Genomic DNA, 55,395 nt, shown 5'->3' with positions numbered 1-55,395 from the left:
TGATCGCGACCGGCACCTGCATGTGGTGGACGACCAGGAGACGCGCCGCCCCCAAGAAGAGGACCCGCGCCTCGCTGCGCCGCCTGCACATGTGGACCGGCGTCGGCGCCGGGGTGGCGATCGTGTTCCTGGTGTTGTCGGGGCTGCCCTGGTCGGGCTTCTGGGGCGACTACGTGAACAAGGCCCAGGCCTACTTCGACTCCGGCTACCCCGAGGTGACCTCGACCTCCACGGTCAGCGGCGACCTGTCGCACCACCCCGACGCGAAGGTGCCGTGGGCGGCGACCAACCTGCCCGTGCCGGAGTCGGAGGCGCACCACGGCGGGGGCGGGGGCGTGCTGCAGCCGGGCGCGATCGCGCTGGAGGCGGCGCTGGCGGCGGCCCGCCCGGCGATCCGGAACTGCCCGCCCGGCGAGTGTGACCTGAAGATGCTGCTGCCCGCCGAGCCGACCGGCGTCTACACCGTGGTCACCGACCACTACCGCGACCCGTCGGCCGGGCAGACTCTGCACGTCGACCAGTACAGCGGGAAGATCCTCACCGACTACGGCTGGAACGAGTACGGCGTGCTGGCCAAGACCGTCGAACTGGGCATCGCGATCCACGAGGGCCGCCGCTACGGGATCGTGAACCTGCTGGTGATGCTCGGGGCGTGCCTGGCGCTGATCGGGCTGATCGTGACCGGGGTCTGGATGTGGTGGAAGCGGCGTCCGAAGGGCTCGGTCGGCGCCCCCCGGCGTCCGGCGAACGGGCGCACCACCTGGGGCGTGGTGGCCCTGCTCGCCGTGCTCGGACTTCTGTTCCCGCTGGCCGGGCTGACGATGGTCGTGATGCTGGTGATCGACCGCGTCGTCCAGAAGGTGACCGCGTAGGGGTTACGCCGCCGGGGTCAGTTCGGCCTCGGCGGCCTTCGTCTTCCGGTGCTCGCCGACCGAGTAGACGATCGAAGCCACCCAGACGAGGGCGAGGACGACGTACACGACCGTCTGGACCGGGGCCGAGGCGGCGATCCACTCACTGCGCAGGAGCGTGCGCACGTTGGTGATGATGATCAGGCCGCCGACGGCGGAGCCGAGGATGCGCGGCGGCACGTGCCGCACCAGCCAGGCGGCGATCGGCGCGGCGATGACGCCGCCGAGGAGCAGCACGCCGACCCAGGCGAAGTCGATGTTCTGGGAGCCGAGGCCGAACAGGAAGCCGAGCGAGGCGGCGATGGCGACGAGGAACTCGCTGGCGTCGATGGAGCCGATGACCTTGCGCGGCTCCATCCGGCCGCTGGCCAGGATCGCCGGGGTGCCGACCGGCCCCCAGCCGCCGCCTCCGGTTGCGTCGACGAACCCGGCGAACAGCCCGAGCGGGGCCAGGAACCGCTTGCGCATCGGCTTGCCGAGTTGCCCCTTGGGCAGGCCGAAGGCGGTGAAGCGGATCAGGATGTAGAGGCCGAGCGTGAGCAGGATCAGCGACATGAGCGGAGCGCCCGACTCGGTGGAGAGGCTCGACAGGAAGGTCGCGCCCGCGAAGGCGCCGATTGCGCCCGGGATGCCGATCTTCGCGACGACCTTCCAGTCGATGTTGTTGAACCGCCAGTGCGCGACGCCCGAGGCGAGGGTCGTGCCGATCTCGGCCAGGTGGACCGTCGCGGACGCGGCGGCGGCATTGGTGCCGACGGCCAGCAACAGGGTCGTCGAGGTGACGCCGTATGCCATGCCGAGGCTGCCGTCCACGAGTTGGGCCGCGAACCCGACGAGCCCGAGCAAGATCAGTGACCGCACGGCGTCTCCCTTCGATTCCTACTTTGCCCCTAGGTTAAATGATGAGCTTTCTGCGATGAAACTGCCGTTCTGTGCCATCTGCATAAGGCCAGGTAGAGGTAAGGGTCTCGCCACTCGGCCGGCTCGCGGTCCGGCGCCTTCCTAATGTCGGCCGTGTGAACGCATTGACGAGCGGAGACCTCGCCCTCGGCGCGGCGGTCGGGGTCGGCGGGCTGGGCCTGAGCATGGTGGGCCTGTGGGTGAACCGGCGCGGCCTCGACGAGCCGGGCCCGCCACCGGTGGCGTGGCGGATCGCCCGGGTGCGCGGCACCCAGTCGCTCTGCTGGCTGACCAACACCGGCACCGACCGCGCCCTGTCGGTGACGGCCGACTGGCGCAAGGCCGGCCCCGGCCTCGGCGACCTGCCCGTGCGGGTGGCGATCGGGCCCGGGTCGAGCTGGCAGTTCCTGCTGCGCCCAGCGGCCCGGCACCCCTCGGTGCTCTGGCTGACCTGGGAGGGGCAGCCGGTACCGGTGGCCGTGCCCCTGCCTTGACCGGACGTTGACGGCGCGCTCGCTAGTTTCGGAGTTATGACCGTTAAAACGCCTTTTGGGGCTGATTCCACGGCGAGTGAGGTCATCGAAGGCATCGACCTCGGCGGCAAGCGCGCCATCGTCACCGGCGCCAACTCCGGCATCGGCCTGGAGACCGCGCGAGTCCTGGCCGACGCGGGCGCCGAGGTCATGCTCGCGGTCCGCAACGTCGACGCCGGCATCCGCGCCGCCGACGAGATCGGCGGCAAGGTCGCCATCGCCCACCTGGACCTCTCCGACCAGACCTCGGTGCGCGACTTCGTCGCCGGGTGGGCCGGGCCCCTCGACATCCTGGTGAACAACGCCGGCATCTCGGCGATCCCGCTGACCCGGACCCCCGAGGGGTGGGAGCTGCAGTTCGCCACCAACCACCTCGGCCACTTCACGCTGACCACGGGCCTGCACGAGGCGCTGGCCATGCGCCCGGGGGCGCGGGTGGTGGTGCTGAGCTCGGTGGCGAACCTGCGGTCGCCGGTCGTCTTCGACGACATCCACTACCTGCGCCGCGAGTACGACCCGATGGAGGCCTACGGCCAGTCGAAGACCGCCAACGCGCTGTTCGCGGTCGGGGCGGCCGGGCGCTGGGCGGGCGACGGGATCATGGTGAACGCGGTGATGCCCGGGGTGATCCGCACCGGCATCCAGCGCTACTTCACCGAAGAGGGCTTCCAGAACCTGCTGGACAACACCGGCCGCCCGGAGGGCAAGACCATCCCGCAGGGCGCCGCGACCAGCGTCCTGGTGGCGACCTCGCCGCTGCTCGACGGCGTCACCGGCCGCTACTTCGAGGACTGCAACGAGGCCGAGCCCTATCCGGGCACCGGCCCGAGGCGGGGCTACGCGCCCTACGCGGTCGACCCGGAGCTGGCCATGCGGCTCTGGTACGTCTCCCAAGAGATGCTGCAAACCTGATCTACTGAGCCATATGTCCTCTCTCACCGACAAAGCACGTGTCTTCCGGTCGCTGCACGTCCCCGGCGACCCGCTGCTGCTGCCCAACGCCTGGGACGTGGCCAGCGCCCTGCTGACCGAGGCGGCGGGGGCCAAGGCGGTCGCCACCACCAGCGCGGGGGTGGCGTGGAGCCTGGGCGTGCCCGACGGCGACCACCTGGGCCGCGACCGCGCCGCCGAGGCGGTCAGGCGGGTCACCGAGGTGGTCGGGGTGCCGGTCACCGCCGACATCGAGGGCGGCTTCGGCGACACCCCCGACGAGGTGGCCGTGACGGTCACCCGGATCCTCGAAGCGGGCGCCGTCGGCGTCAACATCGAGGACGGCCCCCGCAGCCTCGCCGACCAGTCGGCCCGGCTGGCCGCCGCCCGGCGGAGCGCCGACGACTTCGGGGTCCCGCTCTACATCAACGCCCGCATCGACACCTACCTCCGGGGCGGCGACGACCTGGCCGACGTCCTGCGGCGGGCCTCGGCCTTCCTTGAGGCGGGCGCGACGGGGATCTTCGTCCCGGGAATCCACGACCCCGCCCTGGCGGCGCAGCTCGTCAAGGAGCTCGACGCGCCGGTGAACATGCTGCTCGGGCCGGGCGCGCCGCCGGTCAGGGCGTTCGCCGACGCCGGGGTGGCCCGGATCAGCCTGGGTTCCTCGGTCGCCTCCGCCGCCTACGCCGTGGCCCAGGCCGCGACCAGGGAGCTGCTCGGCGAGGGAACGTACACCTCGATCGCCGAGGGTCTCCCCTACGGCGAGCTCAACAACCTGCTGCAAAAGGGGTAGGACGCCAGTTATGGGGATCATTTCGCGCGCCTTCCAGGGCCGCCCGAGAGACCACGACGAGAAGCTTCCACCGGGGCAGTACCTGGTCCACGACTTCCCGGTGCTGTCGGCCGGGCCCACTCCGCGGGTGCCGCTCGACCGGTGGGAGTTCGCCATCGACACCCCCGAGGGCGAGGTGCACCGCTGGTCGTGGGAGGAGTTCCAGGCCCTGCCGCAGGAGACCCCGACCGTCGACCTGCACTGCGTGACCAAGTGGTCGAAGTTCGGCACCGAGTGGAAGGGCGTCAGCCTCGACGTCCTGATGGAGGACGTCGAGTCGGCCGCCGAGTACGCCCTGGCCTACAGCTACGGCGGCTACACGACCAACCTGCCGCTGGAGGACCTGCTCGACGGCAAGGCCTGGATCGTGCACGAGTTCGACGGCGAGGAGCTGGCCCCGGCCCACGGCGGCCCGGCCCGGTTGCTGGTGCCCCACCTCTACCTGTGGAAGTCGGCCAAGTGGGTCAAGGGCATCCGGCTGCTGAACGACGACTGGCCGGGCTTCTGGGAGACGGCGGGCTACCACAACTACGGCGACCCGTGGCGCGAGCAGCGCTACCAGGGTGATTAAGCGGCTGACCTGGCGGGTGGCGACGGTCACCGAGATCCGCCAGGAGACCCCGACGGCCCGGACGCTGGTCTTCGACGTGCCCGGCTGGCCCGGCCACCTGCCCGGCCAGCACGTCGACGTGAAGCTCACCGCCGACGACGGCTACAGCGCCCAGCGCAGCTACTCGATCGCCAACGGCGACGACGGCGAGCGCGTCGAGCTCACCGTCCAGCAGGTAGGCGACGGCGAGGTGTCGCCCTACCTGACCGAGGTGCTGGAGGTGGGCGACCAGATCGAGCTGCGCGGCCCGGTCGGCGGCTGGTTCGTGTGGCGTCCGCACTCCTCCCCGCCGGTGCTGCTGATCGGCGGCGGGTCGGGCATCGTGCCGCTGATGGCGATGATCCGCTCGCGCGGGAAGTCCGACACGCCGTTCCGGCTGCTCTACTCGCTGCGCGACCCCGGTCAGCTCTACTACGCGGGCGAGCTGGAGAAGGTGATGGCGGGGGTCGAGGTCGCCTACCTCTACACCCGGACCGCGCCGCCCGACGCGGGCCGTGCCCCCGGCAGGATCCGGGCGGCCGACCTGGTCGCCTACGGCTGGCCGCCGGAGACCGCCCCCGACGTCTTCGTCTGCGGGCCGACGGGCTTCGTCGAGGCCGCCGCCGACCTGCTGACCGAGCTGGGCCACGACCCGGCGAAGATCAAGACTGAGCGTTTCGGACCCACCGGAGGCTGACCCATGGACCAGCTCGACTACCAGGACGGCAACGCCCTCGCCGGGCCGCTGAGCGAGATCTTCACCCTCGACGTCACCACGGCCCACGGCACCTGCGCGGGCTGCGGCCGGCGTGGGGTGCTGGCCGAACTGCGCGTCTACGGGCCCGAACCCGGTCTGGTCGCCCGCTGCCCGGGGTGCGAGGAGGTCGTGCTGACCCTCGTGCGCGGGCCCAAGGACGCCTGGCTCGACCTGCGCGGCTCGGTCTCGCTGAGGATTCCCATCGCTGAGTAGGCCCCTACTCACGCGCCGGTCCGGAAACAGGCGCATATTCGGGTCATGCTCATCATTCGCGCGCGACGCGTGTTCGACGGCAGGGACCTGACCGCCAAACGGGCCGTCGTCGTCTCCGGCGGCAAGATCGTCGACCTGCTCGACGACGCGCCGGAGCACGGCGACGTCCGCGACCTGGGCGACGTCACCTTGCTGCCCGGTCTCGTCGACACCCACGTCCACCTGGCCTTCGACGCCTCCCCCGACCCGGTGGGAGGGCTCGACCGCGAGGGCCTGTACGACCGGATGCGCGCCCACGCCCGCCGGCACCTGGCCGCCGGGGTCACCACGGTCCGCGACCTGGGCGACCGCGGCTACCTGGCCCTCCGGCTGGCCGGGGAGATGACCGACGGGCCGGAGATCCTCAGCGCCGGCGCCCCGATCACCTCGGTGAAGGGACACTGCTGGTTCCTCGGGGGCGAGGCCGAGGGGGTCGAGGGGGTGCGGGCGGCCGTACGGGAGAGGGCCGAGAAGGGCGCGCACGCGATCAAGATGATGATCACGGGCGGCGAGATGACCCCCGGCACCCACTCCCACCTCAACCAGTTCTCCCAGGCGGAGATCGACGCGGCGGCCGACGAGGCCCGCCGCCACGGGTTACCGATCGCCGGGCACGCCCACGGCGGGCCGGGCATCGCGGCGGCGGTCGCCGCCGGATTCGACTCGGTCGAGCACGTCACCTTCCTCACCGCCGACGGCGTCGCGCCCGACCCCGAGATCATGGCGGCCATGGCCGCGAACGGCGTCGCCGCCTCGCTGACCGTCGGCCTCACGCCCGGAGTGGTCCCGCCGCCGAGGATCGCCGCGCTGCTGCCGAAACTGAACGAGGGCCTGCGCCGCCTCCGCGCCTCGGGCGTCACCATCGTCGGCGGCAGCGACGCGGGCATCGGCCCGCCCAAGCCCCACGGCATCCTCACCCACGGCGGCGAGATGCTGACCACGGCCGGGATGACGCCGGTGGAGATCCTGCGCGCCCTCACCTCCGACGCGGCCACGTTGTGCCGGGTCGGGAACCGGAAGGGGCGGATCGCGCCGGGCTTCGACGCCGACCTCCTGGCGGTGCGCGGCGACCCCACGACGGATCACACCGCGTTACGCGAAACCGCCGCCGTGTTCCGGAACGGCTCATCACTCTGAGTGTCTGCCGATGTCCTGATGTGATCACGCCCTAGCATGCGGAACCGGACTGCTTGTCTTTCCCGGGGGGGAAATCCAGTGACGCATGCGCTCGCGCATCAATATGTGTTCGACAACGACGGAGACCACTCGGCCGACCAGCATCGATGCCTGGCCGACCTGCTCGACCCGCTGACGTTCGGCCGGCTGGCCCAGACGGGCGTCGGCGACGGCTGGAACTGCCTGGAGATCGGGGCGGGCGGCGGCAGCGTCGCGCGGTGGCTGGCCGGCCGGGTCGCGCCCCGCGGCCACGTCTTCGCCACCGACATCAAGCCGGGCCTCATCCCGGCCTGCGACGGGCTGACCGTCACCAGGCACGACATCGTCCACGACCCGCTGCCGCCGGCGGCGTTCGACCTGGTGCACGCCCGGCTGGTGCTCAGCCACCTGCCCGAGCGGGCGGCGGTGCTGGCCCGGCTGCGCGACGCGCTGCGGCCCGGCGGATGGTTGCAGGTCGACGAGATCGACGTCACCCACTGGCCCGCCCTGCTGGCGCCCGACCACGGCTCCCGGGAGCTCTACGAGACGTTCCTGCGTGCGATGGCCTCGGTGCTCGTCGGCGTGGGCAGCGACCCGACGTGGGGACGCTCGGCCGCGCAGGAGATCGCCCAGGCCGGTTTCACCCAGATCGACCCGTGGTGCCACGTCGAGGTGTGGGGCCCGAAGTCGCCCGGCCTGGAGCTGCTCACCAGCAACAGCTTCCACCTGGAGGACCACTTCCTGGCCACCGGCCTGACGAGGGACCAGCTCGACGAGGTGCGGGCCGTGATGGCCGACCCGGGGTTCCGCGCGGTGTCCTTCACCGTCCACTCGGTGCTGGCGCGCCGGCCCGAGGAGACCTGATGGAGCTGGTGCGGACGGTTCCGATCCAGGATCCCGGCCCGCTGATCGACGCCGCACCCTTCGCCGACAGCGTGCTCTGGCTGCACGGCGACGAGGGCATGGCCGGATGGGGCGTCGCGGCCCGGTTCGAGGTGAGCGGCCCCGGCCGGTTCGAGCACGCCCGCCGCTGGTTCCGGCAGTGGCTGGCACGGCGCAACGTCGACGACCGCGTGGGCCTGCCGGGCTCCGGGCCGGTCGCCTTCGGCAGCTTCACCTTCGACCACGGGCCCGGACGGTCGGTGTTCGTCATCCCGCAGGTGCTGATCGCCCGGCGCGACGGCGCCTCCTGGATGACCACCGTGGGCGACCCCTGCCATCCCGATGGAACGGTCCCCGACCCGCTGCCGAACGTTCGGTGGCTGGCCGAGCCCGACGCCGAGGAACGTTTTCACAAGCAGGTCTCCCGGGCGGTCGACGACATCAGGGCCGGGCGGCTGCACAAGGTCGTGCTAGCCAGGGACGTGCGAGGGCTGCTCGGCGGGCCGTTCGACCCGCGCACGGCGGTCTCGCGGCTGCACGACCGCTTCCCCGGCTGCTGGACGTTCGCCGTCGACGGGCTCGTCGGCGCCTCGCCCGAGCTGCTGACCGGCCGGTTCGGGCGGATGGTGAAGTCGCTGGTGCTGGCCGGCACCGACTGGCCCGGCGGCGCGATCGGCCTGGGCACCGAGAAGACCGCGGTCGAGCACGAACTGGCCGCCGACTCGGCCGAGGACGTGCTGCGGGCGCACTGCTCCCAGCTCGACGTCCACGAACCGCACGAACTGCAACTGGCCAACGTCACCCACCTGGCGACCCGCATCAGCGGCACGCTCAGCCACAACGTCGACGCGCTCACCCTGGCCTCGCGGCTCCATCCGACCGCCGCCGTCTGCGGCACCCCGTTCCGGGAGGCCCTGTCGCTGCTGCGCGAGCTGGAGAACCTCGACCGGGGGCGCTACGCCGGTCCGGTCGGCTGGCAGGACGCGCGCGGCGACGGCGAATGGTGCATCGCGCTGCGGTGCGCCGAGGTGAAGGGCCCCAACCTGCGGCTGTTCGCCGGATGCGGCATCGTCGGCGACTCCAACCCGACCTCGGAGTGGCACGAGACCGAGGCGAAACTCGGCGCCATCCGGGATCTGTTCGCCGATCCCACCTGCGTAAAGTGAGACAGCATGGTTTCTGAACTGTTCGACGAGAAGGCGTGGCGCCCCGTCGAGGGCTTCGACTTCGCCGACATCACCTACCACCGCGCGGTTGACCAGGGCACGGTTCGGATCGCCTTCAACCGTCCCGAGGTGCGCAACGCGTTCCGCCCGCAGACGGTCGACGAGCTCTTCCAGGCGTTCGACCACGCCCGGCAGCAGGTCGACGTCGGGTGTGTGCTGCTGACCGGCAACGGGCCCTCGCCGCGCGACGGCGGCTGGGCCTTCTGCTCCGGCGGCGACCAGCGCATCCGGGGCAAGGACGGCTACCAGTACGCCGACGGCACCCCCGCCACCGGCCGCCTCCACATCCTGGAGGTGCAGCGGCAGATCCGCTTCATGGGCAAGGTCGTCATCTGCGTGGTGCCGGGCTGGGCGGCGGGCGGCGGCCACAGCCTCCACGTGGTGGCCGACCTGACCCTCGCCAGCCGGGAGCACGCGAGGTTCAAGCAGACCGACGCCGACGTCGCCAGCTTCGACGGCGGCTTCGGCAGCGCCTACCTGGCCCGCCAGGTGGGCCAGAAGTTCGCCCGCGAGATCTTCTTCCTGGGCGAGACCTACGACGCCGAGGCCGCCCACCGGATGGGCATGGTCAACGCGGTCGTGCCCCACGAGGAGCTCGAGGTCGTCGCGCTCGAATGGGCCCGCAAGATCAACGCCAAGAGCCCGACCGCGCAGCGCATGCTGAAATACGCGTTCAACCTCATCGACGACGGGCTCGTGGGCCAGCAGGTGTTCGCCGGGGAGGCGACGCGGCTGGCGTACATGACCGACGAGGCGGCCGAGGGCCGCGACTCGTTCCTCGAGAAACGCTCACCCGATTGGAGCCCGTTCCCATGGCACTTCTGAGCGGGAACGGCTCCACCGCGCTGGCCGGGGTGGTCGTCGACGAACTGGCCCGCTGCGGGCTGGCCGAGGTCGTCGTCTCCCCCGGCTCCCGGTCGACGGCCCTCGCGCTGGCCTTCCACAACAACGAGCACGTGCGGCTGCACGTCCGGGTCGACGAGCGCTCGGCGGCGTTCCTGGCGCTGGGCCTGGCCCGGCGGTCGGGCCGCCCGGTCGCTCTCGTCTGTACGTCCGGCACCGCCGCCGCCAACTACCTGCCCGCCGTGGTCGAGGCCGCCGAGTCGGGCATCCCGTTGCTGCTGCTGACGGCCGACCGGCCGCCGGAGCTGCGGGCGACCGGCGCCAACCAGACGATCGACCAGATCAAGCTCTACGGCGGCCACGTGCGCTGGTTCTGCGAGATGGGCGCGGCCGAACCGGGCCAGATGCCCTACTGGCGGACCACCGTCGACCGGGCCTGGTCGGCCATGCTCAGCCCCGACCCGGGCCCGGTCCACGTCAACCTGGCCTTCCGCGACCCGCTGATCCCGTCGGGCGACGCCGACAAGCTGCTGGAGGGCCGCGCCGACCGCCGCCCCTGGACGGCCATGACGCCGCCCGCGCCGATCCTCGACCCGGTCGAACTCCCGGCCGAGGAGCGCGGCGTCATCGTGCTCGGCGACGGCGCGGAGGACGACGACTGGGAGGGCCTGGCCGAGGCCACCGGCTGGCCGATCCTGGCCGAGCCGACGAGCGGCCACCGCAGCGGCCCGGCGGCCATTTCGACCTACCGCAGCCTGCTCGGCGACCCGGCGTTCGCCCGGGTGTTCCGGCCGGGCCTGGTCGTCACCTCCGGCCGGGTGGGGTTGTCACGCGCGGCGCTGGCCTACATCCGGTCGGCCGAACGCCACGTCGTGGTCTCCCGCGCCACCCGCCACCCCGACCCGACCCGCACGGCGATGGCGGTCGTCCCGTCGGTGCGGCCCGGCGAGATGACCGGGCCGACCGAGTGGACGGCCACCTGGCACGAGGCCGAGAAGCGCGCCCGCGACGCGATCGACCTGCTGCTCGACGCCATCCCGGTGAGCGAGCCGAGGCTGGCCCGCGACCTGGTCGCGGCGCTGCCGTCGAACGCGCTGCTGTTCGCCGGGTCGAGCATGCCGATCCGCGACCTCGACCTGGCGATGCGGCCGCGCGACGGCGTGCGGATCATGGCCAACCGGGGCGCGTCCGGCATCGACGGCCTGGTGTCGTCGGCGATCGGCGCGGCGCTGGCCCACGACGGCCCCTCCTACGCCCTGATCGGCGACCTGTCGCTCATCCACGACCAGAACGGCCTGGTCATGGGCCCGATGGAGCCCCGGCCCGACCTGACGATCGTGGTCGTCAACAACGACGGCGGCGGCATCTTCTCGACCCTCGAACCGGCCGGCCGGCCGGAGTTCGAGCGCCTCTTCGGCACGCCCCACGGCGTCAGCGCCCGCGACGTCGCCGCGATGGCGCAGGTCCCGTACGCACGGGTCAACGGCGTGAACGAGATGCAGCCCAGCACGGGCCTGTGGGTGGTCGAGGTCGTCACCGAACGCGACGAACAGGCCGCCGTCCGGCGACGCATCCAGGAGGCGGTGTCTCAGACCTTGGCCACCGGCCGCCTGCTGTAGGCGTGCTGGACGAGGGTGATCAGCACCTCCTTGCCGGAGGCGCGGCGGCGGGCGTCGCACAGCAGCACCGGGATGTCCGGCGGCAGGCTGAGCGCCATCTTCACCTCGGCCAGGTCGTAGACCGGGGCGCCCTCGAAGCAGTTGACCGCGACGACGAACGGGGTGCCGCGCCGCTCGAAGTAGTCGACCGACGGGAAGCAGTCGGAGAGCCGGCGGGTGTCGGCGAGCACGACGGCGCCCAGGGCGCCCCTGGCCAGTTCGTCCCAGACGAACCAGAACCGCTCCTGGCCGGGGGTGCCGAACAGGTAGAGCACGTAGTCGTCGCCGACGCTGATCCGGCCGAAGTCCATCGCCACCGTGGTGGTGGTCTTCCGCTCGACGCCCGACAGGTCGTCGACGCCGATGCTGCGGTCGGTCAGCAGCTCCTCGGTGCGCAGCGGCCGGATCTCGGAGACCGCGCCGACCATCGTCGTCTTGCCCACCCCGAAGCCGCCCGCGATCAGCAGCTTCACGGGGGTGGGCATGCGAGGTTTGTCAGAGGGCACGGAGGCCATCGAGCACCGCCCTATACATTCGCTCGTCGAGTACGTCCACCTCGGGCTGCGGGTCCTGGACCGCCACGAAGCCCGAATCGAGCAGGTCGCCGAGCAGCACCCGGACCGTGCCCGCGGGCAGGTCGAGGGCGGCGGCGATCTCGGCCACCGACAGCGGGCGGCGGCACAACCGCACGATCGCCAGGTGCTCGGGGTCGAGCCCGACCTCCAGCCCGGTCGGCTGCCTGATGGCGACCGCCAGGGAGATCAGGTCGAGGTTCGCGCGGGCCTCGGTCCGGCCGCGCGAGATGACGTAGGGACGGACGACCTGCTCGTCGTACAGCTGCTCGTCTGGGTTCACGGGTCGCTCCTGCCCGTAGAAGACGCCGCGGACCGTGCGGGAGACGTCAGATACTGCCCGACGCGGACCACGAGCATCGCCATCTCGTAGGCCACGAGGCCGACGTCGGCGTCCTCCTCGCAGAGCACCGCGAGGCAGGCGCCGTGGCCGGCGACGGTGACCACCAGGTAGGCCGACCGCATCTCGATGATGGTCTGCCGGACGGCTCCGCCCTCGAACCGTTCGCTCACGCCGCGGGCCAGCGACTGCACGCCGGCGGCCACCGCCGACAGATGCTCGGCGCTGGCTATCTCCAGGTCCCGTGAGCTCGCGAGCAGCAGCCCGTCGGAGGACAACACGATGCCGTGCCGCACCTCCCGGACATTGCTGACCAGGTCGTCGAGGAGCCAGGCGAGGTCGGCGGCGGTCACCGATCGTCCCCTTCGTTCTGTTGGAGTTTGCGGGCCGCATCGGACCGTCCCCGCCGGGTGCCCGACTGGAACGAGCCCATGATGCGCATGATGTCTTCGGGTGACCGTTCGTCGTCCTCTTCCTCCGGTTCCGCGAGGTCGTCGACCGCGTCGCGCAGCGACGGGGCGATGCTCGCCTGGGGAACGCGGAAGGGCAGACCAGACGGGGTGAACTCGGTCACGGTGGCCTCCGGGACGCGCGGAGCGACAGGGGTGTCCTGCTCGGGCTCTGGGTGGCGCCGGGTGAGCTGTGCCACGGGCGCGGCGAGCATCGTGACCTCGGCCAGTCTCGGAAGGGCCTCGGGCAGTTGCTCGGCCGGGGGGATGTCGGCCGGCCGGTCGTCGATGACCAGCTCGCTCGGCAGCAGTACCACGGCGGTCGTGCCGCCGTAGGGGGAGCTCTTGAGGGAGACCCGGATGCCGTGGCGTTCGGCCAGGCGGCTGACGACGTAGAGGCCGAGCCGCGCGGTGCTCGACAGGTTGAACTCCGGCGGGTTGAGGATGCGGGCGTTGGCCTCGTCGAGGTCCTCCTGGGTCATGCCCAGGCCCCGGTCCTCGATCTCGATGGCGTAGCCGCTGGCGACCGGGTGGCCGCCGACCTGCACGACGGTGTAGGGCGGCGAGAACGACACGGCGTTCTCGATGACCTCGGCGAGCAGGTGGATGACGTCGCCGACCGCCCGGCCGGTCAGGTCGACCTGGCCCATCGGCATGATCGTCACGCGCGTGTAGTCTTCGACCTCGGCGAGCGCGCCGCGCACCACGTCGACCATCGGGACCGCGCGCCGCCAGGCGCGGGCCGGGGTGGCGCCCGACAGGACGATGAGGTTCTCGGCGTTGCGGCGCATGCGGGTGGCGAGGTGGTCGACCCGGAACAGGTCCTTGAGCTCCTCGGCGTCGGTCTCGCGGCGCTCCATGACGTCGAGCAGGGTGAGCTGGCGGTGCACGAGCGACTGGGTGCGCCGGGCCAGGCTGAGCAGGATGTCGCGGATCGACTGCCGGAGCTCGGCCTCCTCGACGGCGGTCCGGATCGCGGTCTCCTGCACGGCGTTGAACGCCTGGCCCACCTGGCCGATGACGTCGCCGCCGAACTCCAGGGGCGGCGCCTCCTTGGCGACGTCGACCTTCTCGCCGTGGGCGAGCCGTTCGACGACGCCGGGCAGCCGCTCGTCGGCGAGCTGGTGGGCGGCGTCGCGCAGCTTCTCCAGCTGCGCGATCAGGCGCCGGGCGGTGGTGATCGACAGGACGATCGACGCGATGACCGCCACCAGCCCGAGACCGCCGGCCAGGACCAGCCGCACGATGACGCCCAGGGCGACCGGCGTGGCCCGCTCGACCACCCGGTCACCACCGGCGAGGACCTCGTCCATCATCCGGCCGAGCGCGACCGAGGTGGTCTGCTTCCACTGGTCGGCGGTGACGGGCGGCGCCTCCAGGGTCCGGCCGCGCTCCATCACCACGTTCTCGATCTGGCGGAGCGCGGTGAAGGCGTCGCTCTCGAGCAGCGTGTCGAAGTGGGCGCGGTCGGAGGGGCGCAGTTCGCCGACCTGCTCGGCCGTCTGGAAACGCTGGGCGCCGACGATCTGAACGAATTTCGCGTGTTCCCCGGCGCCGAAACGACCGGCCGCGATCGCACCGGCGAGCAGCGCGTCCTCTTGCGAAAGAACTTCACGTGCGCGCTGAAGACTGATGTAAGTGCGAGCATCCTTCGCGATTTCGTCGTCGTCGAGCGTGGCGACGGAGAAATACGTGCGGAAGATGGCGTCGAGCGCCCGGGTGTAGCCGTCGGCGGCCTGCTCGCGGTTGATCCGGCCCTGGTCGACCGCCTTGCGGATGTCGGTCAGCCCGGCCAGGAGGCCGAACAGCTCGTCGAGGCGCTTCATCGTGTCGGGGCTGGAGGCGAACCTGACGTCGTCGCCTCTGGCCAGCTTCTCGAAGTGGGCCCTGGTCTGGTCGGTCTTGGCGCGCAGCCCGGCCATGTCGGGCAGGGGGCGGCGGGTCGCCAGCTGAACGACCGTCGCGCGCCGTTCGTCCTGGAGGGCGAGCACGAGCGGGTCACTGGGTTGCGCGACACCCTGGTCGAAGGTGTTCACGAACAGGAGGTTGACGCCTTCCCGGAGCGTGACCCAGGCCGCGAACCCCCAGAGGGCCGCGAGGGACAGCAGCAGTGCCACCACCTTGGTGCGCACTCGGGAATTGCGTAAGCGCATATCAACCACCCTGGGACGTTTCCCGGCGATTACTAACTCGTCACCGCTTAGCGGGGATTTCCGGGGCGCAAGCCGCAGGCGCCCCGGGGAACCTTAGCAATGCCGGGAAACACACTCAACACGTGTCCCTTTATGTACTCATATCTGAAGATGGGCCGCTGCATTCCGTCGCGTGAGATGACGCGCCGCGATCATGGCCGCTCTGACGATGGAAACGGGCAGGTACAGATCCTTGTCGTGCCACAGCGGCGGCCATTCCGAGATGTCGTCTTCGTCGGTCAGAAAGGCGTGTCCCCGGGCCGCCGCCTCGCGGTGCCCGGAGCCTCCGGCGAGCAGGAGGATCTGCAGCGCGTAGGCGGTCTCCTCCTGGGTGCCGGCCCACCTGCCCCACGATCCGTCCTCGCGCTGGGTGGCGACCGTCCAGCTCAGCGCCCTGGCCACACTCTCCTCGGCCGCCGGGCCGCCGTACTCGCGCAGGGCCAGGGCGGCGCAGGCGGTGGCGTAGTAGGGGCTGGCGTGCCAGCGGTCGCGCCACGAACCGTCGGGGAGCTGTTTCCCGATCAGCCACGCGACGGCCTTGTCGATCTTCGGCTGATAGCGGCGGGCCTCCGGGACCAGCCTCAGGTGGTGGCCCAGGGCGTCGAGCACGTGGGCGTTCGTGCTGATGGAGGCGCCTTCCTCCGCCCGCCAGGTGCAGAAGTGGGTGTCGAGCTCGTAGGCCAGCAGGCACTCGGTGTCGTACGGGATCCCGAACAGCCCCAGGGCGTAGAGGGCCACCGAGGTGGTGTCGCAGTCGGGCGGCAGGCCCGGCCCGGCCGGGGTGCCCGCGGGGCCGATGGCCGCCATCAGGTCGGCCAGCATCTCGGCCGGTGGATCGACCGGGACACCGGCTCTGACCAGAGTGCTCAGCACCCAGGCGCGCTCGAAGACGGTGATCGGCAGGCCCACCGGGACCGGTCCGCGGAACCGCCGGGCCACCGCCTCCAGGTGCAGGCGGGCGGGGTTGCCGGGGTCCATGAGGCCGCGGTCGCCGAGGTAGGCCGCCGTCGCGGCGGGCGAAGCTCCGACCGTACCAATAGAAGTAAGCCCTGTTTGCGCAAAAGTCGCGGAATCTCCGGCTATTTCCAGTGCGTGGAGCAATTTCTCTGGAACTTGCACACCGGATTTCAACCAGTCGCGAATTCGGCCGAGCGGGGCGGTGCTCATGCCGGGCGGGATCGGCAGGCCCGGGTCGCCGCACCGCGCGTTGATCAGGCCGATCAGGTGCGGCACGATGAGCTCGATCGCCGGCATGTCGGGCAGCGGCCGCCACGGCTCGTCGACCAGCCGTCGCGTCAGCACGGCCAGGCCGCGCCGCGCGGCGGCCCCCGGATCGGCCCGGCCCGACACCGGATCCCCCCGGTCGGCGGCGGACAGCAGGCCTTCGGTCGCGGACAGGGTGGGCACCAGGTCGTAGCCGTCGGGCAGGCCCCAGCCGCCGTCGGGCCGCTGCACGGCGCACAGGTAGTCGATGCGTTCGGCGTGACCCACCAGCCACGGCGTGAGCGTGACCAGGCGGCCGGTCTCGTAGACCGACGGCGAGACGTCGCCCCACGGCCGTGACATCAGGTCCCGGACGAGCCCCTCGGCGGTCACCGGCTCCCCCAGTAGTCGGCGACGCCGTAGAAGCCGGAGCTGTAGCCGATCTGCCGGCGCAGGTAGTCGGCCTGGGGGCCGTCGCCGATGAGCTTCCTCGCGTTGCCGGTCAGGGTCTCGATGTGGGCGCGGACCTCGCCGGGGGTCGGGCCGAGCATCAGCGCGTTCAGGTCGCCCCAGCTCACGTCCCGGTGGTGGGTGGCCAGGTCGTTCAGCAGGCGCAGCACCTTCTGCACCTCGTCGCTGGCCGGGAGGAGGCCGGCCACGCCCTGGACGCCGTTCCTGGCCCAGTGGGCGACGTTGACGAAGGTCGACCCGAAGTTGGCCGCGTTGTCCAGGTAGGCCTCCAGCGTCGGCAGCTCCCCGCGGGCCTTCCAGGCGAACTCGCGGCGCATGGCGTGCAGCATCCGGGCCAGTTCGGCCTCGAACAACCCGGTGGCGTCGGCCACCTCGTCGCGGATCTCGCCGAGGAAGGCGGTCAGCGGGCTGTCGGCGGTGCCGTCCAGGCACTCCTCGACGATCGCGTCGACCTCGGCGAGCTCCTCCGCCCGGTGGTCGATCAGCCAGTCGACCGCGAAGATCCACAGGGACAGCCGGTTGGCCACCCGGAGCTCGGCCACGGTCGCGTCGGGCGAGCCGAACGCGTTGGCCAGCGCGACGGCGTTGAACAGGGTCGCGTCGAAGGGCCGGGCGGGGAACAGGGCGGGGTGGGCGGCGGCGCGCCTGGTCAGATCACGCGCGGAAGCCGCGGCCAGCCCGCTCACGCGGCCGGCGGTATGGGCGTCGGTCACGTGGTCACCGGGCGCAGGATCATCTCGATCTTCTTGCGGCTGCGCAGCGTGCCCGCGGGCTGCACCGGGAACGGCCCCTCGGTGACCAGCTCCGGCCGGAACCGCTTCAGCAGCCCGGCGACCAGCAGCGGCGCCTCGATGTGGAACAGGTGCTGCCCGAGGCACAGGTGCGGACCGGCGCCGAAGGGCAGGTAGGCGTAGCGGTGCGGGCGGTCCTCCCGCCCGGGGGCGAACCTCTCCGGGTCGAAGGTCAGCGGGTCGGGCCAGAACTCGTCCAGGCGATGGGTGACGTACGGGCTGATGAGCACCTGCGACCCGGCCTTGATGGTGACCCCGCCGAGTTCGTGGGTCCGGGTCACCAGGCGGGGCATGGCCCAGCCCGCCGGGTAGAGGCGCAGCGCCTCGCGCAGCACCATGGTCAGGTAGCGCAGTTTCGGCAGCGTGTCCGCGTCCACCGGGCCGTCGCCGGTGACCTCGTCGATCTCCTCGTAGAGTCGCGCCGCCACGTCGGGGTGCTCGTGCAGGATCGGCCACAACCAGGTCAGCGCGACCGCGGTGGTCTCGGTGGCGGCGCCGTAGATGCTGGCCAGGTCGTCGCGGAGCTTGCGGTCGGTGAGCTCGCGACCCTCGCCGTCGCGAGCGCGGACCAGCGCCGAGATGATGTCGGGCCCGTCGCTCCTCTCCTTGCGCGCCTGCCGGATCAGCGGGTAGATCACGTCGTCGATGACCTGCCGGGCGCCCATGAACCTCTTGTCGCCCGGCAGCGGCACCCGCTCGGGCACGAACGGCAGCGCGATCCGGAAGCCCATGGAGGTGTTCGCGGTGGTGTACGCCGGCCCGAGGACCTCGGCCTCGCGGGGGGAGATCCGGTCGCCGAAAAGCACCGAGATGACCGCGCGGGTGGCGATGCGGTTCATCGTGTCCATCGCGTCGAAGGGCACGCCGGGGGTGAGCTCGTCGAGGCCCTCGTCGATCGTGGCGGCCATGTCGGCGGTCAGCGAGGCCACGTAGCGCGCGGTGAAGAGCGGCTGGAGCACCTTGCGGCTGGCCGCCCACCCCGGGCCGTCCGCGATCACGCTGTCGCCCAGCAGCCGCTCGACGGGCTTCCAGAACATGCCCTTACGCAGATAGCTGGTCCAGTCGCCCCGCAGCGCGTGCTGGAGGTGGTCGGGGTGGCTCAGCAGGTAGGGCCGGAACGGGCCGACGTCCAGCCGGACGATCTCTCCTCCGGCGTCCCTGGCCACGTCGGCCAGACCTTCGAGCGGGGCCCGGACGACCATGGGCAGTAATCGATGGAGTGGCAGGTTGCGCGGGGATCGAACGGGTCTCGCGGGTGTCTCGACGGACATTTCTTGGGGCTCCCACACTGAAGGATTTGCGCAGCACAAACAGCGCTCACGGCGGATGAGCGCTTGAACGGTCCAAGAGAGCGTGCGTACGTGACAGAAACGGTGACCGGTTTCGCCGGTCCACAAAGCGCCGGTTACCTCCCGTTTTCACACTTCACTAGCGATATGTCGCACCTGTGATGTTTTGCCGTAACTTCGGCATCACCGGCGCAGTATCACATGATCAAATGGTGATGATCAAGATTGCAGTGGAGTGACACTTTTGTAGGCACCTGACCGAAATAACTGGATCGGTCCTAATTGCAGTGGTATATGACAGATTGCGATGCTCTGACCGGCGAGCACACCCCTAGTCGGAAGGCCTGTGGGGCTGGTTGGATCGCGGGGTGCCCCGTCATGTCACCGCGGACCCCACCGCCCTCCGCGCCGCCGGCGCCGGGGCCGCCGTGCTCGCCGGACTGCTCCTGACCTTGGACCTGGCCGACCCGACGGGGCTGCTCGCCCCCGGCCGCGCCGAGGCCGTGCTCACCGTGACGGCCTTCTTCGGCGCCGCCTACCTGCTGCGGCGGGGTTTCCTGACGACCTGGGGCGCGCTCGTCCTGGCCGCCCTCACCGGGCGTTTCCTCGGGACCGTTCCGCTGGGCGAGGGACCGTTCACCACCGCCTGGGCGTCCGGCTTCACCGGCGTCTACCTGGGCGTTCTCTGCTGGCCCGCCGCGATCCCCGCTTGGATCGTGACACGGCGCACCCGGCGGGCGTGGGGGCGGGCGGTGCCGGAGTTCACGCTGATGGCGGCGTTCGCCGGCGTCGGCGGGCTGCTCGTGCTCGGGAACGGATGGTGGACGCACTCGCCCGTCGGTTACGTCTTCGGGGGCGGATGGTGGTTCTTCGCCCCGACCGCGAGCGCCGGCGTCGTGGGCGGGCTGGCCGGTCTCGGGGTGTTCCTCGCCGTCGTCCACGTCGCCTCGGCGCGGCTGGGCGCGGGGCCCGGCCGGTTCCTCGGGTGCTGGCTCGCGTGCGTCTGCGGAGGGCTCTTCCTGGGCTTCGCCCAGAGCGTCGCGGCCCTCCTCTCGTACGGTCCCGCCGACGCCCCGTCCGGCGACCTGTGGCCGGTGTTCTCCCTGTTCATCAGGCTGGCGGTGGGGGCCTCCTACGGCGCGGTGATCGGGCTGTTCGCCGCCACGGCCACGATCCTGCTGCCCGGCCGGAAGAAGGCGGCCGTGCCCGTCCTGGCGCTGGCGATGACGTTGTCGCCGGAGGCCGCCGCGCTGCCCGACCGGGCGATCACCGACGGCCAGGGCCGCCAGGTGCTGTTACGCGGGGTCGGGGTGAACCAGCTCGTCGACTACTGGAGCGGCGACTCGACCAAGCAGACCGTGCGCCCGCTCACCGACGACGACTTCCGCCAGATGGCCGCGATGGGCTTCTCGGCCGTCCGGCTCGCGGTCTCGTGGTCGCTGCTCGAACCCACCCCCGGCACGCTCGACGCCGGATACGTGGCCCGCATCCGCCGGGCCGTCGACCAGGCCGCCGCCAACGACATGGTCACCGTCATCGACCTGCACCAGGACGCCTGGGGCCGGGGCGTCGTGGCCCCGATGGGCGCCACCTGCCCGACCGGCACCACCCCGATGATCGGCTGGGACGGCGCACCCGGCTGGGCCACCCCCTTCGACGGCAGCGGGCGCTGCCAGTTCCTGGCGAAGGAGCTGGCCCCGGTGGTCAACCGGGCCTTCAGCAACTTCTACGCCGACCGCGACGGCGTCCAGACCCGGCTGGTCGCCACGTGGGGACGGCTGGCCCGCGAGTTCGCCGGCTCGACCGCCGTCGCCGGGTTCGACCTGATGAACAGCCCCGGCCTCGGCGAGACCCCGCCGCTGACCTCCTCGGCCGCGCTCGGCCGCTTCTACGCCCGCGCGGTCGCCGCCATCAGGGAGGCCGAACGCGCGGCGGGCGGCCACCGGCACCTGATCTTCTTCGAGCCGGGCCCGCTGTGGGCGCCGTGGCCCGGCTTCGCCGACGACCCCGGCCTCGTGCTGGCCGTCAAGCCCGGCGACCTGCCGATCGACCCGGCCCGCGCGGTCGCCCTCTCGGCCCGGATGGCCGAACGCTACGGCACCCCCCTGTGGACCAGCGCGTGGGGCGGGGGGCGGCTGGCGGCGTACGCGAAAGCCGAGGACAGCGCCATGATCGGCGGCGCCTTCTGGGTGTGGAAGCAGGCCTGCGGCGACCCCCACCTGGCCGGGACCGATCCGGCCACCGCGGGGAACCTGGTGACCGTCGACTGCGCGACCGGCACGGAAAGAGGTCCGTCACGCTCCGTGAGCAACGTGGTGAGCAGGGCCTACCCGAGGGCGGTGCCGGGCCGCCTGTCGTCCGTCTGGTCGGATCCGGAGCGTCGCCACCTGCGGCTGACCGGAACCAAGGGAACCGGACGGTGCGATCTCGACGTCTGGGCGCCGGGCGCGACCCGCCCGGCGGTGACGACCTCGGGGATCTCCAGCGTGGCGTTCCGGCGGGTGCCCGGCGGATGGCGGCTCTCGGGCTGCCCGGCGGGCGACTTCGTGCTGGAGTTGCGCTAGGAACTCAGGCGGTCGCGGTGACGAGCCAGGCGAGGCCCAGCAGGATGACGACCGGGATCAGCCAGACGACGACCTCGATCGCGAACTCCTTGTACATGAGCCTTCCTTCCGTGAGGTCCGCGGTTTCGTTGGGCAGCATATTGGGTGACCCGAAATCCGCCGAAGTCGATATTCCAACGTCACGGTGACAGAACTCTCCGTGACTGTAAAGCCGGGCAGAATCGGGCACATGCGCTACATCATCATCGGGGCCGGCGGCATCGGGGGCACCATCGGCGCCCGCCTCTTCCAAAGTGGCCACGACGTCATATTGTCCGCCCGAGGGTCTCATCTGACCGCGCTGCGCTCAACCGGGCTGCGTTTCGTCACCCCCAACGGAGCGGAAACACTTCGCATCCCCGCCGTGGGCGACCCCGCCGACCTGGAGTTGCGCGAGGGCGACGTGCTGATCGTCGCGACCAAGACCCAGGACACCGCGGCGGCCCTGGCCGCGTGGGCCCCCCACGCCGACGGCCTGCCGGTGGTCTGCGCGCAGAACGCCGTCGAGAACGAACGTCTCGCCCTGCGCCTGTTCGCCGACGTGTACGGAATGCTGGTCTGGATGCCCGCCCTGCACCTGGAGCCCGGCACGATCGTCGCCTACGGCACTCCTAAGTCCGGCATGCTCCCCCTCGGACGTTATCCACAGGGTGGGGACAAACTTGCTGAGACGGTCGCCGCCGACCTCGACCGCAGCGGCTTCGCCTCGTGGGCCGACCCCGCGATCATGCGCTGGAAGTACGGCAAGCTGCTCGGCAACCTCGGCAACGCCGTCGAGGCCCTGACCGGCCCCGACCCGGCCGGGCTCGACCTGGCCCGGCGGGCCCGCGAGGAGGGCGTGGCCGTGCTGGCCGCCGCCGGGGTCGACGTGACCACCCCCGACGAGGAGCAGGCCCGGCGCGGGCGGCTGGTCGAGCACGGCGAGATCGAAGGCGTGCCCCGGCCGGGCGGTTCGTCGTGGCAGAGCCTGGCCAAGGGCAGCGGCACGATCGAGGCCGACTATCTCAACGGCGAGATCGTGCTGCTCGGACGCGCCCACGGGGTGGCGACACCGGTGAACGCCGTGCTGCAGCGCGAGGCCAACCGGGCGGCCCGGGAGTCCCGTCCACCCGGTTCCCTCTCCGTCGCGGAACTGACCGCCCTGATGTGAAACGTACATGCGTCATCCCAGGTCAGAGCCTTGGGCCGGAAGAAGTTCCTAGGAGCTGACCGCCCCGTCTCCTTACCATCCGCCCCGTGAAGACGTCGAAGATGAGCGCCCTGGTGGCGGCTCTGGTGCTGCTCGCCGCGTTCTTCGTCACCCGGCCCGCCGAGGCGGCCACGGTGCGGATCATGCCCCTGGGCGACTCGATCACCGGCTCTCCCGGCTGCTGGCGCGCCCTGCTCTGGCAGCGGCTGCAGCAGACGGGCTACACGTCGGTCGACATGGTCGGCACACTCGGCCCGCAGGGTTGCGGGTTCAGCCACGACGGCGACAACGAGGGCCACGGCGGCTACCTGGTGACCAACGTGGCGGCGCAGAACCAGCTCGTCGGCTGGCTGAACGCCACCAGCCCCGACATCGTGCTCATGCACTTCGGCACCAACGACGTCTGGAGCAACCGCTCGACCCAGCAGATCCTCGACGCCTACTCGACCCTGGTCACCCAGATGCGGGCCAAGAACCCGGCGATGAAGATCCTGGTCGCGAAGATCATCCCGATGAACCCGCCGACCTGCGGCGAGTGCGCCCAGCGGACGGTCAACCTGAACAACGCGATCCCCGCCTGGGCCGCCGCCCGGACCACGGCCCAGTCCCCGATCGTGGTCGTCGACCAGTGGACGGGCTTCAGCACCGCCACCGACACCTACGACGGCGTGCACCCGAACGCGTCGGGCGACCAGAAGATGTCCAACGCCTGGTACCCGGCCCTCGCCGCCGCCATCAACGGCACCACCCCCTCCCCCACGCCGACCCCTTCCCCCTCGCCCTCGCCTTCTCCGTCCCCGTCACCTTCGCCGTCACCTTCGCCGTCGCCGCAGCCCGGTGGATGCACGGCGACCTACACGCCGGGCACCCAGTGGGGCGGCGGCTTCCAGGGCGAGGTCACCGTCAAGGCGGGCAGCGCGGCGATCAGCGCGTGGACGGTCCGCTGGACGTTCGCCGACGGCCAGCAGATCACCCAGCTCTGGAACGGCTCCCACACCCAGTCGGGCACCCAGGTGACGGTCCGCAACGCGGGCTACAACGGCAACCTGGGCGCGGGCGCCACCACCACGTTCGGCTTCCTGGCCTCGTGGAACGGCACGAACACCGCCCCCGTCCCGACCTGCACAGCCGGCTGACCTCCGGAACCCCGCGGGGCCGGCCCGAGAGCGGCCCCGCGAGATGAGACGAAGTCCGGTCGCGCCTACCCCCCTGGGCGCGGCCGGGCTTTGCCTGCCCGGCTGTGGATGCGCATCAGCAAGGGCTACGGCTGGAAGCGGTAGCCCATGCCCGGTTCGGTCACCAGGTGGACGGGGTGGGCCGGGTCGGACTCCAGCTTGCGGCGGAGCTGGGCGAAGTACTGCCGCAGGTAGTGGGTCTCCTTGAGGTAGGCCGGGCCCCAGACCTCGGTCAGGAGCTGCCGCTGGCTGATGAGTTTGCCGGGGTTGCGGACCAGGATCTCCAGGAGGTGCCATTCGGTCGGCGTGAGCCGTACACCACCGGAGATGGTCTTGTCGGACAGGTCGACCACATGGCCGCCGATCTTCACCGTCACGGGCTCCGCGCCGGCCGAGGTGCTGCGTCGGGTGACCGCGCGGATGCGGGCCAGGAGTTCGTCGATCCCGAAGGGCTTGGTCACGTAGTCGTCGGCCCCGGCGTCGAGGGCGCCGACCTTGTCCAGGCTGCCCGACCGGCCCGACAACACGATGATCGGCACCTTGGTCCAGCCGCGCAGGCCGTGGATGACCTCCACGCCGTCGAGGTCGGGCAGGCCCAGGTCCAGCACGACGAGATCCGGGTGCCAGTCGGCGGCCAGGCGCAGCGCGGCCGCGCCGTCGGCCGCCACGGCCACGTCGTATTCGCGGGCCGCCAGGTTGATCCGCAGTGCGCGCAGGAGCTGGGGCTCATCGTCGACAACGAGGATCCGCGTCATGAATGCGAGGCTACGCCGCTCTTGGGCAGACATATCCCGCTAGGGTGCTGATCGCGTATCTGAGGAGGAAATCATGAGCGAGTACGCTCCCACCTTCGCCCTCGTCGACGCCGACGGCGACGGCCTCATCTCGGCCGAGGAGCTGACCCGCCTGGCGGATCTGCTCGGCCAGCCCCTCGGTGAGTCGGGCGCCGCCGCGGTGATCGCCAAGGTCGACGGCGACGGCGACGGCCTGATCAACCTGTCGGAGTTCGGCGCCTGGCTGGAGTCGTCCCGCTAGGCCTGTCCACCGACGCCCCGGCCGCCCGGATCAGGGCCGGCGGCCGGTGAAGCAGAGGAAGGCGGTCTGGGCGTCGGCGTCCTCGGGGGCCGCCACGCTTGGATCGAACGCGCCGGTCGCCAGCAGCGCGGCGTGGTGGGGCACCAGCGCCCGGTGGACGCGACTCACCGCCTCCCGGTCGAGGGCCTCGTCGCCGCCGGTGGCGCGGGCGAGGTCCCAGGTGTGCCCGAGCAGCTCCAGCGCGCCCACGACGTCGACGGCATGCTCGACCGGGACGGGGCCGAGCTGGCTGAACGGCAGCGGTCGCGCGGCCAGCACGGGGTCGCGGAGCACCGTCAGCAGGTCGTCGCGGCAGGCGGCGAACGCCGCTCCAAGGTCGGCCCCCGGCTCGACGGCGGGCGCGTCGGACATGGCGGACACCCCGACGCCGTGGGCGGGGGCGGGCGGGGTTCCGTGGACGAAGCCCAGGATCCCCCGGTGGCCGTTGACGACGTGGGCGACCACGTCGCGGGCGGTCCAGCCGTTGCAGGGGCTCTTGGCGTCCCAGAGGGGGGCGGGGGTGGCCCGGATGCGGTCGAGGAAGGCGTCGGCGAGCGCGGCGTACCGGTCGGCGATATGCGACATGGTCTTTCCTGTCGTTCAGTCGAGGGACGCGAGGACGTCACCGAGCCGGTGGGTGACCATGCCGCGCCAGCCGCCGTCCATGATCGTGCGGGCTCGCGTCTGAAGCGGGTCGTCGGGGTCGAAGCCCTCGTGGGTGAGGAAGATCCGGGTGCCCCTGCCTTCGGGGACCAGCGTCCAGGTGATGGTCCAGTCGGTTCCGGCGGGGCGGGCGGGGTCGCCGTCGGCCCAGCCGATGCGCAGCATGCGCTCGGGTTCGAAGGCCAGCACCTCGGCCTGGACGACGCCGGAGAAGCCGGTGGCGGGGATGGCGCGGGTCTCCATGGTGTAGCGATGGCCCACCTCCAGCCGGAAGTCGCCGGGCATGAGCCATCGGGCGATCAGGTCGGGCTCGGTGAGCACCCGCCACACCTTCGCGGGCGGATGGGCCAGGAACTGGTCGACCCTGATCGTGGTCAGGTCGTCGCTCACGACTCGTCTCCGTCCAGGGAGTCGAGGACGTCGCGGAAGGCGGTGAGCCGTTCGCGCCAGAAGCGCTCGAACGGGTTGAGCCATTCCTGCACCTCGTAGAGGGCCGCGCCCTCCAGGCGGTAGACCCGCTGCCGGCCGGCGCGGGACTCGCTGACCAGGCCGGCCTCGCGGAGCACCCGCAGGTGTTCGGAGAAGCTCGGACGGGCCATGTCGAAGTGGGCGGCGAGATCGGTGACCGGCCGCGGACCGGAGTCGCGCAGGAGCCGGAGCACCTCGCGGCGGACCGGGCTGGCCAGCGCGGCGAACACCCGTTCCTCGCTTGTGGCATGACTGACGTGCATGTCAGCCACTATATGTAGGAAATCTCCTACCTGTCTATGACCTCTCCGGTGAAGGGGTCGAGCCTGACCGCACCCTCCGGGGCGACGGCGCAGCCCTCTCCCTCGCAGACCTGGTCTTCCTCGCGGTAGCCCTCCGGGAACGGCGACGTCCCGTCGCCCAACTGGCCTCCGTCGCCCGTGGGACAACCGCCCTCGCAGACCAGGTCGACTTCGGGCGCCCGTACGGGCGTCGCCCCCTCAAGGCCCGGCGACAGGCCCGGAGAGGGAGTCGCGGGCGCCGCAGAAGACGTCAGGACCGCCCCCGCCAGCAGGGCCAGCACGACCCGGCCGAGCGCCGCCACCCGTCCGCCCGGTGGGTCCCCTTCGACCACGATCTCCTCGGCCGCCCCGAAATCACCCATGCCGGGCAGTAGATCACGTCTCGCCGCTGGTCCGCAGGCCGCGCGCGCTTTCCCTCGGGTGCAGGCCGAACCGGGGGTCGACGGCCGCCTCGCCGTTCAGGACCGAGGTCAGGTACGCCGACAGGACCGGCGCGTGCTTGAAGCCGTGGCCGCTGTCGCCGCCCATCACCCAGACGCCGTCGTCAATCTCGGCGATGACCCACTCGGCGTCGGGGGTGATGGCGTACTGGCAGACCTGGGTGAGGCTCAGCGGGACCTCGGCCAGCGACGGGAAGCGGCGGGCCAGGTAGTCGCGGGCCCGGCGTTCGCTGGAGGGCAGGATCTCGCCGCGCGGCGTGTCGGGGTCGAAGCCGGGCTCCCCCTCGACGTCGCTGGTGATCTTCATGCCGTGGCCGCCGACGTCGCCGTGGCCGTAGGCGGAGGCGCTGTAGTCGCAGAAGGCGGGCACGCCGGTCCAGCCGGCGGCGAAGTGGGTGGTGTCCTGCCGGGTGACCGTGATCGGCAGCCCGTCGAACAACCCGGGGAGCCAGGCCCCGCAGGCCCAGACGACCTGGTCGGCGGTGATCACCTCGCCGCCGACGGCCACGCCGCGCCCTGCGGGGCGGGCTGCCCCTCTGAGCAGGGTCACCCCGGCGTCCTGGGCCAGGCCCGTCATGACCTCGGTCGCGCGCCGGGCCCGGACCACGCCCGCCTCGGGTTCGTACAAGACCGTGGCCAGGTCGTCGTGGCCCATCTCGGGGTAGAACATCGCCGCTTCGGCGGGGTCGAGCAACGTACAGGGGATGTCGAGGTCTTTCAGCACCTCGGCGCTGCGGACCTCCCAGCCGTCGGCCTCGCGGCCGAACCACATCACGCCCTGGGGCAGGAAGATCGGCTCGCCGATTCGCTCGTTGAGGGCCAGCCACTCCCGGGTCGACTCCCAGGCCATGCGCGAGTAGAACTCCGACGTCCCGTGGGCCGACCGCACCAGCCGGGTCTCCCCCGCGCTGGCCCGGCGGGGGTCGTCGGCGCCGAGGCGCTCGATCAGGGTCACCCGGCGGCCCGACTCCGCCAGCCGGAGGGCCAGTGACGCGCCCCAGATGCCCGCTCCCACCACAATCACGTTCTGCACCGTCCCATAATCGTCCCCATGGCTGTTGAGTCGGCACAGACCCTTGAGCGCGGACTGCGGCTGCTCCGTCTCCTCGCGGAGACCCCCAACGGGCTGACGCCGACGGAGCTGGCCGCCGCCCTGAACGTCAGCCGGCCCGTCGTCTACCGGCTCGTCGCCTCGTTGCAGAACGAGGGGTTCGCGCGGCGCGACGCCGCCGGGCGGGTGCTGCTCGGGTTCGGGGTGGTCAAGCTGGCCCAGGCGGTCCAGCCGTTGCTGATGGCGGCGGCGGTTCCGGCGCTCCGGCGGCTGGCGGAGGCGTCGGGGGCGACCGCCCACCTGACCGTGGCCGAGGGCGGCGAGGGGCTGGCCATCGCGGTGGTCGAGCCGTCGTGGACCAATCTGCACGTCGCCTACCGGACGGGCTCCCGGCATCCGCTGTCGAAGGGCGCGGCCGGGCTGGCGATCCTGTCGCTGCGGGAGGGCAAGCCGCGTATTCAGGCCACCGAGGGGCACCTTCAGGAGGGAGCCCGGGGGGTGGCCGCGCCGATCACGGGGCTGGAGTGGCTGGAGGCGTCGGTCGGGATCATCTCGTTCGGCGATCTCGACGTCTCGGTCGCGGGGCCGCTCGTGTCGGAGGCCGCCAAGGAGCTCGGGGAGGCGCTTGACGTATAGTGGACGTCAGCGTCCGGTATGCGTACAGGGAGGCGACGATGCCGCACTATCGCACCGTGGGAGAGGTTCCCCGGAAACGTCACGTCCAGTTCCGCCGCCCGGACGGTGGGCTCTACGCCGAAGAGCTGATGGGTGAGGAGGGGTTCTCCTCCGACGCCTCGCTGCTCTACCACCGCCACGCCCCCACGGCCATCACCAAGGCCGAAGCCGTGACCGGTGGCCACACCGCCCTCTCGCCCAATCTGCCGCTGTCGCCCCGCCACTTCCGCACCCAGGACCTCGCCCCTGAGGGCGACCTCGTCTCCGGGCGGCGGCTGCTGGCGGGCAACGGCGACGTCCGGCTCGGCTACGCCGCCACCGACCGCCCCAGCGAGCTCTACCGAAACTCGATGGGCGACGAGTGCGTCTACGTCAAGTCGGGCCGGGCCCGCTTCGAGTCGGCCTACGGGGCGCTCGACGTCGGCGAGGGCGACTACGTCGTCATCCCGACCGGCACCGTCCACCGCTGGGTGCCCTCGGGGCCCGTCGAGGCCCTCACGATCGAGGCCTCCGGGCACATCCGGCCGCCGAAGCGCTACCTCTCGCAGTTCGGCCAGTTCCTGGAGCACGCCCCCTACTCCGAACGCGACCTGCGCGCCCCGGCCGAGCCACTGATCGTCGAAGGGGAGGACGTCCCGGTCCTGGTCCGCACCCGTGGCGGGCTGACCCGCCTCACCTACCGCAACCACCCGTTCGACGTGGTCGGCTGGGACGGGTGCCTCTACCCGTACGTGTTCAACATCGCCGACTTCGAGCCCGTGGTGAAGAAGACCCACGCGCCGCCTCCCGTGCACCAGACGTTCGAGGGGCCGGGCTTCGTGATCTGCTCGTTCTGCCCCCGGCCGCTCGACTTCCACCCGGAGGCGGTGCCGATCCCGTACAACCACCACAACGTCGACTCCGACGAGTTCATGTTCTACGTCGGCGGCGACTACTCGGCGCGGGCCGGCTCGGGCATCGACGTCGGGTCGGTGTCGCTCCACCCGGCCGGGTTCACCCACGGCCCCCAGCCGGGCGCGGTCGAGGCGATCATCGCCTCCGGGGCCACGCACACCTCCGAGCTGGCCGTGATGGTCGACACCTTCCGACCGCTCGACCTCGGTCCCGGCGCGCTGGCCTGCGAAGACGGCGACTACGCCTGGACCTGGGCCCGGTGAACCCGCTGTTCGCGGCCCTCGTCGACGACGCGGGGCTGTTCCCGCCGACCTCGCTGCCGATGGCCGACGCGCTGGCCCGCCACGAGGCCGACCGCGCCGCGGGGAGCGCGGTGCTCACCCACCGGTTCCTCTGCCTGGCCAGCCGTCTCCACGAGATCACCTCGCCCCGGCCGGAGCGGATCGGGGTGATCGTGGACGATCCGCTGGTCGAGCTGCCCGACGTCGATCTCATCGAGGTGCGGCTCGGCAAGCCCGTGCCCCGTTCCGGCGCCCGGCTGTTCGTCGAGGTGACCGCCGACGAGCTCGACGGGCTCGACGCCGTCGCGCACCCGCATCCCTCGACCGGGGCCGGGTTCAAGATCAGGTGTGGCGGGCTCACCCGGGAGGCCTTCCCCTCTCCGGAGGAGGTCGCCCGGTTCATCACCTTCTGCGCCAGGAACGGCATCCCGTTCAAGGCGACCGCCGGGCTGCACCACGCCGTCAGGCACTACGACCCCGCGTTGGGCGTCTGGCGGCACGGGTTCCTCAACCTGCTGCTCGCCACCCACGCCGCCCTCCACGGGGCTGACCCGCTGCCGATCCTGGAGTCGGCCGACGCGGACGGCCTGGCGCGTGCGGCGGTAGCCGTAAAGAAGGAGGAGGCTCTGAGAACGCGGGAGACCCTGGTCTCCTACGGCTCCTGCAGCACCTCCCAACCCCTCAAGGACCTGCGGGAACTCGGCCTGATCGGAGAAGACGCGTGAGTTTCGGGCTCGACAACCTCCCCTACGGCGTGTTCTCCGTCGACGGCGGCCCACCCCGCGTCGGGGTGCGACTAGGCGACCATGTCGTCGACCTGGCGCCCCTGCTCGGCGACGACGTGTTCCGGGAGCCGACCCTCAACCCGTTCATGGCGCGGGGGCGCGGCGCGTGGCGGGCCACCCGGGGCCGCGTCCAGGACCTGCTCGCCGACGACCGCGGCGCCGAGCACCTGATCCCCCTCGATCGGGTACGGCTCCACCTCCCCGTCGACGTCGCCGACTACGTCGACTTCTACGCCTCCCTCGAACACGCCTCCAACCTCGGCCGCATGTTCCGCCCCGACGAGGAGCCGCTCAAGCCCAACTGGCGGCACCTCCCGGTCGGCTACCACGGCCGGGCCGGCACGGTCGTCGTCTCGGGCACCGACATCCGCCGCCCCTGCGGCCAGCGGCCCTCGTTCGGCCCGTCGGCCAAGCTCGACATCGAGGCCGAGGTGGGCTTCGTCGTCGGCGCCGGAACCGGGTTGTGCCAGCCGGCGGGCGCGTTCGACGAGCACGTCTTCGGGGTCGTACTGGTCAACGACTGGAGCGCCCGCGACATCCAGGCCTGGGAGTACGTCCCCCTCGGCCCCTTCCTCGGCAAGTCGTTCGCCACGTCGGTCTCCGCCTGGGTGACCCCCCTCGACGCCCTCGACCACGCCCGCGTCGAAGGCCGCGCGCAGGACCCCACGCCGCTCGACTACCTGCGGCGCAACGCCGAATGGGGCCTCGACCTCGCCCTGGAGGTGCGGCTGAACGGCGAGGTCGTCTCCACGCCGGCCTACCGCGACATGTACTGGACGCCCGACCAGATGCTCGCCCACATGACCGTCAACGGCGCCTCCCTGCGCACCGGCGACCTCTACGCCAGCGGCACCGTCTCGGGCGAGGACTCCCCCGGCTCGCTCATCGAGCTCACCTGGAACGGCGCGCGCCCCCTGAAGAGCGGCCAGTCGTTCCTCGAAGACGGCGACACGGTCACCATCACCGCCACGACCCCGTCAGGGCTGTCCCTCGGGGAGGTAACCGGGCGTATCCTGCCCGCTACCGTTCGGTAGCGTTGGTGCGGTGCCGCGCCTCTTCTGCCTGCTCACGACCCTGATCACCATTCTCGGCTGCTCGCCGGTGACCGCCCTGACGCCCGTCGGCGTCGCGATCTCCCCGGCCCTGGGCGAGAAGCGGGCGGTCCCCGACCGGGGCCTGACGATCAGGGCCCTCAGCGGCACGCTGAGGTCGGTCACCGTGACCGCCGCCGGCGTTCCCGTCCCGGGCCGGTTCGACCAGAAGCGCACCGAATGGCGCTCGTCGTGGTCACTGCGCCCCGGCACCGACCACCTCGTCACCGCCGTCACCACCGACCGGCGCGTCAGCGGCCGTTTCCGCACCCTCGCGGCCACCCCCGCCACGCCGCCCAAGGTCGACCCGCTCCCGGGCGAGACCGTCGGCGTCGGCATGCCGATCGTGGTCGAGTTCAAGGTCCCCGTCCCCGACCGCGCGGTGGTCGAGGGGGCCTTCGAGGTCGTGCCCGACCGCCCGGTCGAGGGCGGCTGGCACTGGTTCTCCGACACGCAGGCCGTCTGGCGCCCCCGCCACTACTGGCAACCCGGCACCCGGGTCCGTTTCACCGCCCACCTGACGGGTCTGCGCTTCGCTCCCGGCGTGTACGGCACCACCGACCCCTCGGCCACCTTCGTCGTCGGCCGCGACATGAGCAGTCACATCGACACGGCCACCCACCGCATGACCGTCCACCGCGACGGCCTGCTCGCCCAGGAGATGTCCATCAGCGCCGGCATGGCCACGACCAGGGAATACACCACGACCAGCGGCGTCCATCTGACGATGGAGAAGAAGGAGAGGGTCCGCATGGTCTCCCCGCGCCGCAAGCCGGGCGACCCCGAATACTACGACCTGATGATCGACCACGCCGTCCGCATCTCCAACAGCGGCGAGTACGTCCACGCCAAGGACAACACGTGGGCGCAGGGCCGCCTGAACGTCAGCCACGGCTGCGTGAACGCCCGCCCCGACCAGGCGAAGTGGTTCTTCGACAACTCCCTGCGCGGCGACCCCGTGGTGATCGTCGGAACCGACAGACCACTCGAACCGGCCAACGGGTGGGGATTCTGGCAACTCCCCTGGAACGCCTGGAAGGCGGGCAGCGCACTCGCTTCCTGACGGGTAGGTTGATATTAGGAACCCCCTATCGATAGGGCGGTGCAATGGACTCGTGGATCGTGTGGTTGATCCTGGCGGCGGCTCTGGGAGTCGCTGAGCTCTTCACGCTCACCGCCGCCATGGGGATCATCTCGGTCGCGGCCCTGCTGACGGCGGGCGTGGCCGCGATAGGGCTGCCGCCCGGCCTGCAACTGCTGGTTTTCGTCCTGGCGTCCGGCGGCGGCCTGCTCGGCCTGCGCCCCCTGGCGATGCGGCATCTGAAGCAGGCGCCCGCCCAGAGGTTCGGCGTCTCGGCCCTGGTCGGCAAGTCGGCGTACGTGACCCACGAGGTCACCGGCCGGGGCGGCCGGGTCAAGATCGGCGGCGAGGAGTGGTCGGCCCGCGCCTATGACGAGACCCTCGTCATCCCCGTGGGGACCACCGTCGACGTGTTCGAGATCGAGGGCGCCACAGCGCTCGTGTATCCACGGGAGTGACCATGGAAGTCGCGCTGCTCGTCATCCTGATCCTGGTCGCGATGTTCGCGGTCGTCACCGTCTTCCGGACGGTGCGCATCGTCCCCCAGGCGCGCGCCGCCAACGTCGAGCGCCTGGGCCGCTACAGCCGCACCCTCGACCCCGGCCTGAACTTCGTGATCCCCTACATCGACCGGGTCCGCCCGCTGATCGACCTGCGCGAGCAGGTGGTCAGCTTCAAGCCGCAGCCCGTGATCACGGAGGACAACCTGGTCGTCGACATCGACACGGTCCTGTACTTCCAGGTGACCGACCCTCGGGCGGCGGCGTACGAGATCGCCAACTTCATCCAGGGCGTCGAGCAGCTCACCGTGACGACGCTGCGCAACGTCGTCGGCGGCATGGACCTGGAGAAGACGCTGACCAGCAGAGACACCATCAACAGTCAGCTGCGGGGGGTGCTCGACGAGGCGACCGGCAAGTGGGGCATCCGGGTCAACCGGGTGGAGATCAAGGCCATCGACCCTCCCAAGACCATCAAGGAGGCGATGGAGAAGCAGATGCGCGCCGAACGCGACAAGCGCGCCGCCATCCTGACCGCCGAGGGCCTTCGGCAGTCGCAGATCCTCACCGCCGAGGGCGAGAAGCAGAGCGCCATCCTGCGCGCCGAGGGTGAGCGCACCAGCCAGATCCTCAAGGCCGAGGGCCAGTCGCAGGCGATCGACGAGGTCTTCCAGGCCGTCCACCGCAACGACCCCGACCCGAAGCTGCTGGCCTACCAGTACCTCCAGATGTTGCCGCAGCTCGCGTCCGGCCCGGGGAACACGTTCTGGGTGATCCCGTCGGAGGTGACGTCCGCGCTCCAGGGCGTCTCGAAGGCCTTCACCGAGGCCCTCCCGCAGTCGGCGGCCACCCGCGAACAGCCGGACCGCGACCGTCCGGCCGGCTCGGAGGCGGTCCGCGAGGCGGAGGCCGCGGCGGCCGAGGCCAAGGCGGAGGCGGAGGCCGACTCGCTGCCGAGGTCGATCGAACGGGGCCAGGCGGTGCCCGACCCCCTGGGCGACCTCAACCGCTCACGAGACCGCGCCTAACCGCTGAGGCCGAGAACCTTCCGAAGGTCGCCGACCGGCAACCACGCGAAGCCCCGGCCCTCGGGAACCCTGGTCAGCAGGCCCTGGCCCTCGAGGGCCTGCAGGTCTGTGCGTGCGGTCTGCACGGTGACGTTGTGACTTCTCGAGTGTGACCGGACGGTGTAGCGGGCGTCGGGCTTCTTGATCGCGTTCTGCAGGAGCGCGATCTGACGATGGTTGAGGTGACCGGCGAGCGCGGACACGGCCCGCTGGAGGTTGCGGGTCTGGCTGACCTTGCGATCGAGGTAGTCGTGCAGGTCGGTGATGGCCTGGCTGATGATGCCGAGCTGGGCGGCGATGAAGTAGGTCAGGTCGCCCTCGTCCTGCTCGCAGTGCAGGAAGCTGCGGCCGTACTGAGCCTGTTTCCGTTTGAGAAGGCGGGAGATCGACAGGAACTCGGTCAGCCAGTAGTCCTGGTTCAGCATCGACCAGTAGAAGAGCACCCGGGCGGTGCGGCCGTTGCCGTCGACGAACGGATGGTCGAAGGACAACATGAAGTGGACCACGATGGCGCGCACGACCGGCGGCACGTAGGAGGTGCCGCTCTCTCCGTTGGCGAAGGCGCAGAGCGCCTCCATCCGCTCCGGCAGCTGCTCCGCCGGCGGCGGCGCGTGCAGGACGTTCCCCTCCATGTCCATGACCACGACCCGTTCCTCGCCGGGCAACTGCGGCCGGCCCGCCGTGGCGGGGTCGTCGAGGGTGCCCTCGGTGACGATGCGGTGGATCTCGGCGATCAGCGCCGGCGTCAGAGGTTCGCCCCTCAGCTCACCCATTTAGCAGCTAATTAGCTGCTAGGTTCTCCAGAATTAGCTGCTCGCCGTCCTGGCCCGCTTGACGAAGGTCGTGTAGCGGGTCTGTTCGTGTTCGATCGGGGTGATGACCAGCCGGTCGGCCACGTCGGAGATGTTCTGCCGCAGGACCCTGGCCGACTTCCTCGCCTTCCGGCGGCTGCCGATCCAGGCCAGGCCCCGCGTCAGCAGGGCCACCACCACCCCGGCGACCGCCGCCCCGACCAGCAGCGTCGTCGGCCAGGGCACCTCCCCGGCCGTCGGCGTGTAGAGACTCGGCAGTTGCAGGAAGCCCAGCACGTACAGGACCAGCAACCAGCCCAGCCCCGCCAGGAGGGTCGCGAACAGCAGCCATTGCAGGGCGTTGACCGCGCGCCACCACAGGGGGCGGCGTTCCATGCCGAGGGCGCTGCCGGCCACCGCTCTGTCGAGGGCGTCGGCCAGGTCGTCGTGGTGTTCGCGGGCCGAGCGGCGGATGGCGGCCGCCCACGGCTCCGGGACTCCTTCGGCCGCTTCCAGGCCGACCGCTCTGACCGCCGAGTCCATCTGCGAGGTCTGGACGGCCGACGCCTGCGGCAGGGAGGTGCGGCCGGTCGTGGGGCGTTGCAGGTGGAGGCGGCGCAGGGGGTCGGGGCGGAAGCGGCGGAGCCAGCGGGTGACCGGCCAGCCCATGGCGGCGACCGCGTGGTGCCGGTGGGCCTTCGCCACCGCCCGGACCACCAGTGGAACTCCGGCCGCTTCGGCCAGGGCTTCGTCGAGGGCGTCGTGGTCGGGAACGCGCAGGTCGGACTTGGGCAGGCCGCCGGAGGCGGCGATCAGGTGGTCGGCGGCTCCGGCCGTGTCGGCCTCCAGCCGCGACGACCACGCGTGGCGGCGGGTGACCAGCTCGGTGAGCAGGTCTTTGAGCTCCTGTACGCCCTCTCCCGTCACCGTCGACACGGGCAGGATGGGCACGTCGCGCAGGCCGTCTTCGGCCAGCAGGCGGCGCAGGTCGTCGATACAACGGCGGACGGCCTCGGGGGGCAGGCGGTCGATCTGGTTCAGCACGACCAGGGTCACGTCGGCGTGCCTGGCCAAGGGACGCAGGTAACGCTCGTGGATGGCGGCGTCGGCGTACTTCTGGGGGTCCATGACCCAGACGAGCTGGTCGACGACGGCGACCAGGCGGTCGACCTCCAGCCGGTGGGAGAGCTCGATGCTGTCGTGGTCGGGCAGGTCGAGCAGGATCAGCCCGGCCAGGTCGTCGGAGTTCACGACGTGCCGGGTGGGCACGTCGAGCCAGTCGAGCAGGGGGCCCGAGCCCTCCGGAGACCACAGGGCGCCCTGGGCCTTCGAGGTGGTCGGGCGGGTCACCCCGACCCTGGCGACCTCGCCCCCGGCCAGCACGTTGAACAACGACGACTTGCCGCTGCCGGTCGCCCCGGCCAGGGCGACGGCCGTGTGGTCGACCGACAGGCCCGCGCGGGCGCCCGCTCTGGCGACGACGGCGCGGGCGTGGTCGACCGGTTCCCTCGCGATCCTGCCCTCGGCCACGTCGGCGGCGGCGCCGAGGGCCTTGAGGCGGTCGTCCAGGGAGATGTGGGAGCGGCGCCGCAGGAGCTTCACGCGGCACCGCCCGGAATGTCGCTCTTGCGGCGTTCGACGGCCTCGGCGGCGGCCCGCAGGGCGTGGGTGTCAGTGGACTCCATGCCTTCCAGCAGGGCGTAGAAGCGTCCGGCCTCCTCGTCGAACAGGTCCCTGACCCGCTGGCGGAGGTTGGCGCGGGCGGCGTCGGTGAGGCGGCGCACGGCCTGATCGCCGAAGACCGCCTCCAGGAGTTTCTGGCTGAGGACCGTGGTGCCGCCGGCGACGCCGATCTCGATGCCGGTCAGACCGCCCGTGGACGCGAACACCGTCAGCATGATCAGCAGGCCCATGCCGTTCACCCCGAACGAGGCCGCCCTGGCCATGCTGCGTTTGTCGGCGCCCTCCTCGCGGACGAGGTCGAGCACGTATCCCTGCCAGTCGCGGACCGCCTTGGCGGCCTTCGGCGGCAGGTCCGCGGAGACCCGGCCGAGCTTTCCCGCGGTTTCGATTCCGGTACGTTCCAGCAGGTCACGCCCCTGCGGTGTGGAGAGCCACGCGTCCACGGCCCGTTCGGCCGACCCGTCGGCGGTGGCCCGGATCAGCGACTCGACGCCGCTCTCCAGGGCCACCCTGAGCCGCTTGTCGGGGGCCGGGCGTCCGGTGAAGGCGGCGACGACCTTGTCGCGCAACCAGCCGACCCGGGTCTCCAGGGAGCGCATGATGTCGCCGGTGCCGACGAAGTCCTGCCAGCGGTTCAGCACCTCGCCGCGCAGCAGGGTGCCGTCGCGCATGGCCTCGTCGAAGTCGGCCATGCCGACGTCGTAGCCCTTCTCGACCAGGCCGCGCAGCTCGTTGGCGCCGAGCAGCTGGCGGTCGGCCGCCTCGGCCAGGGCCGGGACCCGGACGGCCAGGCTGTCGAGCGCCCCCGACAGGGTGCGGCGGACCACGTCCGCGCGGGCCTCGTGGTCGGCCGACAGGCCGTCGAGCCACTTCTTGATCGGCCGGACCGCGATCTCGGGCAGCCGGGCGCGTTCGCTCGGCAGCGGCAGCTCCGGCACCTCGAACAGCGGCGTGCCCGCCAGGCCGTTCTCCTTGAGCAGGCGGCGCAGGTCGGCGGCGACCGGCACGCGGGCCTCTTCTGGCACCCGCTGGAGAATCACGGCCATGGCGGTGCTGCGCTCGCTCGCGATGCGCAGGAAGCCCCAGGGGACCTCGTCGGCGTACCGGCTGGCGGTCGTGACGAACAACCACAGGTCGGCGGCGGCCAGCAGCTGGGCGGCGAGCTCGCGGTTGGCGGTGACCACCGAGTCGATGTCGGGGGCGTCGAGCAGGGCCAGGCCCGGCTTGACCTGCGGAGACGTGACGATCTTGAGGGTGCCGGGCTGGCCGTCGCCGGTCGAGCGGGGCAGCCCCGGCAGCACGTTCGCGGAGGTGAACCACGGCGCGTCGGCCGAGCTGGTCACCAGGGTCGGGGCCAGCGTGGTCGGGCGGAGCACGCCCGGCGCGGTGACGTCGTCCTGGACGAGGGAGTTGACGAGGGTCGACTTGCCGGCCCCGGTGGAGCCGCCGACCACGGCCAGCAGGGGCGCGTCGATGGCGGCCAGGCGCGGGATGAGGTAGTCGTCGAGCTGCCCGGCCAGCTCCTTCTGGGCGTGGCGGTCGGCCTCGACGTTCCCGATGGCGAGCGGGAACAGGTCACGGCCGAGCTGCGCACGCAGGCTCTTCAGCGCGGTCGCCAACCCATCGGACATATGGTCCGACTTCCCTCAAAGAAGCGTGCGCAACGTGGCAGAAGCGCCAATTCACCGCAAAGGCCTATGACGTGGACGGCATCAAGGGGCGGCACTTCTCCAGCGCCTTCCTGATCGCCGGGTCGTCCCGGTTCACGTCGCGGAAGCTCCCCACCTCCGCGCCGTTGTCCTTCATGCACGTACGGAAGGCGTTGAGGGCCGAATCGTCCATCTGACGCCGGCCGCCGCAGGCCTGGACGGCCGCACGTGTCTTGTCGTCCATGGACGGAAACCCCGACGGCCGCGGTCGAGGCTCACCCGACGGTCGGCCTCCCAGGTTGCGGAAGCCGCTCTCGGGCAGGGTCACCCCGTGTTCCTTGAGGCACTCGGCCAGGGCGGTGCGGTCGCCGGGCCCGCCTGACGGCGCGGGAGCCGCGGTGGTCTCCTCGCTGCCGCCGCATGCTGTCAGGGTCAGGAGCAGGGCCGCGGTCAGGGCGGCGAAGACGGTCTTCTGCACGGCTCCCATCGAAGAGGGCCGGAATATGAGGCCGTTGAGTCACCCCTGTGAGGATGCTGGCAACTCCACCCGGAAGACCGCGCCCTTCTTCCCGTTGTCCGCGCGGATCCTCCCCCCGTGGGCCTCGACCAGGGCCGCCGCGATCGACAGGCCGAGCCCCGCGCCGCCCTTCCGCGCCCCCCGGCTGCGGGACGGGTCGTCGCGGTAGAAGCGCTCGAAGACCCGATCGGGGCAGCGCAGCCCCGGCCCCTCGTCGGCGACCTCGATCACGACGTCCGTCCCGGCCGAGCCGACCGCCACGGTGAAGCCCGTCCCCTCGGGCGTGTGCTTCAGCACGTTCCCCACGAGGTTGCCGAGCACCTGCCGCAGCCGCGCCTCGTCGCCGACGATCACCAGGGGGTCGTCGGAGTCGTCGAGCCGGACCAGCTCGATCTCCCGCTCCGGAGCCAGGAGGCGGGCGTCGAGCACCTCCCCGGCGGCCAGGCTGAGCAGGTCGACCCGTTCGTGTTCGAGGGGGCGCTGCTGGTCGAGGCGGGCGAGCAGGAGCAGGTCGTCGACCAGGACGCCCATGCGGGAGGCCTCGCCCTCGATGCGGCCCATCAGCTTCTCGGTGTCGGGGTCGGCCTCCTGGCGGTAGAGCTCGGCGAAGCCCCTGATGGAGGTCAGCGGGGTGCGCAGCTCGTGGGAGGCGTCCGCGACGAAGCGGCGCATCTTCTCCTCGGAGCCGCGCGCCTCGGCGGCCGACAGCCGCGCGGCCGTCTCCGACTGCTCCCGGGCGCGGAAGGCCAGCTCGATCTGGTGCAGCATGCCGTTGATCGCGCCGCCGAGACGGCCCATCTCGGTGCTGCGGGGTTGTTCGGGCACCCGCTGCGACAGGTCGCCCCCGGCGATGGCGGCGGCGGTGTGCTCGATCTCTCCGAGGGGACGCAGGCTGCGGCGTACCAGCAGATAGCAGGCGACGCCGAGCGCGACCAGCACGGCCGCGCCGACCCCGGCCACGATGGTGGTCAGCCGGGCGACCGTGTGGTCGATGTCGCCCATGCTGACCGCCACCACGCGGCTGCGCCCGTCGGGCGTCGGCACGGCCACGGCCCGCCATTCGGGGCCCGCCCCGTCGACCGACTCGACGGTGAAGGGATGCCCGGCGAGCGCCGCGACCCTGGTGTGGTCGAGGCCGGTCAGCGCGGGCTCCTCCGACGCGGTCGACGTGGCGATCTGGTCGGCCACCTTGCCGTCGGCGTCGAGGATGAGCACGTGGAAGAGGCCCGGCAGCCGCTGCGGCCGGGCCTTGGCGAGCTTCGTGAAGGACGGCTTCAGGGTCGCCTCGCGCAGCGGCAGGCCGGCGGCGATGAGCTGCTGGTCGATGCGGTCGACCAGGTAGCCGCGCAGCAGCCTCACCGCGAACACGCCGGTCAGCGTGATCGCCAGGGTGACCAGGACGAGCGTCCCGGCCACCAGCCGCGCCCAGAGGGGCACCCGCCTCATCGGCGGGGCGCGCGCAGCACGTAGCCGACGCCGCGCAGGGTGTGGATCAGTTTCGGGTCGCGGGTGTCGACCTTCTTGCGCAGGTACGACACGTACGACTCGACCACGTTCCGGTCGCCGCCGAAGTCGTAGCGCCAGACGTGGTCGAGGATCTGCGCCTTCGACAACACCCGGCCCTGGTTGACCATGAAGTAGTGGAGCAGCTTGAACTCGGTCGGCGACAGCCGCACCGGGCGGCCCGACCGCCAGACCTGGTGGGCGTCCTCGTCCATCTCCAGGTCGGCCACGCGCAGCCGCGCGGGCGCCGGGTCGGCGGCCCCGGCGCGGCGCAGCACGGCCCGGATGCGGGCCAGCACCTCGTCGAGGGAGAACGGCTTGGTGACGTAGTCGTCGCCGAGGGCCAGGCCGGCGAGCTTGTCGTCGTGTGACTGGCGGGCCGTCAGGAAAAGCACCGGCACCCGCCGTCCGGCGGCGCGGAGGCGGGTGGCGACGGCGATGCCGTCCATGTCGGGGAGCATGACGTCGAGGATCATCAGGTCGGGCCGGAAACGTTCGGCGGCCTCGACCGCCTCTCTCCCGTCGGACGCCGTGATGACCTCGAACCCGGCGTAGCGGAGGCTGGTCGACAGCAGCTCCCTGATGTTCGGTTCGTCGTCGACGATCAGGAGCCTGGCCTCACTCATTGGTTCGCTCGCATTCTCGGCACGCCACCGCCCTCGGTCACGCTGGTGGCCGCGACATTCCCGTCGGCGTCCCGCTCGCCCTGGACGACGACCGACGCGCCCGGCTTGAGGTCCGACAGCTTGCCCTCTTTGGAAATTCGCACTTCGGTGTCGTCACCCGTGGTGACGACCGTGGTGGTGCCGTCGGCGCCCTCGACGTAGACCTTGGCGCCGTCGACCAACTTGACGGTACCGACCGTTCCCTGCCGGGTCGGCTGGGCCCCGGTCTGGCCGCCGCGACCGGCCATGAGCTGGCCGATCATGGCCGTCCGGTCGTCGAGGGCGCCGAAGGTCTTCTGGGCCTGGATGCCGACCAGGATCCCCGCGACGAGGACCACCCCGGCGGCCAGGAACAGGGTCAGTCTGGGGAGTTTCGCCCGCGTGGGGCGGGCGGTCAGCTCCTCGGAGAGGTCGCCGCGGAACGGCGAGGTCTCCAGCAGCTCGTCGGCGGACATGCGCCTGGGCACCGTGACTCCTAACTCGAAGCTACTCGAAGCGCAGGGCTTCGATCGGCCGCAGCTTGGCGGCGCGGTTGGCGGGATAGCTGCCGAAGAACAACCCGATGGCGACCGAGACCCCGAGCGCCAGCACGACCGAGCTCGGCACCACGACGGGCGTGATGCCGGCGATGGTGAACTGGGCGCCGGTCATCGCGACGGCGACCCCGAGCAGGCCGCCGATGAGACTCAGCAGGGTCGCCTCGACGAGGAACTGGCCGAGGATCGCGCCGCGCGGGGCGCCGACGGCCTTGCGGATGCCGATCTCGCGGGTCCGCTCGGTGACCGTGACCAGCATGATGTTGGTGATCCCGATCCCGCCGACCAGCAGGCTGATCGCCGCGACGGCCGCGAGCAGGACCGTGAACGTCGAGGTCGCGGCGCTGACGGTCTCCTGGAGGGTGGCCTGGTTGAGGATCTGGTAGTCGGCCGCGACCGCGCCGCCGACGCCGTGCCGCTGGTCGAGCACGGCGGTGATCTCGGCCTGGGCGGCGGCCACGTCGTCGGCCGACCCGGCCTTGACGAGGATCTGGTTCAGCGGCCCGAACCCGGTGAGGCTCTGCTGCACCGCGGGCAGCGGCGCGATGGCGACGTCGTCGGCGTCCTGGAACCCGCCGCTCGCCCCGGCCTCCTTCAGCACCCCGACGACGGTGAACGGCACCCCGGTTATGGTGATCTGCCTTCCGACCGGGTCGAGCGTGCCGAACAGGTTCTCGGCCACGGTCTGCCCGATCACGACGACCTTGCGGGCGGCCAGCACGTCGTCGTTGAAGAAGTACGTGCCCTTGGCGACGGGCTTGTTGGAGGCCTCGAAGTAGCTCGGGTAGGTGCCGACCACCTGCTGGACGGTGTGGGAGGCCCCGTCGTACGACGCCGCCCGCGAGGCCGCCGAGACGACCGGCGACACCGAGCTCACGTGGGGCGCGGCCGTCCGGTCGGCGAGCGCCCTGGCGTCGTCCACGGTCAGCGGCCTGGCCTGGGTGCGCGGCCCGCTGTCCTGCTGCGGCCGGGCCATCCGGAAACCTCCTCCGCCGCCGCCGGTCGACGAGCTCACCGTGAGCGTGTTGGCGCCGAGTTGCTGGATGTTCCGCTGGATCGACTGCGAGGAGCCCTCGCCGACCGCGACCAGCAGGATCACCGCCGCGACCCCGATCAGGATGCCGAGCGTGGTGAGCGCGGAGCGCATCTTGTTGGCCGCCAGCCCCCGGACGGCGAACCGGACGATCTCGACGGCGCTCACGCGGTCACCTCCCTGAGGCGCGGCGGCAGTCCGTCGACGGGGGCGAGCCGGATGTCCTCGACGATCCGCCCGTCCCGCAGCCGGACCACCCGCTTGGCGTGCTCGGCGACGTCGGCCTCGTGGGTGATGACGACGATCGTGCGGCCCGCGGCCGACAACCGGTCGAAGATGCCCAGCACGTCGAGGGTGGAGGTGCTGTCGAGCGCGCCGGTCGGCTCGTCGGCCAGCAGCAGGGCCGGCGAGTTGACCAGCGCGCGGGCGATGGCGACCCGCTGCTGCTGGCCGCCGCTCAGCTCGTTCGGCTGGTGGTTCACCCGGTCGGCCAGCCCGACCAGTTCCAGGGCGGCCAGCGCCCGGCGGCGCCGCTCGGCCGGCCTGACCCCGCCGTAGGCGAGCGGCAGCTCGACGTTGGCCAGCGCCGTCATGCGCGGGATCAGGTTGAACGACTGGAAGACGAACCCGATCTTGCGGTTGCGCACCACGGCCTGCCGCCGGTCGTCGAGCGCGCCGACGTCGACGCCGTCGAGGTGGAACCGCCCGGCGCTCGGGACGTCGAGGCAGCCGATGATGTTCATCAGGGTCGACTTGCCGGAGCCGGAGGCCCCCATGATCGCCACGTAGTCGCCGGGCTCGACCTGGAGGGAGACCCCGCGCAGGGCGTGCACTGCCGTCTCGCCCGCGCCGTAGACCTTGGTGGCGTCCCGTACGTCCAGAACCAGGCTCATGGCCGCCCACCGAACCCGCCGCGGAAGAACCCGCCGGTCTGGCCGGTCGGTGTGACGACCGGCCGCACCACCTGATCACCCTCCTGGAGACCCGAGACGATCTCGGTGCCGGTGGTCCCCCTGACCCCGGTCTCGACCACCCGCACGGTCTGCCTGCCGTTCTCCAGCACGGTCACCGTGCTGCGCCCGCCGGCCGTGGTGATCACCGCCGAGGGCAGCGTCAGCACGTCGTCGGCCCGCTCGACCACCACGCTCACCGAGGCCGTCTGCCCGAGCCTGACCTGGCCGGGGACGTCGGTCAGCTTGATCGTGGCCGCGTAGGACACCACGTTGTCCTCCGTCTGCGGCTGCGCCCCGATGAGCGCGACCTCGCCCGTGGCGGTGACGCCCGGGATGGCGTCGAAGGTGATCTGGGCCTGCTGCCCGACCTTCAATTTGCTCACGTCGGACTCGGTGAAGTTGCCGACGATCTGGAGCCTGCCAGGGTCGGCGACGTCGACGAAGCCGCCCTCCTGGACCTGCGAGGGCCCGCCGACCGTGCCGCCGACCGCCGTGACGGTACCGGCGAACGGGGCCTTGATGACGGTGCCGGCGAGGGCGCGCTTCGCGGCCTGGTAGGCGTTCTTCGCGGCGACGTACTGCGAGTATCCGGTGGCGCTGTCGGTGTCGCCGTCAGCGGCGGCGTCGAGGCTGGCCTTGGCCGCGTCCACCCCTTCCCGGGCGCTCTCGTCGTCGAGCCGGGCCAGCACCTGCCCCTTCTTCACCTTCTGGCCGGGTTCGACGGAGATCGATTCGACGGTGCCCTGGGTCGCGAAACTCAGCGAGCGGCTGCGGGCGCTCTCCACGGCCCCGGAGGCGGTCACGGCGGACTCGACGGTCCCGCGGGTGACCCTGGTGGTCAGCACGTTCCCCGGCTCCGCCGGCCCGCCCCCGCCTCCGAGGGAGGCCCAGGCGGCCCCGGCCCCGCCGAGCAGCAGCACCCCCAGCGAGGCGTTCAGGATCAGCGCTCTGCGCTTCGTCGACAACGTCACAGGGATGGACACTGCCGGTCCAGGTTTGGAGCGCCCTCCGCCGGTCCTGAACGTTTCCTGTCAAGGGTCCACAGGTAATCCGCAGTTTCGGCTCAGCGGAACATGACACGCGGTCACCAGGATGACGTGCCATGACTCCTACCCGGCTCCGCGCCGGCGGCCTCGCCCTGGCCGCCGTCGCCCTGGTGACCACCGGCGTGATCCTGCTCCGGGAGGACCCGCCGGCCCGGCCTGACGTGGAACTCGTCGCCGCCCGGCGCGGCGACGTGACCTCGGTCGCCTCCGCCGCCGGGAACACCGTGGACGACGGCATCCACGACCTGGCCTTCTCGACGGCCGGAACGGTCGAGAAGGTGTACGTGAAGACCGGCGACAAGGTCCGCAAGGGAGACCTCCTGGCCCGCGTCGACGACACGATCGCGCGGGAGAACTACAACGCGGCGAAAGCATCCTTGGCCGCGGCGGAAGACCAACTGGACACGGTCGACGGCTCAGGCTCGACGGGCGGCTCCTTCGCCGCCCCTGCCCGACAACCACGGGACCGACCCCAGGCGAACTGCCCGCGACCTTCGGCCAAGCCGAGCGGCCAGGCTTCCGACCGGCCGAGCACCCCGCCGCCTTCCACGGGCATGCGAGCAGCGACGGTGTCCCTCACCAAGGTCACCACTCCATCCCCGTCGCCATCGGGCAGGCCGTGGCGTCAAGGCGAGGCGGAAGTCCACCTCGATCCCACGAGTGAGCCGTCCCCATCGCCCTCCCCGACCGCTTCTCCGAGCGCCACCCCGCAACCTGAGAGCCAACCGTGTGATCAAAGCCGGCAGCCGCAGCAGCAGCAGCGCCCCCAAGGCGGCGGCACCCGGCTCCCGCAGCAGCAGGGCGGCGGCCCCCAGATGACCGAGGCCGAGGCGGAGGCCGCGGTCACGCGGGCCAAGAACGACCTGAACGCCGCCGAGGACGCCCTGAAGGGCGTCGTCATCAGGGCACCCTCAGCCGGTACGGTCCTCCAGGTCAACGGCGCCGAAGGCGACCAGTACACCGAGGGCGCCTTCGTCAGCCTCGGCGACCTCGACGACCTCCAGGTCAAGGCCCTGTTCACCCAGTCGGACATCGGCACCCTGAAGACCGGCCAGCAGGCCGTCATCACGTTGGGCACCCCCGAGGGCGCCTACGAGGGCACGGTCTCCCACATCGACCCCATGGCCACGACGACCGACCTGCTGGTCCGATACGGCGTCACCATCTCCTTCGACGACCAGCCCGCCGGCCTCCGCCTGGGCCAGACGGCCACCGTCCAGGTCGTCACGGGCCGGGCCCCGGACGCGGTCCACGTCCCGGCGCGGGCGGTGCAGAACGACACGGTCACCCTGGCCGACGGCGCGAAGCGCAAGGTCACGACGGGGGTCCGCAGCGACACGCAAGTGGAGATCACCGGCGGCCTGACCGAGGGCGAGAAGGTGGAACTCCCGGGCGCCTCCGCCCTCAACGGCGAGTTCCCCGACAGCACCTTCCCCGGCCTCTAGGAGACGGCCGGAGGCGGATAGCGATGGATCTCCGCCCGATGCCCGGTCGACCCGGCGAACTTGGCGTCATCGGTCAGCAGCGGCACCTGCAGGTATTCCGCGAGAGCGACATACATGCCGTCGTAGGCCGTGAGGTTGTTCCGCAGTTCCAGCACCCGCTTCTGCAGCGGCGCCATCGGATGCCGGGCGATCTTCAGCTGCCCGAACCGTTCCAGCATGATCTGCGCTCGCTCGACGGAGATCCGTACGTCCGGTTTGCTGGTGCTGACATGTCCGCGCACCACCGAGGCGATTTCGACATCGATCAGGGCGGGGGCGTGGACCTGCCGGTTCAGACGTTGCCGAAGCAGGTGGTCACCTTTTACGTTGGCCAGCAGCCGGAAGACGATCGAGGCGTCGACGACCAGGCTCAACGCCGGCCGTCCCGCATCGTCTCCCGGACGAATTCGGGGTCGTAGGGAACGGGCTCATCGGCGGCGATCCTCTCCATGACCTCATCGAGGGTCGGGGTCGACGCCTGCTCGTTCAGCAGCTCACGGAGATAGGACGAGAGCGACTTGCCGGCCTGCTCGGCTCTCGCCTTCAGCGTGAGCTCGGTCGAATCAGGAACGTCGCGAATCTGAATGGTCCCCATGCCATCACCATAGCATGCAGGTTGCATGCATTCAGTCGTGCTCCGGTTCCAGGCGTAACACCACCCGGAACGCCGCCCCCGTCCCCGGCGACGTCTCCACCGTCACCGTCCCCCCATGGGCCTTAACCAGCGACGACACGATCGACAACCCGAGCCCCGTCCCCGACGACTCGTCGTGGGTCCGGGCCGGGTCGGCGCGGTAGAAGCGTTCGAAGACCCGGGCCGCCTCGTCGGCCGTCATCCCCGGCCCCTTGTCGGCGACCTCGACGAACGCCTCGCTCCCGGCCGCGCCGACGGTCACCGTCACCGGCACCCCGTCGGGCGTGTGGGTCAGCGCGTTGGACATCAGGTTGCCGACGACCTGCCGTAAGCGCACCTCGTCGCCCGGCACGATCGGCGCGGTCGTCCCCTCGACCGCCAGGGAGATCGACCGCCCGGGGGCGAGGATGCGGGCGTCCTGGACGGCGTCGCCCGCGATGGCCAGCAGGTCGACCGGCTTCGACTGGAGGGGGCGCTGCTGGTCGAGGCGGGCGAGCAGGAGGAGGTCGTCGACGAGCAGGCTCATGCGTTCGGCCTCGCTCTCGATGCGGCGCATCAGCCGGGTCACGTCGGTCTGCGGGGCCTGGCGGTGGAATTCGGCGTACCCGCGGATGGAGGTCAGCGGGGTGCGGAGTTCGTGTGAGGCGTCGGCGACGAAGCGGCGCATGCGCTCCTCCGACTCGCGGGCCGCCGCCTCCGACCGGGAGCGGTCGTCGAAGGCCTTCTCGATCTGGGCGAGCATCCCGTTCAGCGAGCGGGCCAGGCGGCCCACCTCGGTGCGCGGGTCACGGTCGGGGATGCGGCTGCTCATGTTGCCGGCGGCGATCGATCCGGCCGTACGCTCGATCTCCGCGAGGGGGCGCAGGCTGCGCCGGACCAGCACGATGCCGAGCAGGCCAGCCAGCGCCAGCACCACCGCCCCGCCCAGGACGACGATCAGTCCCAGCCGGGTGGTGATCTGGGTGACGCCGCCGAGCCCGATGGCCGTCACCAGGGTCCGGCCGCTCGGCAGCGACACGGTCTTGACCCGCCACGACACGCCGTCGGACGCGCGGGTCGCGATGTCGCCGGGAGGCGGCAGGTCGGCCGGGCTCGGGCGGCCGGTCACCGACTCACCGGCCGCCGACGGGCCGACCGTGCCGTCGGCCTCGACGACCTGCACCAGGCCCTCGGGCGGCAGCCGCTGCATCGAGTAGGTCAGGTCGCCGCTGTGGGCGAGCCGGGCGAGCGTCTGGACGCTGAGCTTGGCCACCTGCTCGTCGACACGGTCGATCAGGTAACTGCGCAGGAGGGACACGCTGGCCGCGCCGATCACCAGCAGGGTCCAGGCGACCAGGGCGAGCATCGCCGCGATCAGCTTGGTACGCAGCGACACCCGGCTCATGTCGTCAGGCCGAGGTTCGCATCACGTAGCCGACACCGCGCAGGGTGTGGATGAGCCTCGGCGCCGACCGGCTGTCGATCTTGCGGCGGAGCACCGACACGTAGGACTCCACGATCCCGGCGTCGCCCCGGAAGTCGTAGTCCCACACGTGGTCGAGGATCTGCGCCTTCGACAACACCCGCCCGGCGTTGGCCATGAAGTAGCGCAGCAGCTTGAACTCGGTCGGCGACAGCGGCACCGGGTGGCCCGACCGCCAGACCTCGTGGGACTCCTCGTCGAGCTCGATGTCGGCGAAGGTCAGCCGGGGCGGCGGCGCGGTCGGGTCGCCCGCGGTGCGGCGCAGCACGGCCCGGATGCGGGCGATGACCTCTTCGAGCGAGAACGGCTTGGTGACGTAGTCGTCGCCGCCCAGCGTCAGGCCGCGGATCTTGTCTTCGGTGGCGTCGCGGGCGGTCAGGAAGACGACCGGGGTGAAGGTACCGCCGCCGCGCAGCCTGCGGACGACGTCGAAGCCGTCCATGTCGGGCAGCATGACGTCGAGCACGATCAGGTCGGGCCGGTGACGGGTGGCCGCGGCGACTCCCTCGGTGCCGCTGGAGGCGGTGCTGACCTCGAAGCCGGCGTACCGCAGGCTCGCGGCCAGCAGTTCGAGGATGTTCGGCTCGTCTTCGACGATCAGCAGTCGGGCTTCGGGAGTCACCATGAGCATCTTCTCGGATGAAGGGGGGCTTTCCTGAGCACTTTATGAAGAATCGCTTAAGGTTGCCGTCAAATCAGCCACATGCCGGGCGATCGCGAAGCTCGACGTCGCGGCCGGGGAAGGCGCGTTGCGCACGATCAGGACCCGCCCGTGGCGGTCGATGGCGAAGTCGTCGACCAGCGTGCCGTCGCGGCCGACGGCCTGGGCCCGCACCCCGCTGCCGGCCCTGACCAGGTCGCCCCGGGCGAGCGCCGGCACGTAGCGGCGGGCCGCCTTGAGGAACGCCGACGGCCGCAACGAGCCGTTCAGCTCGCGCAGGCCGGTCAGCCAGTGGCGGCGGGCCATCGTGCGGGTGCCCGGCCAGGCCAGGACGCGGGCCAGCTCGCCCAAGCGCACGTCGCGCCACGAGTAGCCCTCCAGCGCCAGTGCCATGATCGCGTTGGGGCCGACCAGCACCTCGCCGTCGACCCGTTTGGTCAGGTGGACGCCCAGGAAGGGGTAGCGCGGGTCGGGCACGGGATAAATCAGGCCCTTGACCAGCGTTTTCGCCGTGGCGGTCAGGCGGAAGTACTCCCCCCGGAAAGGGACGATGCGCACCTCTCCCCGGCCCGCCAGGGCGTCGGTGCCCAGGCCTGCGCAGACCACCAGGCGGTCGAAGCGCAGGCCGCCCGCCGCCACACCCGTGGCCGACTCGTGGATGGCCCGCACGGGGTGCGAGAGCCGTACATCCAACGATGCGGCGAGATGCCGGGCGACGGCGGGAAAGTCGACGACGGCGGTGTGGGGAGAATGCACGGCGCCGACGCCGACCGCGTGGGGTTCGATCTCGCGCAGGCCGAGGGCGTCGAGCTCGGAGATGTCCGGTACGCCGTTCGCCCGCGCCCTGGCCGCGATCTCCCGCAGCCCCGCCCGCTCGGCCCCCGTCGAGGCGATCACGAGCTTGCCGACCTCGTCGTAGGGCAGCCCGTGTTGCCGGCAGTAGTCGCGCAGCAGCGCCACGCCCTCGCGGCACAACCGCGCCTTCAGCGATCCGGGCCGGTAGTAGATCCCGGCGTGGACGACTCCGCTGTTGTGCCCGGTCTGGTGGGCGGCGACGCGGTCTTCCTTCTCCAGGACCGTCACCTCGGCGCCCCGGGAGGTCAGCTCACGCGCCACCGCGAGCCCGAGGATGCCGGCGCCGACCACCCCGATCTCCATGCCTTCGATAATATCGAACACGTGTACGTTCCACCGGGATGGCCACCCGAAGTACTCCCGCCGGGCAGCCCCGACTGGCAGACGTCGGCGGTCAACTGGCTGCTCGACGCGGTGCCGCCCGACTACCGCGCCTACGGGGTGCTGCGCCGCCATCCGCTCGCGCTGGCCCGCATGGCCGGCCACACCGTGCGCGCCCAGGTCGAGGGCGCGCGGGCGGGCTACCGCGACGCCGCCGTCGACCTGAAGGAGCACCTGCCGCCCCACGTGGTCCAGGCGGTCCTGGAGGTCTACCGCCGCGAGGGCCCCCGGCTCGTGGCCCTGGCCGAGTCGATCGCCCTGGTCGAGCGTGCGCTGCGGGGGGAGGAGTTCGTCGAAGGAAGACGCTGACGGCCGCCGGCCGTCACCGTCTCCGCTGCGAATCTGCCTCAAAGACACGCTTCAGCGGAGACCCCGGATCGCCGCGCCGACCCGCTTGACGTCGCGGATCCGGCTCTCGTAGGTCGCGCCCACCACCAGCAGCAGCAACCCGCCGACGGCCATCGGCACCCAGCGGGGCACCATGAGCACCAGGTCGGCCACCCAGGGCGTGATCTCGTGCACGGTCACCGCCGCGAGCGTGAACCCGCCCAGCACGGCGGGCGCCTGCAGCCGCCGCAGCGCCCCCACGACCAGCACGACCAGCGCCACGATCCCGAGCGCGAGCGGCCTGAGCCACCCCTCGGGCTGGTCGTAGAGCACGACCAGGCTCGGCAGCAGCGTGAACGAGAGCCCCGCGCCGTAGGCCCGCCACGACGACCCGGTCCGCGCCTTCCACCACCCGAACACCAGCAGCACGACCGAGAACGGCGCCGTGTAGGCCTCGACGAGGGTGACGTCCTCGGCGTAGAGCCGCGACCACGAGGCCGTCAGCAGCAGCGCCGTGGCCAGGTAGCCGACGTTCCCGCGGTCCTTCCGCAGCGCCACCCCCGCCGCGATCACCCCGGCCGCCGCCGCGGCGAGACTGAACATCTTCAGATCCGGTACGACCGCCAGCGCCGCCACCCCGAGCACCCCGGCCCCGATCTCGGTCCGCCGCCAGGGCGCCGCCGCGGCGGCCACCGCGAGCAGCACGAACGTGAGGAAGCGAGGCTGGAGGTCGGCCGCCAGCCAGGCCGCCACCGCGAACCCGCCGGCGTGGATCACCGCCACGTTGGCCGCCCACGTCCGCAACGTGGCCGCCCGGAACGCGACCCCCGCCGCGATCAGCGCCAGCGCGGCCAGCACCACGAGCGTCGCCGTCTCACTGACCAGCCCCCACACCACGGCGACCACCCCGACACCGAGGGCGAGCCGGGCGAACGCCGGCTGCGGCACCGCCGCGACCCCGGCGGCCAACGCCAGCAGCACCACGATCATGACCGGGTAGGGCAGGTCGAACACCGGCGGCACGAACGCCACGGCCACCGCCCCCACCAGCACCGCGACGACCTTCTGCCGCACCACCAGCGCCAGCGCGACGGCGATCAGCACGAGCAGCAGCAGATCGGGCACCCCCGGCACCCACGGCGACCGGCTGAGGTAGTCGCCCGCCCCCGCGCCCCAGCTCGCCGACCAGACGCCGTGCCCCCAGTCGAGCGGCCCGCGCAGCACGATCAGCACCGGCGCCAGCACCCCGATCGACGCCAGCGCCCCCACGACCAGCGCGGTGTTCCTGGCCCGCCCGCGCAGCACGAGCGCGAACACCCCCGCCGCCACCGGCGCGACCAGGATCACCCACGCGAACGGCACTACCACCGCGAACGGCGCCCGCACCGCGAACACCCCCGCGACCACACCCCCGATGACCGGGACCAACGGGAACTTCTTCGCCCCCCGCGCCATGAACGCCGCCTCGGCGGCGGCCACGGCCAGAATCACGGCGTAGCCGACCGCCTCGGCCAGGTCGTCGGGGTAGGCCGTGGACTGGAAGAACGCGATGTAGACGCCGATGACCCAGGTGGCGAGCAGCCCGACCAGCGCGACCTTCCGGCGGGCCCACGTCCAGACGGCGACGTCGAACCCGGCGGTCAGGATGAGCGCCCCGGCGGCGTGGGCGGCCGTCTGGTCGGCGACGAAGACGATCAGCGGGAACTGGGCGAGCCCGATGGCGATCGGGACCGGGAGCGACAGCCTGGCGTAGCCGCCGTAGAGGGCGAACAGCCCCGCGGCGAGCGCGAACAGCACCGCCGTGTACGGCAGCGAGTCGACCCGCGGCTCGAACCAGACCTGGTAGGCGGCGTACCCGTCGAGCAGGAACAACGCGAGCCCGAGGATCGCGACCGTCTCGGCGGTCGCCTTGAGGTTGCGCCTGACCAGCAGGAACGGGGTAGCGAAGGTCAACGCGGTGAACCCGACGAGAATGGCCGCCCGCCCCCCGATCCCGACGGAACCCCAGCTGACGATCGTGAACACGAACGCCGCGACGACCAGCAGCAGGCCGCCGAGACCGAGCAGCAGGTTACGAACGGCGGAGGGCGACATCTCCCGCTTCGGGGGGACGTTGCCGGGAAAACCGACAGGCACCGGGCCGCCGGGCCGGCCCGGCACACCTGCCTGCCAACCTGGCTGACCGGACACACCCGCCTTGGGGGCGGCCTGGCCGTGCGCACCCGCGACGTGCCCCGGGCCGTCCTGCGCGCCCGTCTGCGGGCCTTCCGCCGGGCCGTTCACCGGCGTCTGGGCTCCCCCGGCCCAGGCGCCGGCAGGCTGGTTCTCTCCGGCGGCGCGGAGCGCGGTCAGCAGCTCCGACCTCCTGCCGAGCAGCCAGGCCTCGCGCCCCCGTAGGTCGTTCAGGGCGAGGTCGAGCTGCCACAGTTCGGCCGCGATCGGGCCGTGGAGCGGAAGCTCGCAGGCCGGGCATCGGCGGGGTGACCCGTCCAGCGGGGCACCGCAGTCGGGGCAGGCGGGAGAGCCGGCGGAGTGCATACCGGAACGATCCCGCTCAACCCCACGTGGGCGCTATGGAGCACCTACTCAATTCGCGATGAGTATCCCGGTATGTGGCTGACAAAAGATCTCAAAACCAGCCGCTCAGACGCCTTCCCCATGAGTAGCCGTCGCCAGGTGGCGAACGATCGCCGGACTATCGCCCGGCCCAGCGCGCGATGCCGACGATGATCCCGACCGCGCCCACCGCCACTCCGAGCCACAACGCGATCATGAGCCCCGTGTTCGGCCCCGCCGACTCGGAGGCCACCGGCTGTGCCGCCGGGCTCGCCGTGGGCACGTCGGCGGCTTTCGGCGTGGGCGACGGGCTCGGGACGGCGCTCTCCGGCAGCGGCACCCGCACGACCGGGCTGCGTTTGCCCTCCGACCCGGTCAGCAGCGCCTTCCCGTCGGCCGTGTAGGTGATCGACTCCGCCTGCCGCAACATGGGCATCGGCACGCCCGAGATCTCGTCGTCGATCTTCCGGTAGAGGGTCGCCGAGAAGTAGGTCCGAATGACGAAACTCGACCCGTCGGGCGCGAACGCCGCGTCGGTCGCCATGGTCGGGGCCGACCCCACCCGCTTCAGCACGTTCACCCGGTCGGTCCGCAACTGCCTGGGCGCGGCGTAGACGAGCCCGTCGAACTCCTTGGTCACCACGTAGAGACGCCCGGTCCGGGGGTCGACCATGAGACCTTCGGCGTTCCGCGCCTGGTCGGCGTACCGGAACCGGTATCTCACCGCCGAGACGGTCCCGCCGCGCAGCCGGGCCGGTTCGGTCACCTTGTAGACGGAGATGTCGGGCCACGCCCCGTCGAGGTTGTCGCCGATGTCACCGAAGAACAACACCCCGCGCCCCGACGCGTCACGGTAGGCCGCCATGCCCTCCCAGTCGCGGGCCTCGGCGTTCGCGATCGTGTACGCCGCCCTGGTCCGCCCCGTCGAGGAGTCGACGGCGTAGAAGACGGCCCCGGCGTCGCTGTCGTTGTGGGTGTAGACGATCCCGGGGTGCGTCGGCGAGACGGCCAGGCCGCTCGACTCGGTGATCCGGGGATCGGTGAACTCGAAGAGCTCGTCGTCGGCGTGCGCCGGAACCGCCCACAGGACCACGACCAGCAAGGCGAGCCCGATCCCCCGGTATGTCCACCCCATGGGAGACATCCTGCCCTGTCTAATGGCCGCACCTGCGGTGCGGCCGGCCGGGGCGCTCAGGCGCGAGAGGGCTGGCCTGGAGTCCACTCCAGGTTCCTAAGGTGGAAGCATGGACTACGCGCAGCTCGGTCGTACCGGACTCAAGGTCAGCAAGCTCTGCCTGGGCACGATGAACTTCGGCCCGCAGACGTCTGAGGAGGACTCCTTCACGATCATGGATCGCGCCCATGAGCTGGGCATCAACTTCTTCGACACCGCCAACGTCTACGGATGGGTGAAGGGTGAGGGGGTCACCGAGCAGATCATCGGCCGGTGGTTCGCCCAGGGTGGTGGCCGCCGTGAGAAGACCGTCATCGCCACGAAGCTCTACGGCTCGATGGGCGACTGGCCCAACGAGACGTTCCTGTCGGCGCTGAACATCCGCCGCGCCTGCGACGCCTCGCTGAAGCGCCTGCAGACCGACTACATCGACGTCTACCAGGCCCACCACGTCGACCGGAACACCCCGTTCGAGGAGTTCTGGGAGGCCATGGAGGTCCTGCGCCAGCAGGGCAAGATCCTGTACGTCGGCTCGTCGAACTTCGCCGGCTGGCACATCGCCAAGGCCCAGGAGACGGCCCGCCGCCGCAATTTCCTCGGCCTGGTGAGCGAGCAGTCGAAGTACCACCTGCTGGAGCGCTCGGTCGAACTCGAAGTGCTCCCGGCGTGTGAGGACTACGGGCTTGGCGTCATCCCGTGGAGCCCCCTGGCCGGCGGCCTGCTCGGCGGCGTCCTCAGGAAGATCGACAAGGGCCGCAGCGCCACCGAGGACATGCTCCAGAGCCTGGAGAAGGTCCGCCCCCAGATCGAGCAGTGGGAGGCCTTCTGCGACGAACTGGGCGAAGACCCGGCCAATGCGGGCCTCGCCTGGCTCCTCCACCAGAAGGCCGTCACGGCCCCGATCATCGGCCCCCGCACCGCCGACCAGCTCGACGGCTCCCTGCGCGCCCTGGAGATCAAGTTCGACGACAAGGCCCTGGCCCGCATCGACGAGATCTTCCCCGGCCCCGGCGGCACCGCCCCCGAGGCCTACGCCTGGTAGCGGAAGGTCCGGTGCGGCGACTCGCCGCACCGGACCTCTCCCGTCACGGCCGAAGACCCCAAAGCCGAAATCGGCGGCGCCTATCCGGTGATCTTGCTGCGGCGCTCGATGAAGACGACGTCTCTCCAGCGATCGTGGTGACGTCCGATGCGTTCCCGGATGCCGACCTGGCGGAATCCGGCTTTCTCGTGCAGGCGCAGGCTGGCGGTGTTCTCGGGGAAGACGCCGGACTGGATGGTCCAGATGCCGGCGGCCTCCGTCGAGTCGATCAGCGCCTTCAGGAGCAGGGTGCCGACCCCGCGCCCGTGGTGGGCCGGGGAGACGTA

General features: G+C 71.5%; 58 protein-coding genes (2 of these 58 cut by a window edge). 26 read left to right on the top strand and 32 right to left on the bottom strand.

Translation table 11 applies throughout. The features are described from left to right. Nucleotides 1-872, top strand: partial view of a PepSY-associated TM helix domain-containing protein gene (locus GT755_RS33205; protein ID WP_161483531.1) — the 3' portion only. It extends 517 nt beyond the left edge of the window; only the last 872 of its 1,389 coding nucleotides appear in the window; its start codon lies off the left edge, out of view; it ends in the stop codon at nucleotides 870-872. 3 nt (nucleotides 873-875) lie between these two features. On the opposite strand, the gene GT755_RS33200 is transcribed toward GT755_RS33205, so the two are convergent. Then, entirely contained in the window at nucleotides 876-1,772 is an 897-nt protein-coding gene (locus GT755_RS33200) for a sulfite exporter TauE/SafE family protein (RefSeq protein ID WP_161483530.1), read from the bottom strand. A 155-nt stretch (nucleotides 1,773-1,927) separates the two neighbouring features. On the opposite strand from GT755_RS33200, the gene GT755_RS33195 reads away from it, so the two are divergent. From GT755_RS33195 to menD, 11 genes are all read left to right on the top strand, one after another. After that, nucleotides 1,928-2,305 carry a hypothetical protein gene (locus tag GT755_RS33195; protein ID WP_161483529.1) on the top strand — a complete coding sequence of 126 codons (378 nt, stop codon included), beginning with the start codon at nucleotides 1,928-1,930 and terminating at the stop codon, nucleotides 2,303-2,305. 36 nt (nucleotides 2,306-2,341) lie between these two features. Further along, a complete protein-coding gene (locus tag GT755_RS33190; protein ID WP_161483528.1) occupies nucleotides 2,342-3,256 on the top strand; it encodes an SDR family NAD(P)-dependent oxidoreductase in 915 nt (304 codons plus the stop codon). 13 nt (nucleotides 3,257-3,269) lie between these two features. Next, nucleotides 3,270-4,070, top strand: a complete 801-nt coding sequence (locus tag GT755_RS33185; RefSeq protein ID WP_161483527.1) for an isocitrate lyase/PEP mutase family protein — start codon at nucleotides 3,270-3,272, stop codon at nucleotides 4,068-4,070. Between the two features lie 10 nt (nucleotides 4,071-4,080). Beyond that, entirely contained in the window at nucleotides 4,081-4,680 is a 600-nt protein-coding gene (locus tag GT755_RS33180) for a molybdopterin-dependent oxidoreductase (protein ID WP_161483526.1), read from the top strand. After that, on the top strand, nucleotides 4,673-5,395 hold the full coding sequence (locus GT755_RS33175; protein WP_161483525.1) for a ferredoxin reductase: 723 nt from the start codon (nucleotides 4,673-4,675) through the stop codon (nucleotides 5,393-5,395). Before GT755_RS33180 ends, GT755_RS33175 begins: the two co-directional genes overlap by 8 nt. A 3-nt stretch (nucleotides 5,396-5,398) precedes the next feature. Then, nucleotides 5,399-5,668 (top strand): DUF6510 family protein, encoded by a 270-nt coding sequence (locus tag GT755_RS33170; protein WP_161483524.1) that lies wholly within the window; start codon nucleotides 5,399-5,401, stop codon nucleotides 5,666-5,668. 45 nt (nucleotides 5,669-5,713) lie between these two features. Further along, the gene (locus GT755_RS33165) at nucleotides 5,714-6,844 is read left to right on the top strand and encodes an amidohydrolase family protein (protein WP_161483523.1); all 1,131 of its coding nucleotides are present in this window, start codon (nucleotides 5,714-5,716) and stop codon (nucleotides 6,842-6,844) included. A 105-nt stretch (nucleotides 6,845-6,949) separates the two neighbouring features. Further along, the gene (locus tag GT755_RS33160) at nucleotides 6,950-7,726 is read left to right on the top strand and encodes a class I SAM-dependent methyltransferase (RefSeq protein ID WP_328794703.1); all 777 of its coding nucleotides are present in this window, start codon (nucleotides 6,950-6,952) and stop codon (nucleotides 7,724-7,726) included. Next, a complete protein-coding gene (locus GT755_RS33155) occupies nucleotides 7,726-8,910 on the top strand; it encodes an isochorismate synthase (RefSeq protein WP_161483521.1) in 1,185 nt (394 codons plus the stop codon). Before GT755_RS33160 ends, GT755_RS33155 begins: the two co-directional genes overlap by 1 nt. A gap of 6 nt (nucleotides 8,911-8,916) precedes the next feature. Continuing rightward, a complete protein-coding gene (locus GT755_RS33150) occupies nucleotides 8,917-9,795 on the top strand; it encodes a 1,4-dihydroxy-2-naphthoyl-CoA synthase (RefSeq protein WP_030452104.1) in 879 nt (292 codons plus the stop codon). After that, a complete protein-coding gene (gene menD / locus GT755_RS33145) occupies nucleotides 9,783-11,432 on the top strand; it encodes a 2-succinyl-5-enolpyruvyl-6-hydroxy-3-cyclohexene-1-carboxylic-acid synthase (RefSeq protein WP_161483520.1) in 1,650 nt (549 codons plus the stop codon). The genes GT755_RS33150 and menD overlap by 13 nt, the downstream gene beginning before the upstream one ends. On the opposite strand, the gene GT755_RS33140 is transcribed toward menD, so the two are convergent. From GT755_RS33140 to GT755_RS33110, 7 genes are all read right to left on the bottom strand, one after another. Beyond that, nucleotides 11,402-11,986, bottom strand: a complete 585-nt coding sequence (locus tag GT755_RS33140; protein ID WP_161483519.1) for a GTP-binding protein — start codon at nucleotides 11,984-11,986, stop codon at nucleotides 11,402-11,404. The genes menD and GT755_RS33140 overlap by 31 nt on opposite strands. Continuing rightward, nucleotides 11,967-12,326, bottom strand: coding sequence for a DUF742 domain-containing protein (locus GT755_RS33135; protein WP_030452107.1), 360 nt, complete (start codon nucleotides 12,324-12,326; stop codon nucleotides 11,967-11,969). The genes GT755_RS33140 and GT755_RS33135 overlap by 20 nt, the downstream gene beginning before the upstream one ends. After that, nucleotides 12,323-12,736 carry a roadblock/LC7 domain-containing protein gene (locus tag GT755_RS40200; RefSeq protein WP_161483518.1) on the bottom strand — a complete coding sequence of 138 codons (414 nt, stop codon included), beginning with the start codon at nucleotides 12,734-12,736 and terminating at the stop codon, nucleotides 12,323-12,325. Before GT755_RS40200 ends, GT755_RS33135 begins: the two co-directional genes overlap by 4 nt. Beyond that, the gene (locus tag GT755_RS40195; protein WP_161483517.1) at nucleotides 12,733-14,985 is read right to left on the bottom strand and encodes a sensor histidine kinase; all 2,253 of its coding nucleotides are present in this window, start codon (nucleotides 14,983-14,985) and stop codon (nucleotides 12,733-12,735) included. The genes GT755_RS40200 and GT755_RS40195 overlap by 4 nt, the downstream gene beginning before the upstream one ends. A gap of 138 nt (nucleotides 14,986-15,123) precedes the next feature. Continuing rightward, nucleotides 15,124-16,620, bottom strand: coding sequence for a prenyltransferase/squalene oxidase repeat-containing protein (locus GT755_RS33120; protein WP_202610809.1), 1,497 nt, complete (start codon nucleotides 16,618-16,620; stop codon nucleotides 15,124-15,126). After that, entirely contained in the window at nucleotides 16,617-17,411 is a 795-nt protein-coding gene (locus GT755_RS33115) for a terpene synthase family protein (RefSeq protein WP_161483516.1), read from the bottom strand. The genes GT755_RS33120 and GT755_RS33115 overlap by 4 nt, the downstream gene beginning before the upstream one ends. Continuing rightward, on the bottom strand, nucleotides 17,408-18,760 hold the full coding sequence (locus GT755_RS33110; RefSeq protein WP_268903603.1) for a cytochrome P450: 1,353 nt from the start codon (nucleotides 18,758-18,760) through the stop codon (nucleotides 17,408-17,410). Before GT755_RS33110 ends, GT755_RS33115 begins: the two co-directional genes overlap by 4 nt. Nucleotides 18,761-19,146: 386 nt before the next feature. Between GT755_RS33110 and GT755_RS41440 the strand changes: the two genes are divergently transcribed. The 3 genes from GT755_RS41440 to GT755_RS33095 all read left to right on the top strand — a co-directional run bounded on the left by GT755_RS41440 (nucleotide 19,147) and on the right by GT755_RS33095 (nucleotide 23,706). Further along, nucleotides 19,147-21,342: a glycoside hydrolase family 5 protein gene (locus tag GT755_RS41440; protein WP_161483514.1), complete on the top strand. Its 2,196-nt coding sequence runs from the start codon at nucleotides 19,147-19,149 to the stop codon at nucleotides 21,340-21,342. 229 nt (nucleotides 21,343-21,571) lie between these two features. Then, nucleotides 21,572-22,531: a ketopantoate reductase family protein gene (locus GT755_RS33100; RefSeq protein ID WP_161483513.1), complete on the top strand. Its 960-nt coding sequence runs from the start codon at nucleotides 21,572-21,574 to the stop codon at nucleotides 22,529-22,531. Between the two features lie 86 nt (nucleotides 22,532-22,617). Beyond that, nucleotides 22,618-23,706, top strand: coding sequence for a cellulose binding domain-containing protein (locus tag GT755_RS33095; RefSeq protein ID WP_328794702.1), 1,089 nt, complete (start codon nucleotides 22,618-22,620; stop codon nucleotides 23,704-23,706). 125 nt (nucleotides 23,707-23,831) lie between these two features. Here GT755_RS33095 and GT755_RS33090 read toward each other — a convergent pair whose 3' ends face one another. Beyond that, nucleotides 23,832-24,500: a response regulator gene (locus tag GT755_RS33090; RefSeq protein WP_161483512.1), complete on the bottom strand. Its 669-nt coding sequence runs from the start codon at nucleotides 24,498-24,500 to the stop codon at nucleotides 23,832-23,834. A 73-nt stretch (nucleotides 24,501-24,573) separates the two neighbouring features. Between GT755_RS33090 and GT755_RS33085 the strand changes: the two genes are divergently transcribed. Continuing rightward, nucleotides 24,574-24,780, top strand: coding sequence for an EF-hand domain-containing protein (locus tag GT755_RS33085; RefSeq protein WP_030452116.1), 207 nt, complete (start codon nucleotides 24,574-24,576; stop codon nucleotides 24,778-24,780). 30 nt (nucleotides 24,781-24,810) lie between these two features. Here GT755_RS33085 and GT755_RS33080 read toward each other — a convergent pair whose 3' ends face one another. From GT755_RS33080 to GT755_RS33060, 5 genes are read right to left on the bottom strand one after another with little or no spacing between them, the layout of a single operon-like run. After that, entirely contained in the window at nucleotides 24,811-25,404 is a 594-nt protein-coding gene (locus GT755_RS33080; RefSeq protein ID WP_161483511.1) for a maleylpyruvate isomerase family mycothiol-dependent enzyme, read from the bottom strand. 15 nt (nucleotides 25,405-25,419) lie between these two features. Next, entirely contained in the window at nucleotides 25,420-25,872 is a 453-nt protein-coding gene (locus GT755_RS33075; RefSeq protein ID WP_328794698.1) for an SRPBCC family protein, read from the bottom strand. Continuing rightward, nucleotides 25,869-26,213: an ArsR/SmtB family transcription factor gene (locus GT755_RS33070; RefSeq protein WP_161483509.1), complete on the bottom strand. Its 345-nt coding sequence runs from the start codon at nucleotides 26,211-26,213 to the stop codon at nucleotides 25,869-25,871. Before GT755_RS33070 ends, GT755_RS33075 begins: the two co-directional genes overlap by 4 nt. Before the next feature lie 26 nt (nucleotides 26,214-26,239). After that, a complete protein-coding gene (locus GT755_RS33065) occupies nucleotides 26,240-26,614 on the bottom strand; it encodes a hypothetical protein (protein WP_161483508.1) in 375 nt (124 codons plus the stop codon). Between the two features lie 13 nt (nucleotides 26,615-26,627). After that, nucleotides 26,628-27,725 carry an NAD(P)/FAD-dependent oxidoreductase gene (locus GT755_RS33060; RefSeq protein ID WP_161483507.1) on the bottom strand — a complete coding sequence of 366 codons (1,098 nt, stop codon included), beginning with the start codon at nucleotides 27,723-27,725 and terminating at the stop codon, nucleotides 26,628-26,630. An 18-nt stretch (nucleotides 27,726-27,743) separates the two neighbouring features. On the opposite strand from GT755_RS33060, the gene GT755_RS33055 reads away from it, so the two are divergent. The 7 genes from GT755_RS33055 to GT755_RS33025 are packed head-to-tail and all read left to right on the top strand — an operon-like array spanning nucleotide 27,744 to nucleotide 34,078. Then, nucleotides 27,744-28,379 carry a helix-turn-helix domain-containing protein gene (locus GT755_RS33055; protein ID WP_161483506.1) on the top strand — a complete coding sequence of 212 codons (636 nt, stop codon included), beginning with the start codon at nucleotides 27,744-27,746 and terminating at the stop codon, nucleotides 28,377-28,379. A gap of 38 nt (nucleotides 28,380-28,417) precedes the next feature. Continuing rightward, entirely contained in the window at nucleotides 28,418-29,575 is a 1,158-nt protein-coding gene (locus tag GT755_RS33050; RefSeq protein WP_161483505.1) for a homogentisate 1,2-dioxygenase, read from the top strand. Further along, a complete protein-coding gene (locus GT755_RS33045) occupies nucleotides 29,572-30,318 on the top strand; it encodes a hypothetical protein (RefSeq protein ID WP_328794694.1) in 747 nt (248 codons plus the stop codon). The genes GT755_RS33050 and GT755_RS33045 overlap by 4 nt, the downstream gene beginning before the upstream one ends. Next, a complete protein-coding gene (gene fahA, locus GT755_RS33040) occupies nucleotides 30,315-31,412 on the top strand; it encodes a fumarylacetoacetase (RefSeq protein WP_161483504.1) in 1,098 nt (365 codons plus the stop codon). Before GT755_RS33045 ends, fahA begins: the two co-directional genes overlap by 4 nt. A gap of 10 nt (nucleotides 31,413-31,422) precedes the next feature. Beyond that, nucleotides 31,423-32,532 carry a L,D-transpeptidase gene (locus GT755_RS33035; protein WP_161483503.1) on the top strand — a complete coding sequence of 370 codons (1,110 nt, stop codon included), beginning with the start codon at nucleotides 31,423-31,425 and terminating at the stop codon, nucleotides 32,530-32,532. A 44-nt stretch (nucleotides 32,533-32,576) separates the two neighbouring features. Then, entirely contained in the window at nucleotides 32,577-33,008 is a 432-nt protein-coding gene (locus GT755_RS33030) for an NfeD family protein (RefSeq protein ID WP_030452123.1), read from the top strand. Nucleotides 33,009-33,010: 2 nt separating this feature from the next. Then, on the top strand, nucleotides 33,011-34,078 hold the full coding sequence (locus GT755_RS33025; protein WP_062439746.1) for an SPFH domain-containing protein: 1,068 nt from the start codon (nucleotides 33,011-33,013) through the stop codon (nucleotides 34,076-34,078). On the opposite strand, the gene GT755_RS33020 is transcribed toward GT755_RS33025, so the two are convergent. From GT755_RS33020 to GT755_RS32975, 10 genes are all read right to left on the bottom strand, one after another. Beyond that, the gene (locus GT755_RS33020) at nucleotides 34,075-34,890 is read right to left on the bottom strand and encodes a Fic family protein (protein WP_161483502.1); all 816 of its coding nucleotides are present in this window, start codon (nucleotides 34,888-34,890) and stop codon (nucleotides 34,075-34,077) included. The genes GT755_RS33025 and GT755_RS33020 overlap by 4 nt on opposite strands. A 33-nt stretch (nucleotides 34,891-34,923) precedes the next feature. After that, nucleotides 34,924-36,510 carry a GTPase gene (locus tag GT755_RS33015; RefSeq protein WP_161483501.1) on the bottom strand — a complete coding sequence of 529 codons (1,587 nt, stop codon included), beginning with the start codon at nucleotides 36,508-36,510 and terminating at the stop codon, nucleotides 34,924-34,926. Beyond that, nucleotides 36,507-38,222 (bottom strand): GTPase family protein, encoded by a 1,716-nt coding sequence (locus GT755_RS33010; RefSeq protein WP_161483500.1) that lies wholly within the window; start codon nucleotides 38,220-38,222, stop codon nucleotides 36,507-36,509. Before GT755_RS33010 ends, GT755_RS33015 begins: the two co-directional genes overlap by 4 nt. Nucleotides 38,223-38,286: 64 nt before the next feature. Continuing rightward, nucleotides 38,287-38,718 carry a hypothetical protein gene (locus tag GT755_RS33005; protein WP_161483499.1) on the bottom strand — a complete coding sequence of 144 codons (432 nt, stop codon included), beginning with the start codon at nucleotides 38,716-38,718 and terminating at the stop codon, nucleotides 38,287-38,289. Nucleotides 38,719-38,757: 39 nt separating this feature from the next. Next, entirely contained in the window at nucleotides 38,758-40,203 is a 1,446-nt protein-coding gene (locus GT755_RS33000) for a sensor histidine kinase (RefSeq protein WP_161483498.1), read from the bottom strand. After that, nucleotides 40,200-40,886, bottom strand: coding sequence for a response regulator transcription factor (locus tag GT755_RS32995; protein ID WP_161483497.1), 687 nt, complete (start codon nucleotides 40,884-40,886; stop codon nucleotides 40,200-40,202). The genes GT755_RS33000 and GT755_RS32995 overlap by 4 nt, the downstream gene beginning before the upstream one ends. Next, complete coding sequence (locus GT755_RS32990; RefSeq protein WP_161483496.1) at nucleotides 40,883-41,392, bottom strand: hypothetical protein; 510 nt, start codon at nucleotides 41,390-41,392, stop codon at nucleotides 40,883-40,885. The genes GT755_RS32995 and GT755_RS32990 overlap by 4 nt, the downstream gene beginning before the upstream one ends. Nucleotides 41,393-41,411: 19 nt before the next feature. Then, the gene (locus GT755_RS32985) at nucleotides 41,412-42,662 is read right to left on the bottom strand and encodes an ABC transporter permease (protein ID WP_161483495.1); all 1,251 of its coding nucleotides are present in this window, start codon (nucleotides 42,660-42,662) and stop codon (nucleotides 41,412-41,414) included. Next, on the bottom strand, nucleotides 42,659-43,387 hold the full coding sequence (locus GT755_RS32980) for an ABC transporter ATP-binding protein (protein WP_161483494.1): 729 nt from the start codon (nucleotides 43,385-43,387) through the stop codon (nucleotides 42,659-42,661). The genes GT755_RS32985 and GT755_RS32980 overlap by 4 nt, the downstream gene beginning before the upstream one ends. After that, nucleotides 43,384-44,430, bottom strand: a complete 1,047-nt coding sequence (locus GT755_RS32975; protein ID WP_328794684.1) for an efflux RND transporter periplasmic adaptor subunit — start codon at nucleotides 44,428-44,430, stop codon at nucleotides 43,384-43,386. Before GT755_RS32975 ends, GT755_RS32980 begins: the two co-directional genes overlap by 4 nt. A 119-nt stretch (nucleotides 44,431-44,549) precedes the next feature. Here GT755_RS32975 and GT755_RS32970 point away from each other — a divergent pair, with 119 nt between their 5' ends. Next, entirely contained in the window at nucleotides 44,550-45,938 is a 1,389-nt protein-coding gene (locus tag GT755_RS32970; RefSeq protein ID WP_161483493.1) for an HlyD family efflux transporter periplasmic adaptor subunit, read from the top strand. On the opposite strand, the gene GT755_RS32965 is transcribed toward GT755_RS32970, so the two are convergent. From GT755_RS32965 to lhgO, 5 genes are read right to left on the bottom strand one after another with little or no spacing between them, the layout of a single operon-like run. After that, a complete protein-coding gene (locus GT755_RS32965; RefSeq protein WP_161483492.1) occupies nucleotides 45,935-46,351 on the bottom strand; it encodes a type II toxin-antitoxin system VapC family toxin in 417 nt (138 codons plus the stop codon). The two genes, GT755_RS32970 and GT755_RS32965, sit on opposite strands and share 4 nt — an antisense overlap. Further along, the gene (locus GT755_RS32960; protein WP_161483491.1) at nucleotides 46,348-46,572 is read right to left on the bottom strand and encodes a FitA-like ribbon-helix-helix domain-containing protein; all 225 of its coding nucleotides are present in this window, start codon (nucleotides 46,570-46,572) and stop codon (nucleotides 46,348-46,350) included. The genes GT755_RS32965 and GT755_RS32960 overlap by 4 nt, the downstream gene beginning before the upstream one ends. Before the next feature lie 31 nt (nucleotides 46,573-46,603). Continuing rightward, nucleotides 46,604-47,995, bottom strand: coding sequence for a sensor histidine kinase (locus tag GT755_RS32955; RefSeq protein ID WP_161483490.1), 1,392 nt, complete (start codon nucleotides 47,993-47,995; stop codon nucleotides 46,604-46,606). Between the two features lie 4 nt (nucleotides 47,996-47,999). After that, nucleotides 48,000-48,704, bottom strand: a complete 705-nt coding sequence (locus GT755_RS32950) for a response regulator transcription factor (RefSeq protein WP_161483489.1) — start codon at nucleotides 48,702-48,704, stop codon at nucleotides 48,000-48,002. A 33-nt stretch (nucleotides 48,705-48,737) separates the two neighbouring features. Further along, entirely contained in the window at nucleotides 48,738-49,892 is a 1,155-nt protein-coding gene (lhgO, locus tag GT755_RS32945; RefSeq protein ID WP_161483488.1) for an L-2-hydroxyglutarate oxidase, read from the bottom strand. Between the two features lie 21 nt (nucleotides 49,893-49,913). Between lhgO and GT755_RS32940 the strand changes: the two genes are divergently transcribed. Continuing rightward, nucleotides 49,914-50,279: a hypothetical protein gene (locus GT755_RS32940; protein WP_161483487.1), complete on the top strand. Its 366-nt coding sequence runs from the start codon at nucleotides 49,914-49,916 to the stop codon at nucleotides 50,277-50,279. A gap of 51 nt (nucleotides 50,280-50,330) precedes the next feature. On the opposite strand, the gene GT755_RS32935 is transcribed toward GT755_RS32940, so the two are convergent. Continuing rightward, nucleotides 50,331-52,835, bottom strand: coding sequence for an SCO7613 C-terminal domain-containing membrane protein (locus GT755_RS32935; protein ID WP_161483486.1), 2,505 nt, complete (start codon nucleotides 52,833-52,835; stop codon nucleotides 50,331-50,333). Nucleotides 52,836-52,992: 157 nt separating this feature from the next. Further along, nucleotides 52,993-53,988 carry a hypothetical protein gene (locus GT755_RS32930; RefSeq protein ID WP_161483485.1) on the bottom strand — a complete coding sequence of 332 codons (996 nt, stop codon included), beginning with the start codon at nucleotides 53,986-53,988 and terminating at the stop codon, nucleotides 52,993-52,995. 109 nt (nucleotides 53,989-54,097) lie between these two features. Here GT755_RS32930 and GT755_RS32925 point away from each other — a divergent pair, with 109 nt between their 5' ends. Then, nucleotides 54,098-55,069, top strand: coding sequence for an aldo/keto reductase (locus tag GT755_RS32925; RefSeq protein WP_161483484.1), 972 nt, complete (start codon nucleotides 54,098-54,100; stop codon nucleotides 55,067-55,069). 80 nt (nucleotides 55,070-55,149) lie between these two features. Here GT755_RS32925 and GT755_RS41435 read toward each other — a convergent pair whose 3' ends face one another. Beyond that, nucleotides 55,150-55,395: the end of a GNAT family N-acetyltransferase gene (locus GT755_RS41435; RefSeq protein WP_161483483.1), read on the bottom strand. It continues 819 nt past the right edge of the window; only the last 246 of its 1,065 coding nucleotides appear in the window; the start codon falls outside the window, past its right edge; the stop codon is at nucleotides 55,150-55,152.

It is taken from the genome of Herbidospora solisilvae (assembly GCF_009901565.1).
Taxonomy (GTDB): Bacteria; Actinomycetota; Actinomycetes; order Streptosporangiales; family Streptosporangiaceae; genus Herbidospora; species Herbidospora solisilvae.
Note: the sequence above shows the minus strand (reverse complement) of the source record. Positions and strands in the feature narration are given on the sequence as shown.

What these genes read in the sequence shown, in the direction of transcription:
- GT755_RS33010 (WP_161483500.1), bottom strand. Translation starts at nt 38,222, where the DNA reads ATGTCCGATGGGTTGGCGACCGCGCTGAAGAGCCTGCGTGCGCAGCTC.
- GT755_RS32925 (WP_161483484.1), top strand. Translation starts at nt 54,098, where the DNA reads ATGGACTACGCGCAGCTCGGTCGTACCGGACTCAAGGTCAGCAAGCTC.
- lhgO (WP_161483488.1), bottom strand. Translation starts at nt 49,892, where the DNA reads ATGGAGATCGGGGTGGTCGGCGCCGGCATCCTCGGGCTCGCGGTGGCG.
- GT755_RS32935 (WP_161483486.1), bottom strand. Translation starts at nt 52,835, where the DNA reads ATGCACTCCGCCGGCTCTCCCGCCTGCCCCGACTGCGGTGCCCCGCTG.
- GT755_RS33000 (WP_161483498.1), bottom strand. Translation starts at nt 40,203, where the DNA reads ATGAGGCGGGTGCCCCTCTGGGCGCGGCTGGTGGCCGGGACGCTCGTC.
- GT755_RS33180 (WP_161483526.1), top strand. Translation starts at nt 4,081, where the DNA reads ATGGGGATCATTTCGCGCGCCTTCCAGGGCCGCCCGAGAGACCACGAC.
- GT755_RS32995 (WP_161483497.1), bottom strand. Translation starts at nt 40,886, where the DNA reads ATGAGTGAGGCCAGGCTCCTGATCGTCGACGACGAACCGAACATCAGG.
- GT755_RS33070 (WP_161483509.1), bottom strand. Translation starts at nt 26,213, where the DNA reads ATGCACGTCAGTCATGCCACAAGCGAGGAACGGGTGTTCGCCGCGCTG.
- GT755_RS40195 (WP_161483517.1), bottom strand. Translation starts at nt 14,985, where the DNA reads ATGCGCTTACGCAATTCCCGAGTGCGCACCAAGGTGGTGGCACTGCTG.
- GT755_RS33055 (WP_161483506.1), top strand. Translation starts at nt 27,744, where the DNA reads ATGGCTGTTGAGTCGGCACAGACCCTTGAGCGCGGACTGCGGCTGCTC.
- GT755_RS33110 (WP_268903603.1), bottom strand. Translation starts at nt 18,760, where the DNA reads ATGTCCGTCGAGACACCCGCGAGACCCGTTCGATCCCCGCGCAACCTG.
- GT755_RS33065 (WP_161483508.1), bottom strand. Translation starts at nt 26,614, where the DNA reads ATGGGTGATTTCGGGGCGGCCGAGGAGATCGTGGTCGAAGGGGACCCA.
- GT755_RS33080 (WP_161483511.1), bottom strand. Translation starts at nt 25,404, where the DNA reads ATGTCGCATATCGCCGACCGGTACGCCGCGCTCGCCGACGCCTTCCTC.
- GT755_RS32980 (WP_161483494.1), bottom strand. Translation starts at nt 43,387, where the DNA reads ATGAGCCTGGTTCTGGACGTACGGGACGCCACCAAGGTCTACGGCGCG.
- GT755_RS32960 (WP_161483491.1), bottom strand. Translation starts at nt 46,572, where the DNA reads ATGGGGACCATTCAGATTCGCGACGTTCCTGATTCGACCGAGCTCACG.
- GT755_RS33140 (WP_161483519.1), bottom strand. Translation starts at nt 11,986, where the DNA reads ATGGCCTCCGTGCCCTCTGACAAACCTCGCATGCCCACCCCCGTGAAG.
- GT755_RS33025 (WP_062439746.1), top strand. Translation starts at nt 33,011, where the DNA reads ATGGAAGTCGCGCTGCTCGTCATCCTGATCCTGGTCGCGATGTTCGCG.
- GT755_RS33150 (WP_030452104.1), top strand. Translation starts at nt 8,917, where the DNA reads ATGGTTTCTGAACTGTTCGACGAGAAGGCGTGGCGCCCCGTCGAGGGC.
- GT755_RS33090 (WP_161483512.1), bottom strand. Translation starts at nt 24,500, where the DNA reads ATGACGCGGATCCTCGTTGTCGACGATGAGCCCCAGCTCCTGCGCGCA.
- GT755_RS32930 (WP_161483485.1), bottom strand. Translation starts at nt 53,988, where the DNA reads ATGGGGTGGACATACCGGGGGATCGGGCTCGCCTTGCTGGTCGTGGTC.
- GT755_RS32955 (WP_161483490.1), bottom strand. Translation starts at nt 47,995, where the DNA reads ATGAGCCGGGTGTCGCTGCGTACCAAGCTGATCGCGGCGATGCTCGCC.
- GT755_RS33185 (WP_161483527.1), top strand. Translation starts at nt 3,270, where the DNA reads ATGTCCTCTCTCACCGACAAAGCACGTGTCTTCCGGTCGCTGCACGTC.
- GT755_RS32950 (WP_161483489.1), bottom strand. Translation starts at nt 48,704, where the DNA reads ATGCTCATGGTGACTCCCGAAGCCCGACTGCTGATCGTCGAAGACGAG.
- GT755_RS33020 (WP_161483502.1), bottom strand. Translation starts at nt 34,890, where the DNA reads ATGGGTGAGCTGAGGGGCGAACCTCTGACGCCGGCGCTGATCGCCGAG.
- GT755_RS33155 (WP_161483521.1), top strand. Translation starts at nt 7,726, where the DNA reads ATGGAGCTGGTGCGGACGGTTCCGATCCAGGATCCCGGCCCGCTGATC.
- menD (WP_161483520.1), top strand. Translation starts at nt 9,783, where the DNA reads ATGGCACTTCTGAGCGGGAACGGCTCCACCGCGCTGGCCGGGGTGGTC.
- GT755_RS33165 (WP_161483523.1), top strand. Translation starts at nt 5,714, where the DNA reads ATGCTCATCATTCGCGCGCGACGCGTGTTCGACGGCAGGGACCTGACC.
- GT755_RS33085 (WP_030452116.1), top strand. Translation starts at nt 24,574, where the DNA reads ATGAGCGAGTACGCTCCCACCTTCGCCCTCGTCGACGCCGACGGCGAC.
- GT755_RS33030 (WP_030452123.1), top strand. Translation starts at nt 32,577, where the DNA reads ATGGACTCGTGGATCGTGTGGTTGATCCTGGCGGCGGCTCTGGGAGTC.
- GT755_RS33100 (WP_161483513.1), top strand. Translation starts at nt 21,572, where the DNA reads ATGCGCTACATCATCATCGGGGCCGGCGGCATCGGGGGCACCATCGGC.
- GT755_RS33190 (WP_161483528.1), top strand. Translation starts at nt 2,342, where the DNA reads ATGACCGTTAAAACGCCTTTTGGGGCTGATTCCACGGCGAGTGAGGTC.
- GT755_RS33170 (WP_161483524.1), top strand. Translation starts at nt 5,399, where the DNA reads ATGGACCAGCTCGACTACCAGGACGGCAACGCCCTCGCCGGGCCGCTG.
- GT755_RS32970 (WP_161483493.1), top strand. Translation starts at nt 44,550, where the DNA reads ATGACTCCTACCCGGCTCCGCGCCGGCGGCCTCGCCCTGGCCGCCGTC.
- GT755_RS33050 (WP_161483505.1), top strand. Translation starts at nt 28,418, where the DNA reads ATGCCGCACTATCGCACCGTGGGAGAGGTTCCCCGGAAACGTCACGTC.